The sequence below is a fragment of the Microbacterium sp. Leaf159 genome (assembly GCF_001423615.1).
Classification (GTDB): Bacteria; Actinomycetota; Actinomycetes; order Actinomycetales; family Microbacteriaceae; genus Microbacterium.
The window spans coordinates 1,837,979-1,895,520 of sequence record NZ_LMOU01000001.1; the positions used below are offsets into that span (position 1 = coordinate 1,837,979).

At 67.9% G+C, this 57,542-nt stretch carries 52 protein-coding genes and 3 tRNA genes (1 of these 55 cut by a window edge); 23 read left to right on the forward strand and 32 right to left on the reverse strand.

What is annotated here, in order from left to right; all coding sequences use genetic code 11:
- From ASF80_RS08650 to ASF80_RS08710, 13 genes are all read right to left on the reverse strand, one after another.
- The coding region (locus ASF80_RS08650; RefSeq protein ID WP_235559916.1) for a PH domain-containing protein at window positions 1-1,875 on the reverse strand (1,875 nt) is incomplete at its 3' end.
- Entirely contained in the window at window positions 1,872-2,468 is a 597-nt protein-coding gene (locus tag ASF80_RS08655; protein ID WP_056309883.1) for a PH domain-containing protein, read from the reverse strand. The genes ASF80_RS08655 and ASF80_RS08650, both read right to left, overlap by 4 nt.
- Entirely contained in the window at window positions 2,404-2,901 is a 498-nt protein-coding gene (locus ASF80_RS08660) for a DUF3180 domain-containing protein (RefSeq protein WP_056309884.1), read from the reverse strand. The genes ASF80_RS08655 and ASF80_RS08660 overlap by 65 nt, the downstream gene beginning before the upstream one ends.
- On the reverse strand, window positions 2,901-3,437 hold the full coding sequence (gene folK, locus ASF80_RS08665) for a 2-amino-4-hydroxy-6-hydroxymethyldihydropteridine diphosphokinase (RefSeq protein ID WP_056309886.1): 537 nt from the start codon (window positions 3,435-3,437) through the stop codon (window positions 2,901-2,903). The genes ASF80_RS08660 and folK overlap by 1 nt, the downstream gene beginning before the upstream one ends.
- Window positions 3,434-3,826: a dihydroneopterin aldolase gene (gene folB / locus ASF80_RS08670; protein ID WP_056309888.1), complete on the reverse strand. Its 393-nt coding sequence runs from the start codon at window positions 3,824-3,826 to the stop codon at window positions 3,434-3,436. Before folB ends, folK begins: the two co-directional genes overlap by 4 nt.
- 4 nt (window positions 3,827-3,830) lie before the next feature.
- Complete coding sequence (folP, locus tag ASF80_RS08675; RefSeq protein ID WP_056309890.1) at window positions 3,831-4,634, reverse strand: dihydropteroate synthase; 804 nt, start codon at window positions 4,632-4,634, stop codon at window positions 3,831-3,833.
- Window positions 4,631-5,233: a GTP cyclohydrolase I gene (folE, locus tag ASF80_RS08680; RefSeq protein ID WP_056309892.1), complete on the reverse strand. Its 603-nt coding sequence runs from the start codon at window positions 5,231-5,233 to the stop codon at window positions 4,631-4,633. The genes folP and folE overlap by 4 nt, the downstream gene beginning before the upstream one ends.
- 3 nt (window positions 5,234-5,236) lie before the next feature.
- Window positions 5,237-7,237, reverse strand: a complete 2,001-nt coding sequence (gene ftsH, locus ASF80_RS08685; protein WP_056309895.1) for an ATP-dependent zinc metalloprotease FtsH — start codon at window positions 7,235-7,237, stop codon at window positions 5,237-5,239.
- 113 nt (window positions 7,238-7,350) lie between these two features.
- Window positions 7,351-7,902: a hypoxanthine phosphoribosyltransferase gene (gene hpt / locus ASF80_RS08690; protein ID WP_056309897.1), complete on the reverse strand. Its 552-nt coding sequence runs from the start codon at window positions 7,900-7,902 to the stop codon at window positions 7,351-7,353.
- Between the two features lie 80 nt (window positions 7,903-7,982).
- Window positions 7,983-8,432 (reverse strand): hypothetical protein, encoded by a 450-nt coding sequence (locus ASF80_RS08695; protein WP_157521007.1) that lies wholly within the window; start codon window positions 8,430-8,432, stop codon window positions 7,983-7,985.
- Complete coding sequence (locus tag ASF80_RS08700; RefSeq protein WP_056309902.1) at window positions 8,429-8,752, reverse strand: hypothetical protein; 324 nt, start codon at window positions 8,750-8,752, stop codon at window positions 8,429-8,431. Before ASF80_RS08700 ends, ASF80_RS08695 begins: the two co-directional genes overlap by 4 nt.
- A complete protein-coding gene (locus ASF80_RS08705; protein ID WP_157521008.1) occupies window positions 8,749-9,837 on the reverse strand; it encodes a hypothetical protein in 1,089 nt (362 codons plus the stop codon). The genes ASF80_RS08700 and ASF80_RS08705 overlap by 4 nt, the downstream gene beginning before the upstream one ends.
- Window positions 9,834-10,127 (reverse strand): WXG100 family type VII secretion target, encoded by a 294-nt coding sequence (locus ASF80_RS08710; protein ID WP_056309906.1) that lies wholly within the window; start codon window positions 10,125-10,127, stop codon window positions 9,834-9,836. The genes ASF80_RS08705 and ASF80_RS08710 overlap by 4 nt, the downstream gene beginning before the upstream one ends.
- Window positions 10,128-10,244: 117 nt before the next feature.
- On the opposite strand from ASF80_RS08710, the gene ASF80_RS08715 reads away from it, so the two are divergent.
- Window positions 10,245-10,838: a DUF937 domain-containing protein gene (locus ASF80_RS08715; protein ID WP_056309907.1), complete on the forward strand. Its 594-nt coding sequence runs from the start codon at window positions 10,245-10,247 to the stop codon at window positions 10,836-10,838.
- A 132-nt stretch (window positions 10,839-10,970) separates the two neighbouring features.
- On the opposite strand, the gene tilS is transcribed toward ASF80_RS08715, so the two are convergent.
- Entirely contained in the window at window positions 10,971-11,957 is a 987-nt protein-coding gene (tilS, locus tag ASF80_RS08720) for a tRNA lysidine(34) synthetase TilS (protein WP_056311935.1), read from the reverse strand.
- Window positions 11,958-12,034: 77 nt separating this feature from the next.
- On the opposite strand from tilS, the gene ASF80_RS08725 reads away from it, so the two are divergent.
- Complete coding sequence (locus ASF80_RS08725; protein WP_056309909.1) at window positions 12,035-12,667, forward strand: TMEM175 family protein; 633 nt, start codon at window positions 12,035-12,037, stop codon at window positions 12,665-12,667.
- A gap of 91 nt (window positions 12,668-12,758) precedes the next feature.
- Window positions 12,759-13,250, forward strand: a complete 492-nt coding sequence (locus tag ASF80_RS08730; RefSeq protein WP_056309911.1) for an inorganic diphosphatase — start codon at window positions 12,759-12,761, stop codon at window positions 13,248-13,250.
- Window positions 13,251-13,322: 72 nt separating this feature from the next.
- On the opposite strand, the gene ASF80_RS08735 is transcribed toward ASF80_RS08730, so the two are convergent.
- Window positions 13,323-14,696 carry a peptidoglycan DD-metalloendopeptidase family protein gene (locus ASF80_RS08735; RefSeq protein WP_056309913.1) on the reverse strand — a complete coding sequence of 458 codons (1,374 nt, stop codon included), beginning with the start codon at window positions 14,694-14,696 and terminating at the stop codon, window positions 13,323-13,325.
- Between the two features lie 210 nt (window positions 14,697-14,906).
- On the opposite strand from ASF80_RS08735, the gene ASF80_RS08740 reads away from it, so the two are divergent.
- From ASF80_RS08740 to ASF80_RS08765, 6 genes are all read left to right on the forward strand, one after another.
- Window positions 14,907-14,979: transfer RNA gene (locus tag ASF80_RS08740), tRNA-Glu, on the forward strand.
- 29 nt (window positions 14,980-15,008) lie between these two features.
- Window positions 15,009-15,082: transfer RNA gene (locus ASF80_RS08745), tRNA-Asp, on the forward strand.
- Window positions 15,083-15,152: 70 nt separating this feature from the next.
- A tRNA-Phe gene (locus ASF80_RS08750) sits at window positions 15,153-15,225 on the forward strand.
- 112 nt (window positions 15,226-15,337) lie between these two features.
- Window positions 15,338-15,646 (forward strand): hypothetical protein, encoded by a 309-nt coding sequence (locus ASF80_RS08755; RefSeq protein ID WP_056309915.1) that lies wholly within the window; start codon window positions 15,338-15,340, stop codon window positions 15,644-15,646.
- A 71-nt stretch (window positions 15,647-15,717) separates the two neighbouring features.
- On the forward strand, window positions 15,718-16,341 hold the full coding sequence (locus ASF80_RS08760; RefSeq protein WP_056309917.1) for a GntR family transcriptional regulator: 624 nt from the start codon (window positions 15,718-15,720) through the stop codon (window positions 16,339-16,341).
- 320 nt (window positions 16,342-16,661) lie between these two features.
- On the forward strand, window positions 16,662-17,582 hold the full coding sequence (locus ASF80_RS08765) for an AEC family transporter (RefSeq protein WP_056309919.1): 921 nt from the start codon (window positions 16,662-16,664) through the stop codon (window positions 17,580-17,582).
- Here the strand turns inward: ASF80_RS08765 and ASF80_RS08770 are convergent.
- Entirely contained in the window at window positions 17,563-18,297 is a 735-nt protein-coding gene (locus ASF80_RS08770) for a DUF2071 domain-containing protein (RefSeq protein ID WP_056309921.1), read from the reverse strand. The two genes, ASF80_RS08765 and ASF80_RS08770, sit on opposite strands and share 20 nt — an antisense overlap.
- Window positions 18,298-18,369: 72 nt before the next feature.
- Between ASF80_RS08770 and ASF80_RS08775 the strand changes: the two genes are divergently transcribed.
- From ASF80_RS08775 to ASF80_RS08790, 4 genes are all read left to right on the forward strand, one after another.
- On the forward strand, window positions 18,370-18,873 hold the full coding sequence (locus ASF80_RS08775) for a hypothetical protein (RefSeq protein ID WP_056309923.1): 504 nt from the start codon (window positions 18,370-18,372) through the stop codon (window positions 18,871-18,873).
- Between the two features lie 152 nt (window positions 18,874-19,025).
- Window positions 19,026-20,465: a hypothetical protein gene (locus ASF80_RS08780; protein WP_056309925.1), complete on the forward strand. Its 1,440-nt coding sequence runs from the start codon at window positions 19,026-19,028 to the stop codon at window positions 20,463-20,465.
- A 113-nt stretch (window positions 20,466-20,578) separates the two neighbouring features.
- Window positions 20,579-21,490 carry an ABC transporter ATP-binding protein gene (locus tag ASF80_RS08785; RefSeq protein WP_056309927.1) on the forward strand — a complete coding sequence of 304 codons (912 nt, stop codon included), beginning with the start codon at window positions 20,579-20,581 and terminating at the stop codon, window positions 21,488-21,490.
- Complete coding sequence (locus ASF80_RS08790; protein WP_056309929.1) at window positions 21,487-22,317, forward strand: ABC transporter permease; 831 nt, start codon at window positions 21,487-21,489, stop codon at window positions 22,315-22,317. Before ASF80_RS08785 ends, ASF80_RS08790 begins: the two co-directional genes overlap by 4 nt.
- Before the next feature lie 78 nt (window positions 22,318-22,395).
- On the opposite strand, the gene ASF80_RS08795 is transcribed toward ASF80_RS08790, so the two are convergent.
- The 7 genes from ASF80_RS08795 to ASF80_RS08825 form a co-directional block, all read right to left on the reverse strand.
- Complete coding sequence (locus tag ASF80_RS08795; RefSeq protein ID WP_056311937.1) at window positions 22,396-23,514, reverse strand: fatty acid desaturase family protein; 1,119 nt, start codon at window positions 23,512-23,514, stop codon at window positions 22,396-22,398.
- Between the two features lie 148 nt (window positions 23,515-23,662).
- A complete protein-coding gene (locus ASF80_RS08800; protein ID WP_157521009.1) occupies window positions 23,663-23,947 on the reverse strand; it encodes a hypothetical protein in 285 nt (94 codons plus the stop codon).
- 159 nt (window positions 23,948-24,106) lie between these two features.
- Window positions 24,107-24,520 (reverse strand): twin-arginine translocase TatA/TatE family subunit, encoded by a 414-nt coding sequence (locus ASF80_RS08805; protein WP_056309933.1) that lies wholly within the window; start codon window positions 24,518-24,520, stop codon window positions 24,107-24,109.
- A 3-nt stretch (window positions 24,521-24,523) separates the two neighbouring features.
- Entirely contained in the window at window positions 24,524-25,378 is an 855-nt protein-coding gene (tatC, locus tag ASF80_RS08810; protein WP_321163966.1) for a twin-arginine translocase subunit TatC, read from the reverse strand.
- Between the two features lie 3 nt (window positions 25,379-25,381).
- Window positions 25,382-25,648: a twin-arginine translocase TatA/TatE family subunit gene (locus tag ASF80_RS08815; protein WP_056309935.1), complete on the reverse strand. Its 267-nt coding sequence runs from the start codon at window positions 25,646-25,648 to the stop codon at window positions 25,382-25,384.
- 24 nt (window positions 25,649-25,672) lie between these two features.
- The gene (locus tag ASF80_RS08820) at window positions 25,673-26,656 is read right to left on the reverse strand and encodes an intradiol ring-cleavage dioxygenase (RefSeq protein WP_056309937.1); all 984 of its coding nucleotides are present in this window, start codon (window positions 26,654-26,656) and stop codon (window positions 25,673-25,675) included.
- Window positions 26,657-26,758: 102 nt separating this feature from the next.
- The gene (locus tag ASF80_RS08825; protein ID WP_056309939.1) at window positions 26,759-27,889 is read right to left on the reverse strand and encodes a low temperature requirement protein A; all 1,131 of its coding nucleotides are present in this window, start codon (window positions 27,887-27,889) and stop codon (window positions 26,759-26,761) included.
- A gap of 353 nt (window positions 27,890-28,242) precedes the next feature.
- Between ASF80_RS08825 and ASF80_RS08830 the strand changes: the two genes are divergently transcribed.
- The 7 genes from ASF80_RS08830 to ASF80_RS08860 all read left to right on the forward strand — a co-directional run bounded on the left by ASF80_RS08830 (window position 28,243) and on the right by ASF80_RS08860 (window position 39,746).
- On the forward strand, window positions 28,243-29,775 hold the full coding sequence (locus ASF80_RS08830; RefSeq protein ID WP_056309941.1) for a sugar transferase: 1,533 nt from the start codon (window positions 28,243-28,245) through the stop codon (window positions 29,773-29,775).
- Window positions 29,776-29,873: 98 nt separating this feature from the next.
- A complete protein-coding gene (locus ASF80_RS08835; protein WP_056309943.1) occupies window positions 29,874-31,022 on the forward strand; it encodes a DUF1972 domain-containing protein in 1,149 nt (382 codons plus the stop codon).
- A complete protein-coding gene (locus ASF80_RS08840; protein ID WP_056309945.1) occupies window positions 31,019-32,134 on the forward strand; it encodes a Gfo/Idh/MocA family protein in 1,116 nt (371 codons plus the stop codon). The genes ASF80_RS08835 and ASF80_RS08840 overlap by 4 nt, the downstream gene beginning before the upstream one ends.
- A 2-nt stretch (window positions 32,135-32,136) precedes the next feature.
- Complete coding sequence (locus tag ASF80_RS08845; RefSeq protein WP_235559917.1) at window positions 32,137-33,024, forward strand: hypothetical protein; 888 nt, start codon at window positions 32,137-32,139, stop codon at window positions 33,022-33,024.
- Window position 33,025: 1 nt separating this feature from the next.
- Entirely contained in the window at window positions 33,026-34,165 is a 1,140-nt protein-coding gene (locus ASF80_RS08850; RefSeq protein WP_056309947.1) for a glycosyltransferase family 4 protein, read from the forward strand.
- A 188-nt stretch (window positions 34,166-34,353) separates the two neighbouring features.
- Window positions 34,354-34,971 carry a DUF4352 domain-containing protein gene (locus ASF80_RS08855; RefSeq protein ID WP_056309948.1) on the forward strand — a complete coding sequence of 206 codons (618 nt, stop codon included), beginning with the start codon at window positions 34,354-34,356 and terminating at the stop codon, window positions 34,969-34,971.
- 62 nt (window positions 34,972-35,033) lie between these two features.
- Window positions 35,034-39,746, forward strand: a complete 4,713-nt coding sequence (locus ASF80_RS08860) for a LamG domain-containing protein (protein ID WP_162239124.1) — start codon at window positions 35,034-35,036, stop codon at window positions 39,744-39,746.
- 573 nt (window positions 39,747-40,319) lie between these two features.
- Here the strand turns inward: ASF80_RS08860 and ASF80_RS08865 are convergent.
- From ASF80_RS08865 to ASF80_RS08900, 8 genes are all read right to left on the reverse strand, one after another.
- Entirely contained in the window at window positions 40,320-42,866 is a 2,547-nt protein-coding gene (locus ASF80_RS08865) for a right-handed parallel beta-helix repeat-containing protein (protein ID WP_157521011.1), read from the reverse strand.
- A 170-nt stretch (window positions 42,867-43,036) separates the two neighbouring features.
- Window positions 43,037-43,660, reverse strand: a complete 624-nt coding sequence (locus ASF80_RS08870) for a CDP-alcohol phosphatidyltransferase family protein (RefSeq protein ID WP_082488246.1) — start codon at window positions 43,658-43,660, stop codon at window positions 43,037-43,039.
- An 89-nt stretch (window positions 43,661-43,749) separates the two neighbouring features.
- A complete protein-coding gene (locus tag ASF80_RS08875; RefSeq protein WP_056309956.1) occupies window positions 43,750-49,086 on the reverse strand; it encodes a PKD domain-containing protein in 5,337 nt (1,778 codons plus the stop codon).
- 109 nt (window positions 49,087-49,195) lie between these two features.
- Entirely contained in the window at window positions 49,196-49,828 is a 633-nt protein-coding gene (locus ASF80_RS08880) for a hypothetical protein (RefSeq protein ID WP_056309958.1), read from the reverse strand.
- Between the two features lie 58 nt (window positions 49,829-49,886).
- Window positions 49,887-51,164, reverse strand: a complete 1,278-nt coding sequence (locus tag ASF80_RS08885; protein ID WP_056309960.1) for an O-antigen ligase family protein — start codon at window positions 51,162-51,164, stop codon at window positions 49,887-49,889.
- On the reverse strand, window positions 51,148-52,473 hold the full coding sequence (locus ASF80_RS08890) for a YveK family protein (RefSeq protein WP_056309962.1): 1,326 nt from the start codon (window positions 52,471-52,473) through the stop codon (window positions 51,148-51,150). The genes ASF80_RS08885 and ASF80_RS08890 overlap by 17 nt, the downstream gene beginning before the upstream one ends.
- A 59-nt stretch (window positions 52,474-52,532) precedes the next feature.
- Complete coding sequence (locus ASF80_RS08895; protein ID WP_056309964.1) at window positions 52,533-53,741, reverse strand: lipopolysaccharide biosynthesis protein; 1,209 nt, start codon at window positions 53,739-53,741, stop codon at window positions 52,533-52,535.
- A gap of 69 nt (window positions 53,742-53,810) precedes the next feature.
- A complete protein-coding gene (locus ASF80_RS08900; RefSeq protein WP_056309966.1) occupies window positions 53,811-55,025 on the reverse strand; it encodes a glycosyltransferase in 1,215 nt (404 codons plus the stop codon).
- A 120-nt stretch (window positions 55,026-55,145) separates the two neighbouring features.
- On the opposite strand from ASF80_RS08900, the gene ASF80_RS08905 reads away from it, so the two are divergent.
- Window positions 55,146-55,607 carry an adenylyltransferase/cytidyltransferase family protein gene (locus tag ASF80_RS08905; RefSeq protein ID WP_056309968.1) on the forward strand — a complete coding sequence of 154 codons (462 nt, stop codon included), beginning with the start codon at window positions 55,146-55,148 and terminating at the stop codon, window positions 55,605-55,607.
- Window positions 55,608-55,676: 69 nt separating this feature from the next.
- Here ASF80_RS08905 and ASF80_RS08910 read toward each other — a convergent pair whose 3' ends face one another.
- Window positions 55,677-56,069, reverse strand: coding sequence for an SIP domain-containing protein (locus tag ASF80_RS08910; RefSeq protein WP_056309970.1), 393 nt, complete (start codon window positions 56,067-56,069; stop codon window positions 55,677-55,679).
- Window positions 56,070-56,169: 100 nt separating this feature from the next.
- On the opposite strand from ASF80_RS08910, the gene ASF80_RS08915 reads away from it, so the two are divergent.
- Complete coding sequence (locus ASF80_RS08915) at window positions 56,170-56,433, forward strand: glutaredoxin family protein (RefSeq protein ID WP_056309972.1); 264 nt, start codon at window positions 56,170-56,172, stop codon at window positions 56,431-56,433.
- Between the two features lie 53 nt (window positions 56,434-56,486).
- Window positions 56,487-57,542, forward strand: the 5' portion of a protein-coding gene (locus ASF80_RS08920; RefSeq protein ID WP_056309974.1) for an MFS transporter. It continues 342 nt past the right edge of the window; the window shows 1,056 of its 1,398 coding nt (coding positions 1-1,056); the start codon lies at window positions 56,487-56,489; the stop codon falls past the right edge of the window.

A 57,542-nucleotide genomic window follows, 5' to 3' on the forward strand; every position in this document is an offset into this window, starting at 1 on the left:
AGGCGGGGCGGCAGGAGGCGCACCCGGAGGAACATGCGCCGCACTCGGGCCCACATACGGCGGGGGCGGTGTCACCGTCGAGGGTGCGCCCACGGGCGGCATCGGAGCAGCGCCGAGACCACCGGGCGCGGCCTCGGCGCCTGCTCCGGGATATCCGCCGGGAACCTGCGCGCCCTCGGCATCCGTCACATACTCGCCCCAGCGGTGCGTGTGGTCCCGTGCTGCGGCGGCGACCGCGGCCGAGCTCACACCGTCGAGGAGGAAGAGCGCGTCATCCCGCTCGAGCCCTGACAGGTAGCCGGTGATCAGTCCCTGCACCGAGTGCACCTGGGCGCCTGAGACTCGCTGAGCGCGGTCGATCGGCCCCTGGGAGAGCGAGACGCCCTGCAGCCGGGCGAGCGGGAAGACGGCGAGCTTGCGCCAGACCGTTCCTCTGCGCAGCAGCAGGCCGAACTCGGTGAGGGCGTAGCCGTGCCTCTTCCACGACAGGGGCCTCCGCCACCACGCCCGACGAGGCATCGTGCGGTACGGATCGCCCTCGACAGGACCGAGGATGCCGTGCTCCCAGACGAGCGGGATGTCGGCGACGGGCGCGTCCGGCAGGATCAGCGCGAGCACGCGTTCGACGTCGGCGCGCTTGCCCACCGGCAGCACGACGTTGAATTGCTGCGCCGAGCCCGAGGACTGCTGTGCCGCACTCTTGCCGCTCATACGGTTGATCTTGATGGTCCACCAGCCGAACGGACGCCACAGCAGCGACTGCGTGACCTCCACGGCGAAGATGCGCCCCGGAGGCAGCGTCTCGGTGACGGTGGTCAGCAGCCCGTAGGTGATCCGCACGCCGTCCGGAGTCGGCGCGATCGAATATCGCAGGGACTTCGAGATCTGCGCCCAGGTGATGCCGACGACGGCGATGACCATCGGGATTCCGATGCCGAGTGTGATCCCGAGGCCGAGGAAGCCTCCGATCGGGTCGCCGTCGATCAGTGATCCGATCGCGACGCCGCCGACCGCGACGCCGAAGATCACGCCGAAGAAGACGACCCAGAGCACGCTCGAGATCAGCTGCGATCCGATCAGACGCCCGGCCGGGATCTTGACCACGCTCTCGGGTTCGACATCGGCGAGGTCGACGCCGCCGATCAGACCGTTGACGCCGTCGTTCACGGATCCGACGAGCTGCGCCCTGGCAGACCCGGGAGCACCGGGAACGGCTCCGGCAGGATTCGCCGGGCGCACTCCGGCTGCCGCATCCGCTGCCGTCTGCCGCGCGGCGCGAGCGCCGGACGCGAGGCGGAGGATGTCGGAGCGCACGGACTCGGCGCGAGGCGTGGCGAGGTACTCGAGCTCGACGTTCGAGTCGGTGCCGGCACCCACCACCTCGAGCTTCGCGAGGCCGATAATGCGCGCGGGGAACGGACGCGTGAGGTTGACCCCCTGCACCCGATCCAGCGGCGCGCGGCGATGCGAGCGGAAGATGATGCCCTTGCGCACCTCGACGTGGTCGCCCGTGATCCTGAACTGCTGGAAACGCCAGATGAACCAGAAGATCCCCACCAGCACGACGACCAGCGCCAGCACACCGAGCAGCACCACGAGGATCAGGTTGTTGGCGAGCACCCAGTCGACGGGGTCGCCACCGGTGTAGTCGTCGTAGTGCGCTTCTTCGGGCGTGAAGAGGTCGACGAACCAGGCGATGAGACGGTCGCGCAGGTTCGCGATCGCGATACCGGCGATGATGATGAGCGCCAGCCCGCCCTTGAACAGCGGGGTGAGCGGATGCATCCGATGCCACTCGCCGTCGGCGAGGGTCGTCGACTCGGCCCTCGGCTCGACGTTCGCCGCGGGTGGCGACGGGAACTGCTGCTCGCTCACAGGCCCGTCCGGCGGGTCTCGGCCACTTCGATGAGTGTGTCGCGCAGGGCCTCGGACGCGGCCTGGGTCAGCCCGGGGATCTGCACACCGGTGGTCGCGGCTGCCGTCACCATCTTGAGCTGCGTGACCCCGAAGGCGCGGTCGAGCGGCCCCTGAGTGATGTCGACGAGCTGCATGCGCCCGTAGGGCACCGCGATCATGCGCTGCCAGAGGATGCCCTTGCGGAAGACGATGTCGTCGGCGCGGAGCATGTAGCCGATGGCCTTCGCCTGCCGCGGGAGGATGATCAGCGTGATCAGCGTGATCAGCACGACGACACCCGCGGGAATCCACACCCACGTCTGGTGCAGGACGAGCGCGAGAACCAGCGCGACGGCCAGCACGAACGCCACGAAGATCACGTTCTGCAGGATCTGCGACACGACGTATCGCGGCGAGATCTGGTGCCAGCTTCCGTCGAGCTCCAGCCTCGCCTCGCTGCGAGCGGTGCGCAGCTCGGAGTACGTGCCCTGGTCGAGAGACTCGAGGTCAGTGACCTCCGCCGAGTTCAGCGGGGCCGGGATCCCCGGCTCGATCTCTGGGTTCTGAGTCATCAGGATCCTTCGGAAGTATGCAGAACTGTTCGGCGATGAGCGCGGCGACCACGAGCACGATCGCGCTTCCGATCAGTGCCAGCATCGCCACAGTCGACCCTACCGGGGGATCGACTGGCCTCGACAGGAGGAACACCAGAAGCCCCGCTCCGAAGCCCGCCATGATCGCGCCCACGAGGCTCGACGCCCGGGCGAGGGTCACGGCACGGGTCGCGCGGAACGGGTCGATGCGGATGCCCTGGCGCACGCTCGAACGCACCGGCCAGGCGACGCCGAGCGACGCGGCGGCGATGAGCAGAAGCAGCACGGGCAGCAGAAGCGACGGAGTGAACGTCGTGCGCCCCATGGCGGTGAGCATGTGGTCGAGCACGTATCCCGCGGCCCCGGCGAGGAGAGCGAGGACGACGAGCAGCCCGACAGAGGTGCGCTTCATCACTGCTCCGAGGTATGCAAGCGCGCGACGAGGTCCGCCACGCGGCCGCGGCCCGGCAGCTCGGCATCGGCATCGAGTTCGAGCCAGGGCTCGAGCACGAACAGCCGCTCGAACGCCCGCGGATGCGGCAGCTGCAGGCGCTCGTCGTCGGAGGCCTCATCGCCGTAGGCGATCAGATCGAGGTCGAGTGTCCGGTCGCCCCAGCGCTCGTGGCGCTCCCTGCCGTGCTCGTCCTCGATCGCGTGCAGCATCCCGAGGAGGATCGACGGTGCGAGGCGCGTCGTCACGAGAGCCACGGCGTTGACGTATCCGGGGGCATCGGGGTCGGGGCCGTCGAGACGCAATGCGACCGTCTCGACGAGCGGAGACAGACGGACGTCGCTGACGAGGGGCAGCCGCGCGATGCGCTCGGCCGCTGCGCGGATCGTACGCTCACGGTCGCCGAGGTTCGCCCCGAAGGCGACCACGGCCACCGCGTCCTCCCTGCCGGGGCGCGGGCCGGGGATGCTCGGCGGGTTCGCCAGGTTGCGGCTCATCGCGAGAACTCCACGGCCGAGTGCTTCTGCGCGCGGTGCACCGTCACCGCGACGTCGCCGAAGGTCAGGGCGATCGGGGCGTGCGGCTTGTGCACCGTCACCGTGACGGCGTGCACGCGGGAATCGGCCAGAGTGACGTCGGCGATGCGCTCCGCCAGCGTCTCGATGAGGTTGACGGGCTCTCCCCCGACCACGGCAGCCACCTTCTCGGCGAGTTCACCGTAGTGCACGGTGTCGGCGACGTCGTCGGATGCCGCGGCCTCACGCAGCGGCATCATCAGGCGGAGATCGATCGTGAACTCCTGACCGTTCTCGCGCTCATGGTCGTAGACGCCGTGCCGGCCGAAGACGGTGAGTCCTGTCAGGACGATCTCATCCAGGAAATCCATGGTCCTACCTCCCCTCCCAGGCGTGGGTGATGGCGAGAGCATCGCGGGTGGCACCGACATCGTGCACCCGCACGGCCCACACACCCGCTCGCGCGGCGAGTGCGCTGGTCACCGCGGTCGCGAGATCGCGTCGCGCTTCCGAGACCTCCGTGGCGTCGACTCCGATGGTCTCCGCGAGGAATCTCTTGCGCGACGTGCCGATGAGCACCCGCGGCCCGAGGGCCACGATCTCGTCGAGTCCACGCAGGACGCCCCAATTCTGGCCGCCCTGCTTCGAGAACCCGATGCCCGGATCGAGGATCAGCCGAGACGGCGCGATCCCGGATGCCGCGGCTTCGCCCATCCGCTCCTGCAGCTCCCCGGCCACCTCGCGAGCGGTACGACGGTAGATCGCGTTCGCGTACATGTCGTCGGGAGCGTCGCGCCAATGCCCGATCGCGTAGTCGGCGCCGGATTCGGCGACCGCCGCGCGCATGTCGGGGTCGGCCAGACCGCCCGACACATCGTTCACGATCCGCGCCCCCGCTCGCACCGCTGCGGCGGCGGTCGAGGCGTTGAGGGTGTCGATGCTGACCGGAGCGCCCTCGGCGACCAGCCGCTCGATCACCGGCAGCACACGCCGCTGCTCCTCCGCCGCTCCCACGCGCTCGGCGCCCGGTCGGGTCGATTCACCGCCGATGTCGAGCACCGTGGCACCGTCTGCCCGCAGCTGCAGACCGTGCGCGACCGCCCGGTCGGCGTCGAAGTACCGCCCGCCGTCGCTGAACGAGTCGGGCGTGATGTTGACGATGCCCCAGATTCCGGTCATGAGTGCGCCGACCCGGTCGAAGCGCCGATCAGCGCGATGAGCTCGGCTCGAGCGACCGCATCCGTGTACTCACCGCGGGCGGCGATCGTCAGGGTCGATGCCTCGGGCTGGCGTCCGCCGCGCATCGTGACGCAGCCGTGGCTCGCGTCGAGCACGACCAGCACCCCGCGGGTGTCGAGGTGCTCGGCGATCGTGTCGGCGATCTGCTCGCCGAGTCGCTCCTGCACCTGCGGCCGAGCGGCGAGGGTCTCGACCACCCGCACGAGCGCGCCCAGACCGACGACCTGCTCGCCCGGAAGATAGGCGATGTGCGCCCGCCCCGCGAACGGCAGCAGGTGGTGTTCGCACACCGACCGGAACCGGATGTCTCGCAGCAGCACCGCGCCGGACGGCAGCGTGTCGGGCGCAGGACCGCGGGCGACGCTGATCGTGTGCGCGAGGGGTGCCGCGGCATCCTCACCGACTCCGGCGAAGAACTCCGCGTACAGCTCACCCATGCGCGAGGGAGTCTGCTTGAGGCCCGGGCGATCCGGATCCTCCCCGATCGCCTCGAGCAGCTCTCGTGTCAGTCGCTCGACACGTGCACGGTCGACGGACACGGGTCAGGCCGTCGCGGGTCGTGCCTGACCGGCGTTCGCGGATCCCTGCTGCGTACGCGTGGCCGCCGACGGAGCCTCGACCGATGCGGCGAGCGAGACGTCCTTCTTCGGGACCTCGATCGGAGGTCGCTTCGACACCGGACGGGCCTCGCTGGAGAGCCAGAGCGGACGCTCGGGGAGCTTCTTCACCTCGGTGAAGATCTCGGCGATCTGGTTGTGATCGAGGGTCTCCTCCTCGAGCAGGGCCAGGGCGAGCCTGTCGAGGATGTCGCGGTTGGCGCTGATGACCTCGTAGGCCTCGTTGTGGGCCTGCTCGATGAGCGCGCGCACCTCGGCATCCACCCGCTCGGCGACCTTCTCGGAGTACTCGCGGCCGCGACCCATGTCGCGCGCGACGAACATGTCTCCACCCTCGGAGCCGAGCTTGACCGGCCCCACCTGGGTGGTCATGCCGTATTCGATGACCATCTTGCGGGCGATCGACGTCGCCTTCTCGATGTCGTTCGATGCGCCCGTGGTCGGGTCATGGAAGATGATCTCCTCGGCGACACGGCCACCCATGGCGTACGTGAGCTGGTCCTGCAGCTCGTTGCGCGTGACGGAGTACTTGTCGTCGAGCGGCAGCACCATCGTGTAGCCGAGAGCCTTGCCACGAGGCAGGATCGTGATCTTCGTCACGGGGTCGGTGTAGTTCATCGCCGCCGCTGCGAGAGCGTGCCCACCCTCGTGGTACGCGGTGATGAGCTTCTCCTTGTCCTTCATGACGCGGGTGCGGCGCTGAGGACCGGCGATCACGCGGTCGATGGCCTCGTCGAGGGCGCGGTTGTCGACCAGCTGCGCGTTCGAGCGAGCGGTCAGCAGGGCGGCCTCGTTGAGCACGTTCGCGAGATCGGCTCCCGTGAAGCCGGGGGTCTTGCGGGCGACGACCTCGAGGTCGACGCTCTTCGACAGCGGCTTGCCCTTGCTGTGTACCTCGAGGATCTTCTGGCGACCGCGCAGGTCGGGGGCGTCGACGCCGATCTGGCGGTCGAAGCGACCGGGGCGGAGCAGCGCAGGGTCGAGGATGTCGGGACGGTTCGTCGCCGCGATCACGATGACGTTCGCGTTCGGGTCGAAGCCGTCCATCTCGACGAGCATCTGGTTGAGCGTCTGCTCTCGCTCGTCGTTTCCGCCGCCCATACCGGCACCGCGGTGACGACCGACGGCGTCGATCTCATCGATGAAGATGATCGCGGGAGAGTTCTCCTTGGCCACGTTGAACAGGTCGCGCACTCGGGATGCACCGACGCCGACGAACATCTCGACGAAGTCCGAACCGGAGATCGAGTAGAACGGCGCTCCGGCTTCGCCGGCGACGGCGCGGGCGAGCAGCGTCTTTCCGGTTCCGGGAGGGCCGTACAGCAGCACGCCCTTCGGGATGCGGGCGCCGATCGCCTGGAACTTGGCCGGATCCTGCAGGAACTCCTTGATCTCGTGGAGCTCCTCGATCGCCTCGTCGGCACCGGCGACGTCGGCGAAGGTGACCGTCGGAGTCTCCTTGTTGACGAGCTTGGCCTTGGACTTGCCGAACTGCATGACCTTGCCGCCGCCGCCCTGCATCGACGACAGCAGCCACCAGAACAGCAGGCCGAGCAGCACGAGGGGAAGAAGAAGGGAGAGGATGCCGTCGAACCAGGTCGCGCGCGGAACGGCGTCGTTGAAGCCGTCCTTCGGGTCGGCGTCGTTGATCGCCTTGACGACCTCGTCGGCACGGGCGTCGACGTAGTAGAACTGCACGTTCTCGGAGCCCTCGAACGCCTTCGACAGAGTCATGTCGACCCGCTGGTCGCCGTCGGTGTTGACGACCTCGGTGACGGACTCGCCGGCGAGCAGCTTCAGACCCTCCTGGGTCGTGATCTGCTTGGGCGCGCCGAGGTTCGAGATCAGAAGGAAGCCGCCGAACAGCAGCAGGCCGATCAGGGCGACGTAGATCAGCGGATTCCGCGTGAGCTTCTTGACATCCATGGTCGGATCAGCGTATCGCGCGTGCCCTAGGTGGCCGCTGTGCGTTCACCCACGGCGTATCGGTACGCCGCCCAGGTCATTGGGCGAGGAGTCTGCGACGAGACGAAGCGGGCTCAGCTGTAGACGTGCGGTGCCAGCACCGCGACATCGCGGAGGTTGCGGTAGCGCTCGTCGTAGTCGAGGCCGTAGCCCACGACGAAGTCGGTGGGGATGTCGAAGCCGACGTACTTGCAGTCGATGACGACCTTCGCGGCCTCCGGCTTGCGCAGCAGCGCCAGCACCTCGATCGACTCCGCACCGCGGGACTCGAAGTTCTCGAGCAGCCAGCTGAGGGTGAGGCCGGAGTCGATGATGTCCTCGACGATCAGCACGTGCTTGCCGTTCAGATCGGTGTCGAGGTCCTTGCGGATCTGCACGACACCGCTCGACTTCGTGCTCGCACCGTAGCTCGAGACGGCCATCCAGTCCATCGGCGCGTGGAAGGGCAGCGCGCGGGCGAAATCGGCCATGACCATGACCGCACCCTTGAGAACTCCGACGAGCACGAGCTCCTTGCCCTCGTAGTCGGCGGCGACCTGAGTCGCGAGCTCGTCGAGCTTCGCGATGATCTCCTCCTCGGTGACGAGGATCTGGGCAAGGTCGTCCTGGATTTCCGCGGCGCGCATGGATCGATGTTACGTCGTCGGACGGCCACCACCACAACCGGGCGGCGTGCCGGTGCACGCACCCGTCCGGGCGGTGTGCGTCAGCTGCAGGTGAGCGTGCCCGAGAGCGTGGCGGCCTCGTCGACGATGCCGAGGATGTCGAGGTCGGCGCCCTGTTCGACGACCGATCCTTCGAAGCCGTCGAACGTGACCGAGTCGCCGTCCGGCTCGGCGCCGCCGCTGCTCACGAACCAGCGGTCGTCTTCGAGGTGGATCGCGACGGTCGCCTGACCGTCGAGGATCGAGATCGTCACCGCCGCGCGCCCCTCGACGTCACCGCCCCCGATGAATGTGCGGAGCCCCTGGGCCTCCGAGCAGCGAAGGCCGTCGACCGCGATCTCCGCGTTCGACGTCGCCCCGTCCTCCGAGTAGGAGATCGAGATGCTCTGCGGATCGGACTCCGCTGCAGGTGCGCATCCGGTCGCCGAGACCGCGACGAGCAACCCGGCGGCCAGGACCGTGGCGAGCCGCATCGACGCCACCCGCCTCATCGCTCCTCCGCCGGCCGGAACCGCTTCATCATCTCGGCTCGCTGTTCAGGAGTCATCTGACGCACCTCGTCCTGCACCCGCTCGTTCAACGCCGTCATCCGGGCCTTGATCTCGGGCGAGTCGAAGAGCTGCTGGATCGTCGCCCGTCCGTTCAGCACGGATTCCACCGATCGGCGCATCGAGTCGTCCTGCGCCGACTCCCTCAGCTGCCGCAGGGCCTCGCGCGCCTTCCGATCCTGCTCGGAGCCGACGGCGAAAGACCCGAAGATGGGCTGGTCCTCTGCGTCTCGCGGGCCAGAGCCCCGTGAATCCTGAGTCATGCGTCCACCTGTGTGTTGTCGTATCCACCGGGGATCGAGGCGGTGATGCTGTCCGGCGTGAGCTGCAGCTGGATCACAGACACGGCCGCGGCGAGCACGTTCCAGTAGTCGTTCGCCTTCTGCACGGTCTGATAGGCCTCGATGATGAGCGAAGGGACCTTCGCCGCTTCGAGGGCGGCGAGCGCCCAGAGGATCACCGTCCCGATCACGGTCTCGATGAGCGCGGTGCCGGCGAGCGCGAGCAGAGCGACGTAGAGGATCTGGTCCATGATCTGCGCGAACAGACCGGCGAGGATGTCACCGAGAGCAGACATGCCGATGTAGATCGTCGTGTACTCGTTCTTCAACGTGTCGAACTGCGAGCCGAGGTCGTCGCCGATTCCCGGCCACTGCGCGAACCAGGCGGCGGCGGCCTCGGCCGCCTCACCCGTCCAGTCCGTCATCGCGGCGCTCGCACTCTGGATCGCGCTGTTGCCCGTCGCGCGGCAGTAGTCGCCGAGCTGGCCGAAGGCCACGGCGGTCGACTCCACATAGGACCAGTCGCCGATGAATCGCTTCGACACCTCGTCGAGCGGGTTCCAGTCGAAGAGCATGTCTATGATCGTCGCGACCATGTCGGTCGGGCTGAGCCAGTTGGCCGACAGGATCTTCGAGACCCAGTCGCTCGAGGCGGGGGCGGGGATGTTGTCGAACGCGTGCGCCGCTGAGACGACACAGACGGGAGGCGGGAGGCTGACTGCGCCCACCGACGCGGCATCCGGATACGCGGCGTCCAGCCGCGCGCGCTCCGTCTGGTCCAGGTCCTCGTAGTTCTGCGCCGTGGCGCGGACCTCCGTCGCGGATGCCAGGAATGTCGTGCCCATGCGCTCGAAGACGCTGAGCGAGTTCGCCCGTACCTCGTCGGTGAGCCCCGCGACCTGACTGTAGATGCTGACCGGCGGGATGTACCCCAGCTGCACGTAGGAGCTCGTGAACATCAGCGCGGTGGTGGCGGAGCAGTAGGATCCGTACCCGGTGAGGTCGGCGAGTCCCTGCGCCTCGTCGGCGAGCTTGTCGAGAGCTGCGAGTTCGACGGAGAAGGTCATCGCCACACCCCCGCATTCGCACTCTCGACGCGACTGAACTCCGACGACGCGGTGGACGCTGCAGCGATCACCTGGTTCGCGATGCCGTGGAGATCGCGGAAGTCGGCCATCCACGCGCGCTGGGCGTACCGATAGGCCTCTTTCGCCTCGCCGCTCCAGGCCTCATCGAGGCGGTCGATCTCCGCGTCGAGATCGTCGAGCGACGTCCGAATGTCCTGCAGTGCGGTCACGATACTGTCCACGGCTCCGTTCACGGCGCTGCTCGTGATCGAGATGTGTTTCCTCGACATGCTTCCCCCCGGGGCTCCGCCGTTCGGCGAAGGCTACGACAGGCTACACCGCCGCCCCGTGTTCCCCACTACTCTGGGCGGTGACACGGGCGGACGCCCCAGACGGAAGGAATCTCCATGGCTCTCGACGACATCCTCACGCAGGTCCCGATCGACGACATCGCCGCGAAGCTCGGAGTCTCCCCCGAGGTCGCGAAGTCGGCTGTCGAGCAGGGCGGCGCCGTGCTGCTGGGCGGCCTGGCGAAGAACGCCGCGACCGCAGAGGGCTCCTCCGCGATCGAGAGCGCGCTCAAGCGCCACGAGGGCAAGGCCGGCGCCTCGAAGGTCGACGACATCGACCAGGCGGACGGCGGCAAGATCGTCTCGCACATCCTCGGCGCCGACGAGAAGAAGGTCACGCAGAAGCTCACCGAGTCGAAGGAGACCGCAGGGATCGACTTCGGCAAGCTGCTCCCGATCCTCGCCCCGATCGTGATGGGCCTGATCGCCAACGCGACCAAGGGCAAGTCGACGAAGACCGAGACGGCAGAGGCGCAGTCCGGCGGCGGTGGAATCGGCGATGTGATCGGTGGCCTGCTCGGCGGAGGCAGCTCCTCGGGCGGCGGTGGGATCGGCGACCTGCTCGGCGGCCTGCTCGGCGGAGGCAACTCCTCGGGCGGCGGCGGAATCGGCGACCTGCTCGGCGGCCTGCTCGGCGGCGGCAAGAAGTAGCGAACGGCGGAGCGGTCGACGGGTGTCGGTCGCTCCGCTACCGCGCTCACACGACCGCGGTCTCGGTCTCGGTCGTGTGAGCGCTGGCCCGATCGTCGAGCGAGCGAAGCGAGACGAAACGGATGCTTCGACTCAGCGCGCGGTGAAGACGATCCGTCCGCCGAGCCTGGCCGCGGAGCACGCAGGCAGATCGATGGGGCCCTGACCCGACCAGTCCGTCGCGAGACGGGCGACCTCGAGGGTCTGCACCCTCGTCAGGCTCACACCGAATTCGCTGTCGACGACGAGGCGGATGATCCGGTTGCGGAGAGCGGCCGGGTTGGCGGCGAGGGCGGCGAGACTCACGGAGATACCCGCCTCTGCATGCTCGACGATGTCCTCGATCGTCTCGTGGATCATCTCGTCGAACGCCTCCGCATCCTCGCGAAGCTGCTCGGCGGTGCGGGCGAGGGCCTCCGCGATGCCCGGGCCCAGCTCCGACTCGAGAACGGGCAGCACCCGCTCCCGCACGCGCACCCGCGCGAACCGGTCCTCGGAGTTGTGGGGGTCGTCCCAGAACTCGAGATCGGATGCCGCACAGAACGCGCGAGTAGTCTCGCGCCGTACCCCGAGCAGCGGGCGCACCCACCGCACTCCGTCGCCGTCCTCGCGCACAGGGGCCATGCCCTGAAGGCTCGCGGCGCCCGATCCACGGGCGAGTCCGAGCAGCACGGTCTCTGCCTGGTCATCGAGAGTGTGTCCGAGGAGCACGGCAGACGCACCGGCATCCGCTGCCGCGTCCTTCAGCACCCGGTATCGGGCATCGCGTGCTGCGGCCTCGGGGCCGCCTTCCTCGCCCACCTCGACGCGCACGACGAGAGCGTCGACCCCGAGAGCCGTCGCCGTCTGGGCGGCGCGTGAGGCGACGGCATCCGAGTCGCCTTGAAGACCGTGGTCGACCGTGAGGCTCCCCACTCGCAGCCCGAGCTTGGGCGCCTCGAACGCGGTCGCCGCGGCGAGGGCGAGCGAATCGGTGCCCCCGGAGAGCGCGACGATGACCGTCGACCCCTCAGGGAGGTCGGCGAGCGCGGTGCGCACGGCGAGGCGGATCTCGGCGATGGCGGGTGAGAGCGAGGGCACAGCTCCACGGTAGATCACGACGAGGGATCGCCGCGTGACGGTCGCGCTGAGCACGCGTGTGGTTCTAACCTGACGCCGTGACAGAACACACAGTGCGGTTCCGGACCGAGCGGTTCAAGGCGTTCGTCGACGCGGTGGTGGCGATCGCGATGACGCTGCTGATCCTGCCGCTCATGGAGTCGGTGTCGGACGCCGCGTCGAACAGGCTGAGCACCGCGGAGTTCTTCGACGAGCACTCCGGCCAGCTGCTGAGCTTCGGGCTCAGCTTCGTCCTCATCGCGACGTTCTGGATGGGGCATCACCGCCAGTACCGCGACGTGGAGTGGATCACGAGTCCGCTGCTGTGGATCAACATCGCGTGGATGGCGACCATCGTCTGGCTGCCCGTGCCGACCGCGATGATCGGCCAGATGGACACCGACATGCTGCAACCGGTGGTCTACATCGGCACCCTGATCCTCACGCAGGTCACGACTCTCGCCGGATGGGTGTTCCTGCTGCGCCACCCCGACTTCACCACGACCCCGGTCGAGACGCTGCGGGCGGGAGTGATCGGCGATCTCGCCGCCATCATCCTGTTCCTCGTCGCACTGGCGATCGCGGTCTTCGTCCAGCCCTTCGGGTATGCGGGACTGCTCGTCCTGCTGCTGAGCGGCGTGGTGACGAAGCTGCTGGACCGCGTCGCGCTGCGCCGCCCCACAGCGGGCTGACCGTCTCGCTGCGGAACACGGCCGAGGCGCTCGGCCACCCGCGGGTAGGCTAGTGCGCGGCATCCAACCGTCTTTTCTGAGGAGCACACGCATGGGCGCACACGACGCCGTCATCGAGATCCCGCGCGGCAGCCGCGTGAAGTACGAGGTCGACCACGAGACCGGACGAGTGCACCTCGACCGCGTGCTCTACACGACCTTCGGGTACCCCGCCGACTACGGCTACTTCGACAACACCCTCGGAGAGGACGGCGACCCGCTCGACGTGCTCGTGCTCCTCGACCACGCCATCTACCCGGGCGTCGTCGTCGAGGTGCGCCCCGTCGCCGTGCTCAAGATGAGCGACGAGGCCGGCGGAGACGACAAGCTCGTCGCCGTCCTGTCGAAGGACCCCCGCTGGGCCCACATCCAGGACATCGGCGACATCGCCGAGTACACGAAGAAGGAGATCGCGCACTTCTTCGAGCACTACAAGGACCTCGAGCCCAACAAGTGGGTCAAGGTCGACGAGTGGGGCGACGCCGCAGAGGCGCAGCGCATCCTCGACGAGGCGATCGTCCGCGCAGCCGAGCAGGGTCACTGACCCCAGGCTTCACGAAGAAGACCCCCGGTTCCGCTCAGCGGCCGGGGGTCTTCTTCGTCGCAGACGCGATCCTCAGACCGAGATGCCTCGCGCGGCGAGGAAGGTGATCGGGTTCGTATAGGCCCCGTTGAGGTAGACCTCGAAGTGCAGGTGGCAGCCGACGGATGCTCCGGTGTTGCCGGCATAGGCGATGACCTGGCCGGAGTTCACCCACGCGCCGTTGCGGACGGCGAATCCGCCGTCCCGGATGTGCGCGTAGCCCGACGAGACCCCACCGCCGTGCTGGATGCGGATGTAGTTGCCGTAGTTGCCTCGCGGGCCGGCGTAGTCGACCGTCCCCGAGTTGGCCGCGTAGATCGCCGCTCCGCAGCCGTTGGCGAGGTCGACCCCGTAGTGGTACCCGGAGCAGGCCGCGCAGGGCTTGGGGCGCGCGCCGTATCCCGCGCTGCGGTGGCCGCCGTGCGGGCGAACCCAGCCGCCTGTTCCCGGCGACCCCCCGGTGCCTCCACCGCCGCCTCCGCCGCCGTTGTTCGCGGCTGCAGCTGCTGCCGCTGCCGCCTCGGCTGCTTCGCGCTGCCTGCGCTGCTCTTCGGCGACGCGCACACCCTCCTGGTAGCCCGCGACGGTCGTCGCGGTGGCGTCCTTGAGGGCGGCGAGCTGTGCCTGCATCGTGGAGAGGTTGGCCGTCTGCTCGTCGAGAGCGACCTGAGCGGCATCCGCTGCGGCCTGCGCCTCGATCATCTTCTGCTCGGCGATCTGCTGAAGGCGGTCGCGCTCGGTGCGCGCGACGACGGCCTGGTCGGTCAGCGACTGCGCGGAGTTGCGTGCGGCGACCGCATTGTCGTGGACCGTCTGGTTGTACTGGTAGACCTTGTCCATCGAGCCGAGGCGCGAGAGCAGCTCGTCGGCGTTGTCGGCGGAGCCGGCGAAGAACAGTTCGAGGGCGGTGTCATCGCCGCCGTTGCGGTACAGCTGGGCGGCGAGCTGGGCGGCCTTCTTGGTCGCGTCGTCGGCGACGACGGCCTGCGCGTCGGCCTGGGCCTGCAGCTCCTCGGCGACGGCGATCGCGTCGAAGTACGCCAGCTGCGCCGTGTTGTACTCCTCACCGGCGAGCTGTGCCTTCGCCTGCGCGTCCGCGACCCGCTGCGTGAGCGACTGGATGAGTCCCTCGATGCGGGTGACCTCGGCCGCCTTGGAGGACTGGTTCGCCATGGCGCGCTGCACGTCGTCCCAGCTGGGGTACGTCGCCGCGTACGCGGCGGTCACCCCGGAGGAGACACCGAAGGCGCTGAGCGCGACGACGCTGAGCGCGCCCATCGTGAGCGCACTACGACGAGTGACCGAGCCGTTCTTCCAGAACGCTCGGCTTTCTGCAGGTGTGGGCGCGCAGCCGCAATCGTCGGATGCCGCCGAGGCAGCATCCTTCGAGGAGTGCTTGTCGTTCACACGGCCCCTTCCGCCGGTTTCACAAATGCCACACTAACAACATCCTTCACATCCGCACCAGGGGCGGACAGCGTCGGAGGGCACAGTGATACGACTCCATCGTCCTCCCGAACACGCCCGGGCGACAGCAGGCTCGCCCTCGATTCGCGTTTTGCTCGAATCTTCCCTTATGCTTGAGCGTCGGCAAGGAAGTCCCCCGGGACAGACTTCGGCCCCATCGTTTAGCGGCCTAGGACGCCGCCCTTTCACGGCGGTAGCACGGGTTCGAATCCCGTTGGGGTCACTCCTTCCGGTACAATTGAAAACAAGTATGGCCCTGTAGCGCAGTTGGTTAGCGTGCCGCCCTGTCACGGCGGAGGTCGCGGGTTCAAGTCCCGTCAGGGTCGCTCTAAGCGACGGGCCCTTTTCTCCGAAAAGGGCCTTTCGTCTAGATGCGGCAGGTTCAGCCGGTCGCATGGCTCTGTAGCTCAGTTGGTAGAGCGCACGACTGAAAATCGTGAGGTCACGGGATCGACGCCCGTCGGAGCCACAGGGTGATCATTACAGTCACCTTAGGAACCCTCGCCTAGCTTCTACATGGCGGGGGTTTCCGCTTTTTCCGGGGAGAGTCCCGAACTCCTCCCCCTGATACCGTCGAAGCCATGTTCATCGCCGGGATCGCCTCCGCCGTCATCGGCATCGTGCTGTTCCATATGGCACTCGGCAGGACCCTGCGTGCGAACGCCGGGGTGCGCATCCCCTTCGGTGGGCGCCCGCGCGAGATTCCGCACGGCTCCATCCAGATGCGGGCGATCGCCGCTGGACTGATCGTGCTCGGCGGGGTGCTCGTGAGCACCGAGGGCTGGCACTGGACCCTGATGGTGGTCGCCGCCGGCCCCGTGGCGGCGATGATCGTGCTGAGCCTCCACAATCGTCGCGTCCGCCGGGAAGCACGTTCCGCAGGCGCGTGAGGGCGCTCCACGTAAGTGGGAGAGCCCTATGAAAAGCACGCTTCCTTTGTTAAGCGTCGTAATATATCGATATGGGACCTGAACTTCCCGTTGCGCCTGGGGCGCAGCGGAACCTGGGGCCGGACGAGCTGTTCCGCCGCCTCGCGACATCCATCGCCGACGGCACATATGCGCCAGGGGCGAAGCTGAGCGACAAGGCGATCGCCGACGACCTCGGCGTCACGCGCACACCGGTGCGCGAGGCCGTGCAGCGTCTCGCGCGCGCCGGGCTGATGGAAGTGCACGCGAACCGCTACTCGATGGTCACCGACATCACCGACGAGCGCTCCCGCATCACCCGCGAGTTCGCCGCGTCTCAGGGCGGCGAGATCATCCGCGAGGCTGCGCTCGCGCTGTCGGAGACGGATCTCGTCATCGCCTGCGAGCTGATCCACGACGCGATCGAGTCGGTCGAGTCCGGCGAGGGCTGGATCGAGGCGCACGTCGAGCTGTTCGAGTTCCTCACCGACCGCGCTCTCAACGACCTCTACCGCCTAATGCTGAGCGACTTCTGGTACCTGGTCTTCCGCGACCTCTACCTCGGCGAGCCCCGGGTGAACACGAGGGACTCCCTCGAAGAGCTCGAGTCGGCGATGCGCGCCCGCAGTGCGAACGCCGGTGTCAAGGCCGTGCAGCGGATGCTCCGCTTCAAGTAGCCGGATCGGCTCGACGGAGTTTGGTCCCGGCCCTCCCTCGCCCGAACGGGGAGGACCGGAGCAGCCGATTGAGAAGGTCCGCAAGCGTACCCACCCCCATGTGGGCGCTCAAGACCGAGAGAACTCGAGGGCACCGTCTGGTTCGACCGACGGAGAGCGGCAGACTGCGGCTCGTCGTGATCCCAGCGTATGGCGACGGGAGTTCTCACGCTCGTCGAGGCCCGACCGTTGACGCGGAGTCGCTCGACCTGCTACGCGCTCGATGTCCGCGTGTTCAGCTCGTGGCGACGGCCTGAGCCGACCCTCGATACGCTCGAACCATGCTCGAGACGCTCACCGGATTCGCCGTCGTGGGAGTCGCGATCGCCCTCGGCTATGTGCTCGGACGCATCGACCTGCTCGGCCCGCACGCCCGGCACGTGCTGGGCCGCCTCATCTTCTTCGTGCTCTCCCCTTTCCTGCTCTTCACGGTGCTCGCCCACGCCGACGCCAAGATGCTGTTCTCGGCGCTGCTGCCGGTCTCGGCGATCGCCGCCGTGTCGATCATCGCGGTCTACACCCTCGTCGCGCGCCTCTGGTGGAAGCGCCCCGTCGGCGAGACGCTGATCGGCGCGCTGTCCGCCGGCCAGGTCAACTCGAACAACATCGGCATCCCGCTGTCGCTCTACCTGTTGGGCAGCGCCGCCTACCCCGCGCCCGTCGTGCTCATGCAGCTGCTGGTGTTCACGCCCATCTCGCTCACGATCCTCGACGCGGTCACCAGCGACAGGGTCTCGCTGCGCAAGACGCTCGTGCGCACGGCGACGAACCCGATCATCATCGCCTCGCTGCTCGGGACCCTCGTCTCGGTACTCGGCGTCACGGTTCCCCCGATCGTCATGGAGCCCGCGCAGCTCATCGCCGACGCAGCGGTGCCGGTGCTGCTCATCAGCTACGGCATCTCCCTGCACGGCCAGCGGGTGCTCGGCGCTCCGGGCCACCGCCGGGACATCATCCTCGCGACAGTGCTCAAGCTCATCGCGATGCCTCTGATCGCGTGGGTCGTCGCGGAGTTCGCGTTCGGGCTGTCGTCGACCGAGGTGCTGATCGTGGTCATCCTCGCCGCCCTGCCGACGGCGCAGAACGTCTTCAACTACTCGCAGCGGTACGACATCGGCGAGACGATCTCGCGCGACACGGTGTTCCTCACGACGCTCGGATGCGTCCCGGTGCTGATCCTCATCATGTTCCTGCTGGGCTGAGCCTCTCGGCATCCGCAGACCGCCGAGCGTCGGTCAGCACCAGCGGGAGATCCCGCATCACGACCACGCTGTCGAAGACCGCGGATCCCTGGGGAAGCGCGTCGAAGAACGATGACCGGAGGCGATGCAGCTGCGCGCCCTCGATCTTCCATTCCTCCGTCGACAGGGCCACCGGCTCCACGGTTCGGCCGTCGTGGCCCAGCGACCACCCGACGCGACCCGCTCGGTAGAAGTCCGATGCCTCGTCGACAGAGGCGAAGACCCCGCTCGTCCACTCGCCGCCCACCTCGACGTCGGCATCGAGACTGTGCGCCCCCGCCTGCATCGTGAGGGCGTAGCGGTCGCCCGACTCCCGAATGCGGAATCGCGCTCTGCGATGGACCCCGGGGAACATCCGCCCGCCGAACAGGACCGGATGCCACGCCGAACTGTGCCGCTCGAAGATGAAGACGCCCTGCTCGACGCCCTCCGGCGCGTCCCACTCGACGGCGATCCGATGCGCGGCATTCTCGGAGCGAAGGCCCCACTGGCGATCGACCCAGCTCGGCCTGATCGATTCCAGCCCCAGTACGCAGACTCCGGCGAGCGCAGATCCGCCGACGATCTGCGGACGGAAGCCGTCGGGCAGGAGTGTTGCGGCGACCGCCGGGTCGACGCGGTAGCTGATGAGGAGTCGCCTGCGGAGCTGTGCTCGGACATCGCGGATGATCGACATGTTCCGAATCTAGCACTGTAGCTAAATTCCTCCAAGGGTTCGCCCGCGACACCCGCCCCGTAGGTTGGACGCGTGGACAACCCGCTCTTCTTCATCGTGCTGATCGTCGCCGTCATCGTGCTGGCGATCTTCCTGCCCAGATGGGTCCGGCGGTCGAGCCGGTCAGCCGGAGAGCGCACCGAGCAGCGCGTCACCGCATCCCGCCTCGAAGAGATCCTCGGTGAGCTCGGCTCCACGGTGGTGCTTCACGCGCCAGAACCCGTCGCGCGGGAGATCGTCGACGGCGTCGCACTGCAGCAGCCCCGCAAGTTCACCGTGCTTCCGGACGGCGCCTACGGCATCCGATTCGTCGAATCCGACGACTCCCTCATCCGCCTCGTCGAGGACCAGGACGGCACTCGCGTGCAGATCGAACGGTTCCGGGAGTACCTCGGCAAGCCGCAGACCACGGAGTTCTGGGCGGACCTGCGCTCCCGGGTCGCCTCCGCGGCGAGCGCCCGCGGCGTCGCGACCACCGCGGGGCCCGCACTGCGGCACCGCCGTGACGATGCCACCGGCACCTGGTCGCTCGAGTAAGTCCCTGCCAGGACCGGGTGCATCTCACAGCCGTCGCAACTAGGCTGTGGTATTGCCGATGACGCCCCGACCAGCCCTGCAGCCGGACAGCGACGGCACCACTTCTCATCACAGCTCTCAGTCCCTGTGACCTGCGCCGGAAAGGCTGACCCATGAGTGCATCACCCGACAACGACCGCACCCCCGACTTCTTCGACAAGCTGATCGAAGAGACTCCCCGCGAGAACCCGCGCGAGCAGTCCGGCTTCACCGCCTCGTTCCGCGGCTACGACAAGGCGGAGGTCGACTCGGCTCTCAGCACGCTGCGCAACCAGCTGCAGCAGGCGAAGGCCGACCTCGCCGCGACAGAGGCGCGTCATGAGGATGCCGTCGAGGCCCTCCGCGACGAGGAGCGCATCGCCCGCGAAGACCTCGAGGCCGAGCTGCTCGCCGCCAAGGCGAAGGCCGTCGAGACCGAGGCGCAGGTCGCCACCCTCACCAACGAACTCGTCGACACCCCCCGGGCCGACGGCCAGGAAGCGCCGTCCCGCGAGCAGTTCGAAGCCATCCTCCGCGTCGCCGAGGAGCAGGCGAACGTGCTCATCCAGAACGCCGCGGTGCAGGCCGACCGCCTGATGGCCGCCGCTCGCGAAGAGGTCACGACGCGGCGGGCCGAGGCCGACGCCGACGTCACGCGCATCATCGCGCAGGCGCAACACGACGCCGATCAGGTGCGCCTCAAGATCGACACGGAGTACACCTCACACGAGGCCACGCTTGAGCGCGAGGCTGCGCACGCAGCCGAGAAGGTGCACCAGGCGACGCAGGAGGCCACGGCCATCCGCACAGAGGCCGAGAAGGGCGCAGCCGCGCTGCGCTCCCTCGTCACACGCGAGACCACACAGCTGCGCGCGGACGCCGAGCGCGAGGTGCGCGAGATGAACGCCCGCGTGCTCGAGTTCGAAGAGACCCTCACGCGCCGTCAGGACGACGCACAGCAGGAGTTCCTGGTGCTGCACAACCAGGCCGTCGCCCACGCCGAGCGCATCACCACCGACGCGAACGAGCAGGTCGCCGCATCGCTCGATCACGCACAGCGCATCTCGGGCAAGGCCGACGACTACGAGCGCCTGATGCGCTCACAGGCACAGACCATCGAAGCGGATGCTCAGGTGCGGGCGCGCGACACCCTCGACCGCGCTCGCGTGAAGTCGCAGAAGATCGTCGACTCCGTCACGAGCCACACCTCCACGGTGCTGCGCGATGCCGAGGACCAGGCCAGGCAGCTGCGCTGGCAGCAGCAGCAGCTCGCCAGCTTCATGGCCGAGGTGCGCGAGCTTATCCGCCCCGACGGCATCTTCAGCGATGAGGCGCCGACCCTCGGAACCGTCGCGACCGCAGCGGACGCCGAGGAGGACGCCGACCTCGACACCGTCGACGCCGAGCTGATCGACGACACCGAGGCCGACGACACGGATGCGACCGATGAGCCGGCGTCGGAGTTCCGCGGCGACGAGGCGCTGGACGACGAGCTCCTCGACGACGATGCGGAGACCATCGACGGCAAGATCACGATCGAGGTCGTCGAGTCCGACGAGAAGGCCTCGCGCTGAGCATCCTCTCCTGACTGACGGAACGGGGGCGTGGGCGGATATCCGCCCACGCCCCCGTTCCGTTGTCCGCCCACCGGCTATCGCTCCGGCCCTTCAGCGGGCACGCTGTACCTATGACAGACAGCGTGATCGAGGTGCGGGACCTCCGCAAAGAGTACGGCGGCGCCGTCGCGGTCGACGGCATCAGCTTCGACATCCGCCGCGGAGAGACCTTCGCCCTTCTCGGCCCGAACGGCGCGGGCAAGTCGACGACCATCGAGATCCTCGAGGGCTATCGGCACCGCACCTCCGGTGACGTGCGTGTGCTCGGGGTCGATCCCCAGCGCGGCGGTCTGTCGTGGAAGGCTCGACTCGGAATCGTGCTGCAGTCCACCGGCGAGGCCGGGAACTTCACCGTGCGCGAATTGCTCACCGAGTTCGCCGGGTACTACCCCGACCCTCGCTCGGTCGACGAGGTGATCGCCGCAGTGGGGCTCGAGCACAAGCAGCGATCGAGAGCGGGCAAGCTGTCGGGCGGTCAGCAACGACGCCTCGACGTCGCTCTCGGGATCATCGGCCGACCCGAGCTGCTGTTCCTCGATGAGCCGACGACAGGCTTCGACCCCGAGGCGCGGCAGCAGTTCTGGCAGCTCATCCGCACCCTGAAGGCGGAGGGCACCAGCATCCTGCTGACGACCCACTACCTCGACGAGGCGGCGCGTCTGGGCGATCGAGCTGCGGTGATCACGGACGGTCGGATCGTGGCCATCGGTCGGATCGATGAGATCGGCGGACCCGAGGCGCGCACGCCGATGGTGCGATGGAGGGATGCCGCTGGCGTGCGCCATGAACAGCGCACCACCACTCCCGGCGCTGTCGTCTCCGAGCTTCAGCGTGCCGGCGGCGAGCCGGACAGCCTCGAGGTCGTGCGCCCCACGCTGGAGGACATCTACCTCGGCCTCATCCGCGAGCACGGATCCGAATCCGAATCCGAATCCGATCCGACGCCGGATGACCTGCGGGCAGATGTGACGGAGTCCGCATGAGCGCCACGACCGCCACCCAGGGTTTCGGGCTCGCGCGGACCATCCGCCTCGGTGTCCGCCGCATCCCGTTCGAACTGCGTCAGTACTTCCGCGCCAGCGATCAGGTCTTCTTCACCTTCCTGTTCCCGACGCTGATGTACCTCATCTTCGCGACGATCTTCACGGGCGACATCGGAGAGGGAGCCGACAAGATCAGCATGGCGACCTACTACCTTCCGGGTCTCGTGGCGGGAGGCATCTTCCTGTCGGGCATGCAGGGACTGTCGATCGAGATCGCAGTGGAGAAGAGCGACGGCACCCTCAAGAGGCTGGGCAGCACTCCGATCTCACCCGCCACGTACTTCATCGGCAAGATCGGCGAGGTCTTCGTCACCGCCATCCTGCAGATCACGCTCCTCCTGGTCGTCGCAGTCGTCCTGTATCAGGTGGAGCTGCCTTCCGACGCCGAGGCCTGGGGGCGCTTCGCCTGGGTCTTCGTGCTCGGGCTGCTCTCGTGCACTCTCCTCGGCATCGCACTGTCGGCCGTGCCACGATCCGGAAAGACCGCCTCTGCGGTGGTGATCCCGGTCGTGCTGCTGCTGCAGTTCATCTCCGGCGTCTACATCGCCTTCACCGCACTGCCGGAGTGGCTGCAGAACGTCGCTGCGGTCTTCCCCCTGAAATGGATGGCTCAGGGGATGCGCGCGGCGATCCTGCCCGAGTCGTTCTCGGCGGCCGAGCCGAGCGGATCGTGGGAGCTCGGCCTCGTGGCGATCGCCCTCACCGCATGGCTCGTGGCGGGTTTCATCCTCAGTCGTGCGACGTTCCGCTGGATCAGGCGCAACTGACTCCCCGGCACGCGAACGGCCCCATCCCGGAGGATGGGGCCGTTCGATGCGTGGGACGGCTTCGATGCCGTCAGAGCTCTACGCGCGGACGAACTGCGCGGCTGCGGGGCAGTCGAACGGATCGGCGCCCGCGGCGAGACCGACGCGGTTGAGGTACTGGATGACGATCGCGTACGACCGGCCGAGGCTGGTCTCGGTGTACGGCACGTTGTTGGCCGCACAGTAGTCGCGGACGACCTCGCGGGCCTTCGAGAGGTGCGGGCGGGGCATGTTCGGGAACAGGTGGTGCTCGACCTGGTAGTTGAGTCCGCCCATGAGCCAGGTGGCCCACCATCCGCCGCGGATGTTGCGCGAGGTGCGCACCTGCTTCGAGAAGAAGTCGAGGCGAGCGCTCGGGTCGATGATCGGCATGCCCTTGTGGTTCGGCGCGAACGACGCGCCCATGTAGACGCCGAAGACGGCCATCTGCACGCCCATGAAGGCGAAGGCCATACCGAGCGGCAGCATCAGGAAGACCGGGACGAGCACGATCGCGAAGCGCAGGGCGATGAGGCCGAGCTCGATCCAGCGCCCCTTGGCCTTCTTGCTGGTGACCAGGTGCTTGACGCCGAGGTAGTGGAGGTTCAGGCCCTCGAGGGTGAGCAGCGGGAAGAACAGCCAACCCTGCTTGCGAGTGATCAGGCGGATCAGACCGCGCGACTGCGCAGCATCCGTCTCGAGGAACGAGATGGTGTCGACCTCGATGTCGGGGTCCTTGCCGACCTGGTTCGGGTTCCCGTGGTGCTTCGTGTGCTTCGAGTCCCACCAGGAATAGCTGATGCCGACGACACCGGCGGCCAGGATGCGGGCGAGACGGAAGTTCGCGGGACCCGAGGAGAGGATCTGGCGGTGGGCTGCCTCATGGGCGAGGAACGCCACCTGCGTGAGGATGATGCCCAGCGCTCCGGCCATCAGCAGCTGGAACCAGCTGTCACCGAGGAGGATGAAGCCGGTGATGACTCCACCGAGCGCCACGGCGAGGCCGGCGGCGACGAAGATGTAGAACCAGCCGGCGCGCTGCAGCAGGCCGGTCTCGCGGATGACCTGCGACACCTGCTTGTAGGCGTGGGTCATCGGGGGGATGTCTGCATTGCCCGAATACGTCTGACGTACCGGTCCGAGAACTGCGTCGGTCTTTTCGACCTGTGAAATGGAGATGTTGCTCTCCCGTCGATCGGAGCCCTTGAGCTGTGGAAAGCCCAAGGCAGATCGCCGAACGCTTACCTCAACCTAACCCCCCGCACATGCGCTGTGGGGAATACGTCGCGGACTCTGTGACGACTCTGTGTGACGTCACAGGCGATGGTCAGGCGCGCGCTCGATGCGGGCCGCGCCGCAGCACCTGACGCAGCCTCCGCGAGAATGCCGACGGGCGGCGTTCCGGCGTGTTCGCGCCCTCGAGGGCGTCGCGGGCGTCGTCGAGGGACTCGAACGAGCCGAGATCGGTGCCCCGCTGGTCGCGGGCGAGGTGGGTGGTGCCGTCGAACTCGACGAATCCGGCGAACTCGCCGGCTCGGGTCGCGACGTGCACGTCGGTGTCGGCCTGTTTCCAGGTCAACGGGTCAGAAGGCGGAAAAGTGGTCGTACTCATGGTGATACTCATTGCTGTGTGACGGGCGCGCGCTGTCGCGGCCCGCAAGATGATGAGATCGAGGGCGGATGCCGCGCGCATCGATGCGCTTGGTCCGTGATGGCCCTGATCAGTGGCTTCGTGGTGGCCTAGAGGGGGGCCAGAACACACGCTGCACCATCAGCTTAGCAGATCGGCATCCACAGGGCGAGGATCAGTTTCCGCGGGCATCCAGACGCGACGCGGATGGCCGGACGATCCGGCGATCACCCAGGCGCCGGCAGGAGCACCGGCGTCGTCGACGGATGCTTCCGGTCGCGGGGCAGCGACCTCGGCGGTCTCGGCCGCGGCCCATGCCTCCCGGATGATGCGCCGAGGGTCGTACTGCCGAGGGTCGAGGGCCGTCCAGTCCTGTCGGATCGTCGCGACCCCGGTCTCCTGCTCGGCGCGACGGGTGGCATCGCCCGCGAGCACGGTGAGCCGCCGGATCAGCGCGCCGACCCTCCCCGCGTACTCCGGAAGACGGCGGGGACCGATGATCACCGCGGCCAGCAGGGCGACCAGGAACAGCTTCTCGATCGTGAGTCCGAACATCGGTCATCCCTCCGTCGTGGCTGCCGTGGTGGACGCCGTCGTGCGCGCGGTCGTTCGCTCGGTGCTCGCCGAGAGCCGTCGATCCACAGCCCGATCGTGGAGCCAGGCGATGAGCAGCGCCACGAGGAACAGCGCGGTCATGGGCACGGCGATCAGGAACATCGACAGCACGTCGGCGGCCGGAGTCACGATCGCGCTGAAGAGGACGATCGCCACGATGACGATGCGCCAGCTGCGGGCGATCGCCCGAGCCGGAAGGATGCCGAGCAGATTGAGCATCACGAGGAACACCGGCAGCACGAAGGCGACACCGGTCGCGAGCACGATCTTCAGGATGAAGTCGACGTAGTAGGAGGCCTGCAGCAGGGTGCTGTCCTCGGTGGAGGCGAAGCCCGCCAGCAGTTCGACCATGTGAGGGAAGAGGAGGAACCCCGCCGCGCATCCGCCGGCGAAGAGAGGGACGGATGCCGCGAGGAACCCGAACGTGTACTTCTTCTCGCGCCGGTTGAGCCCGGGGGCGAGGAATGCGAACAGCTCGTACATCCAGATCGGGCTCGACAGCGCGATGCCCGAGAAGAGGGCGATCTTGAGCTTGAGGTCGAACGCCCCCGTGATGCTGTCGTAGTTCAGGCTCGCGTCGCGGGACTCGGCGAGCGCGGTGATAGGCGCACGCACGACCTCCATGACCTGGTCGGAGAGGACGTAGCCGACCACCACCCCTACGAGGAGCGCCGCCACCGCCCGGAGGGACCTCGTGCGGGCCTCCCTCAGGTGCGCCGACAGCGGCATCCCGGCAGAGGCGCCGACCGACGTGGTCGGGGCCGAGGCCCCGACCACGTCAGGAGCGAGCGCGGTCATGATCTACTCCGCGGTGCGCACGACGGGTCGGGCGAGGTCATCGGCCCCGACGGCGTCCACGTACGCACGGGCGTCTCGCGTGGTCACCGGCCGCGACACGGGGTGCGGTTCGGCCGCGGTGTCGCCCGCAGGCTCGGCGACCTCGGACTTGAGGATGCGCATGGACTGCCCGACGCTCTTGGCGAGGGCGGGGAGCTTGGCGGCGCCGAAGATGAGGACGACGATCGCGAGGATGATCAGGGCGTGCCACCCTGTGAGGTTCTGAAGCATGTCTTCTCTCCTTTCGTGAGAGCGTCAGTCGGACGGCGGCTGACCGCCGCCGCCGGGGCCGCCGTCGCCACCCGAGGGGGCGGAGCCTGCGGTGGGTGTGGTCGTCGTGTCGACGCCGACCACGAGGGTGGTCGAGTAGCCGCCGGCCACGTCTCCCGTGATGGTGGGCAGCTGCAGGGCCGCGGAGTCGTCGCCGAAGACGTTGTCTCCGGAGAGGCTCGTCTGCGACAGGTTCTGCGCGGAGCCGTCGTAGCGGGAGTCCGCGTACACCGCAGCACACGCATCTTCGGGGAGCGCCATCTGCGAGGTGGCGATCGCGTTGGCGGAGTCGGTGATCGAGTCGACGTCCGGATACACCTCGAAGTGGATGTGCGGCCAGCGTCCCGAGTAGCACCCGGGGAAGATCGACGAGAACGAGACCTTGCCGTCGGCATCCGCCACCTGCACGCCGCGCAGATACGTGACGTCCTCGAGCCCCGAGGAGTACATCGAGTACTCCCCCTGAGCGGTGCAGTGCCAGGCGTAGACGGCCACACCCGCGAAGGGCACTCCACCGTTCGCCATGTCGAGAACCTCGAACTCGAAGGTGAGCGGGACGCCGTCGGCCGTGGCCGAGCCGTCGATCGAGGTCGTGATGTCCTGGCGAACGATGCCGGACTCCTCGAGCACGTCGGGACCGTTGGAGCCGTCTCCGGGGTAGGGTCCGGCTGTCTCGTCGGGGATCTCCCCCGCCGCTGTCGCGGTGCCGGTCGACGCGTCGCTCTCTGTCGTCGCCGTGGGGTCGCTGCTGCTCGTGCTCGATGTGCCGGTCGCAGCGGGGGCGCAGGCGGCCAGGACGACCGCGCCGACGCCGAGACCCGCGAGACCGAGCACGCCGCGACGGGTCACGAGGGTGCGGATGTCGAAGGCGGCGCCCTGATCGACGACCTCCTCGTCGACCCGGTCGAGCAGCCGCCCTTCGTAGGTGGGGCCCTCAGGGGTCTGGACGGGTTCGGGGATGCGGCTCATGATCGTGCTCCTCTCGGTGGGTTCGGGATGTCGATGCGGTTGTCGATGTACCCATGGTCACGGAGGAGCCGATCAGCGAGCTATGCCTCGCCTATGTGAAAACTATGACCTTTTGTCGACGGGCGGATGCAGCACGAGCACGACGACGATCGCGACGAGGACCAGTGCGGTGATGGCGATCGGGATCGGCAGGATCGGGTCGAGAAGCACGACGACGGCGCCGATCGGGATCGCGGTGTTCGCGACGCGGTCGGCGTTCTCGCGGATCGCGATCCACCAGATCCCGAGCAGGAAGATCGCGATCGGGATCGTCACGGTGTAGGAGGCGACGACGCTCGACAGGTGGCTCTCACCGGTGAGGACGTCGAGCTCGACCTCGATGCCCGCCGAGAACGCGGCTGCGGCGCCGAACACCACATAGTGCGTGTAGCCGTAGCGGAGCGAGCGGCCGAACGTCGTGATCGCCCGGTGGTGCGGCGGCCAGAAGTAGATCCACCACAGCGATGCCGTCACGGCGAGGGTCAGAACGGAGATGGAGATGAGGGGAACGAACGACTCCAGCTCATGGCTTGCGTCGATGATCGCGTTCGCCGACGCGAGCAGGCTCTCACCCAGCACGATCAGCGTGAAGAGCCCGTACCGCTCGGTGATGTGATGCGGGTGCCACGGCGTCTGCCTCCGATACTCGGCGAACACCGGCACACTGACCTCGATCAGCGCGAACACCACGAAGGCGACGAGCTGCGCGGCGCCGGCCGGGATGAGCAGGAACAGGATCCACAGCACCTGCACCGCGGCGATCCCGAAGGCGTACCGGCGCGTCGCCGACCGCAGCTCCCCCGCACCTCGCGACGCCCGGAGCCACTGCGCGACCATCGCGATGCGCATCACGATGTAGCCGAGGACCGGCACGGTGAAGTCGCCGTGCTCGAATGCGGCGGGGATCCCGGAGGCGAAGACGAGCACCCCGCCCATCTGCACGATCGTGGTGACGCGGTACAGCCAGTCGTCGGTGTCGAACGAGGTGGCGAACCACGTGAAGTTCATCCACGCCCACCACAGCGCGAAGAAGACCATCGCGTAAGAGGTGATGCCGTGCACGAAGTCGCCGTGGCTCAGCGCGTGGTGCAGCTGCGCAGACGCGATGCTCACGGCGACGACGAACACCAGATCGAAGAAGAGCTCGAGCGTGCTGGCCGCGCGATGCGGCTGCGCGGGGTCGCGCGGCAGCATGCGGCTCAGGTGGAATCGAGGTGCGGAAGTTGTGGTCACGCGGTCAGAATATCGGCGTGATTCCGGGGTGGAGCGCGCGTATCGGAATATCGGTTCGTCCACTCGTGTGAATTATCTTCCGCTGAACGTCCGGTTCCGCTAGAGTGAACGAAGTCTGGAGTGCCTGCTGCCAGCACCACCGTGTGGGACGGTGATCGCAACCCGTGATGTGGGATCACGGATGCAGCAGGAACCCGAGGGGTCGGGATGCAGACGATGCCATGGACGTGGGGTCCGTGGTCTGGGGAAACACTGGGGAAAACAATGGCGCACTGGGGATTTCTGCGTACATACACGGCTCAAGGAGCCTCGGCATGACTTCCGTCGAGGATGCCCTGAGCATCACTCGCGCGGGTTCGGTCTTCACGCCGGTCGCTGCACCGCGAGCCGCAAAGTCGGTCACGCACACGGTGGTCACACCGCGCGTGTCCGCAACGCTGGAGAGGCGCCGCCAGTGGGAGCGGCGCTATCGGATGAGACTGCGGATCACGGATGCCGGGGTCATCCTGTTCGCGGTCGGGATCACAGCAGCGGTCCAGCTGATGACGGGTGTCGCGGGGGAAGAGGCCCTGCGCAACGGCATTCTGCTGGCCACGCTCTGGTATCTGATGCTCAGCGCTCTGCATACACGTGATGCAGCGCTGTTCCGTGCCAGCGCCACCGAGTACCGCGGCGTGGCCCACGCCAGCGGGCTGGCGTTCGGGATCATCGCCATGCTCGGCGTCGTGCTCGGCTGGCAGACGATGCAGCTCCTGCTGCTCGTCGGCCTGCCGCTCGGTGTTCTCACACTGCTCGTCACGCGATGGGCGTGGCGGCACTGGCTGACGGCTCAGCGTGCGCGGGGGCGGTTCGCCTCCCGCACGCTGGTCGTCGGCAACAGGGACGACGTCGAGTACGTCATCCGCACCCTGCACCCGATCGGCGCCTCCGGCTACCAGGTCGTGGGTGCCACGCTTCTCGACGGCAACGCCCGTGACGTCGAGGTCGCGGACGCGCACTTCCCGGTGCTCGGCAACGTGAACTCGGTCTCGACGGTCGCGGCAGAGCTCGGCGCCGACACGATCATCGTCGCGAGCCGCCCTGACGGCGACCCCGACTTCGTGAAGCACCTGAGCTGGCAGCTCGAAGGCACGGCCGCAGAGCTCGTGCTCTCGAGCCGCCTCACCGACGTCGCCGGCCCGCGCATCTCGTTCGCGCCGGTCGAAGGACTTCCGCTCATCCAGGTGCAGATCCCCTCGTACGAGGGTGGTCAGCACGTGCTCAAGCGCGCACTCGACATCGCTGTCGCCTCCATCGCGCTCATCCCGATCGCGCTGATCACACCGATCCTCGCGCTGCTCGTCAAGCTCGACTCCCCTGGGCCGCTGTTCTTCTCCCAGGAGCGCGTCGGACGCGACGGACGCACCTTCAAGATCATGAAGTTCCGCTCCATGAAGACCGATGCCGAGCAGCAGCTCGCAGCGCTCAAGGAGCAGAACCAGGGTGCGGGCCTCCTGTTCAAGATGAAGGACGATCCCCGGGTCACCCGGGTCGGCAGGATCCTGCGCAAGCTGTCGCTCGACGAGCTGCCGCAGTTCTGGAACGTCCTCATCGGCGACATGAGCGTCGTGGGACCTCGTCCGCCGCTGCCCTCCGAGGTCACGGCATATGACGGCACGGTCTTCCGCCGCCTGTACATCAAGCCGGGCATCACGGGTCTGTGGCAGGTCTCCGGCCGCAGCGACCTCTCGTGGGACGAGAGCGTGCGCCTCGACCTGCGCTACGTCGAGAACTGGTCCGTGATGAACGACCTGCAGATCATGTGGCGAACTGCCAAGGTCATGGTGCAGCCCAGCGGGGCATACTAGTCACAGAACACTGTGGTTCGGTCCGCCGGGGAGGCGGATGCGGGACCGACATGCAGTGAAATGGGTGCGGGAGCATCCGAAATGAGGGGGAAATCAACGTGCCATCAACCGTCCGGATCCTCGGCACCCACGGTGTTCCGGCCGCATACGGCGGCTTCGAGACGGCCGCCGAGAACGTCGGTCTGTACCTGCGCGATCAAGGCTGGAATGTGATCGTCTACTGCCAGCTTCCCGGCGACGGGCCGACGACGGTCGACGAGTGGAACGGCCTGCAGAGGGTCCTCGTGCACGAGCCCCGCGAGGGCTGGAAGGGCACGTCGGCGTTCGACCTCACGACCATCCGTCACGCGATGCGCGAGCACGTAGACGGAGACGTCTGGCTCACTTTCGGCTACAACACCGGCGTGTTCGACATCATCCCGAGGCTCCGCCGAATCCCGAACGTCATCAACATGGACGGCATGGAGTGGACCCGCAAGCGCTGGGGCGTCGTCAAGCAGGGAATCCTGCTGGCCAACGAGCGGCTCGCCGGCTGGGTCGGCGACGTGCTGATCGCCGACCACCCCGTGATCGCCACGTACCTGCGGCGGCACTTCGGCTCTCGCCGCGTGCAGACGATCACCTATGGCGCGCACGAGGTGCTCGACGCCCCGACGGCTCCGGTCGAAGAGCTCGGGCTCACCCCCGACGACTACGCGATGATCGTGTGCCGGCCGATCCCCGAGAACTCGGTGCTCGAGATCGTCCAGGCGTGGTCCGCGACCGAACGCGGCATGCCGCTGGTCGTGGTCGGCCCCTACGGAGACGACGATCCGTATCACGTGGCCGTCCGCGCCGCGGCATCCGATGAGGTGATCTTCCCCGGGTCGATCTTCGAACCCGACCGCATCCAGTCGCTGCGGTTCCACTCCGCCCTCTACCTCCACGGGCACACGGTGGGCGGCACCAACCCGTCACTGGTCGAGGCCATGGGTGCCGGCAACGCCGTCATCGCCCACGACAACCCGTACAACACCTGGGTCGCGGGACCCGACAACGCCTACTTCACCGGAGCCGACGATCTCGCCGGCCTGCTCGATGACGTGCTCTCCGATGACACCAGAAGACGGCGCATGGGCGCCGCCAGCCGCGACCGGTTCCGTGCGGAGTTCACGTGGGCCAAGATCGGCGCCGAGTACGAACAGGCCCTTCGCACCGCGCTCGCGCGGCGGGGGCACGCACAGCAGCAGACAGGGGTAAACGCATGATCGATGTGGCAGTGGTCGGACTCGGGAAGATGGGGTTGTCCCATCTGTCGATGATCAAGGCGCACCCCGACGTGAACCTCGTGGGGGTGTGCGATGCCACGGGGTATCTGCTCGACATCCTGGCGAAGTACACCGGGGTCAAGACTTATAAAGACCTCGACAAGATGCTCGACGAGGCCCGTCCGCAGGCGATCATCATCGCGACGCCGACCCACCTGCACGCGGGGATGATCCGCAATGCACTGCAGCGCGGCATCCACGTGTTCTGCGAGAAGCCGCTCGTGATCGACCCCGCCGACAGCGTCGAGCTCACGGCGCTGGCCGAGCAGAAGGGCCTCGTCACCCAGGTCGGCTACCACAACCGGTTCGTCGGCGCCTTCCTCGAGGTCAAGCGTCTGCTCGACCTCGACGCGATCGGCACCGTGAACACGGCGCTCGCCGAGGCATACGGTCCCGTCGTGCTCAAGCCGGCCGGTCGCACCTGGCGCAGCGAGCGCGCCACCGGTGGAGGCTGCCTCTACGACTACGCGGCCCACCCGCTCAACCTCCTCACCTGGTACCTCGGCACGCCGGAGTCGGTCAGCGGCAGCCAGCTGACCAGCATCTTCTCCGCGCAGATCGACGACGCCGTGGCGAGCACCCTGCACTACCCCGACGGCACCGCGCAGATCATCTCGAACTGGTCGGACGAGTCGCAGCGCAAGATGACGACGAAGATCACCCTCTGGGGCACCAACGGACGGATCTACGCAGATCGCCAGGAGATCCACGTCTACCTGCGCGACACCGCCACGATTCCCGAGGGATACCGCGTCGGCTGGAACGTCCGATACACCACGGACCTCACCGAGGCACCCTGGTTCTACCTGCGTGGCGAGGAGTACAGCGCACAGCTGGACTCGTTCGTGCAGCGAGCCCAGGCCGGCGCATCGGCCGGGACGAACGACTTCGCATCGGCTGCGGTCACCGACAGGGTGATCTCGATGATCAGCGAGGATGCGGTGCGCGAGGACTCGCGTCTCACCGCCGAAGCAGCATCCGATCTCGCCGTGCAGACGGCACCGAAGGGGCGTATCGCGGCAGCGCTGAGCGCTCTGCGTGGAGGGAAATGACCATGACGACATCCACTCGCACCATGGACCGCCTGCTGTTCGGCGACAACCAGTTCTTCGGCGTCAACCACATGTCGGAGGAGAAGGCCCGCGCGCAGCAGATGCGGTTCCAGGACACCGAGGCGATCATGAGCGTGCTCGACGCCGCCTACGACGAGGGTGTGCACACGTTCATGTGCACCACCCACGATCGGATCGCCGAGGTCACCGACCATGTCAGGGCCCACCCCGACCGCTACGCCGACATGACCTTCTTCCCCTGCATGCCATACGCGCACAAGTACGCGAACGCGGTGACGGAAGACGGCTTCCTCGGCGCCATCCGCAAGTTCCTGCCCGAAGAGGGACTGCTCGACAGCATCGCCCGCGGCACCTCGTCGCTCGCCCGCAAGGACATCGAGGGCGTCACCACGCTGCTCATCGATGCCGAGATGAAGATGTTCGAGGGTCTGAACACCCCGGTCATCTGGCTGCAGAACGTCGTGGTCGACCTGCTCTCGGGCCTGGGCTTCACCGACGCGTTCCGCATCTTCGCCGATCACGTGCGCAAGCGCTACAACGCCGAGCCGGGGTTCATCACGATGAACCTGCCGCGACTGCTCGACGACCTCGACAAAGCCGGGGTCGAGAACCCGATCGTGTGCTCGAACATCAACAAGCTCGGTTTCCGCATGTCGGGCGGCGTCGACGCCTATCGGGATGCGATGGAGAAGCGTCCGTTCCGCGCGGTCGCGATGTCGGTGTACGCCAGTGGTGCGATCCCGCCGCGCGAGGCCATCGAGTGGGTGACCTCGCTGCCGAATCTCGAGTCGATCGTCTTCGGCGCATCGAGCCGCGCGAACATCGCGTCCACGGTGAGCCTCGTGGACGAGTACTGGCCCCAGCGCTGACATGCCGAAGGGTGACGCGAACACGGTCCTGATCGCCAACCCCGGCGCCGACCTGTACGGCTCCGATCGGATGGTGCTCGAGACCGTCCGCGCCCTCGTCGGCGCCGGCCGGAGGGTGGTCGTGACGGTGCCGCACACGGGCCCTCTCGTGCCGCTGCTCGAGGGAGCAGGCGCCGAGGTCGTCGAGTGCATGACACCGGTGGTGCGCAAAGGCCTTCTCAACCCCCGCGGACTGGTGGATCTGGTCATCACATCGATCCGATCCGTCGGCCCAGGACTCAGGCTCATCCGTCGGGTCGATCCCGGCGCGGTGATCGTCAACACGATCACTCCCCCGCTGTGGATCCTCCTCGGCCGCCTCAGCAGACGCCTGACGGTATGCCACGTGCATGAGGGAGAGGGGTCCGTCGCCGGGGTCGTGCGTCGCGCCCTGTACCTGCCTCTCGCCTTCACGCACCGCGTGATCGCGAACAGCGCCTTCACGCGACGCGTCCTGGCATCGGCTGCACCGCAGGTGCGCGACCGCACGGTCGTCGTGCACAACGCTGTCGCCGGCCCGGAGAAGGTCGTGCCTCCGCGCGTTCCGCTCACCCCGCCGACCCGGCTGCTGTATGTCGGCCGCCTGTCGCACCGCAAGGGCGTGCACGTGGCGATCGATGCGCTCGATGCCCTCGTCCGGGACGGTCGGGACGTCAGCCTCGACGTCGTCGGCGCGGTCTTCCCCGGCAACGAGGCGTACCTCGACGAACTGCATGCGCAGGTCGAGCGCCATGGTCTGGGCGACCGTGTGTCCTTCCTCGGTTTCAAGCCGTCGGTGTGGGAAGACCTCTCACGGAGCGACATCGCCGTGATGACCTCGCTGGTCGACGAGACCTTCGGGAACACCGCCGTCGAAGCCGCACTCGCCGCGCGCCCGGCGGTGGTGAGCGAGGTCGGCGGCCTTCCCGAAGCCGTCAGCGCGTCGCAGAGCGCAACGCTGGTGCCGCCGGGAGACGCGAGCGAACTGGCGTCCGCGATCGCCGCGAAGATCGATGACTGGCCGGCCCAGGCTCAGCTCGCGGTCGCGGATTCCTCTGCGGTCGCCGAGGCCTTCTCGACCTCGCGCTACTCCGACGGAATCCTCGCCGCACTGCGCCGCTGAAGGTCCATCGAAGTCTGCCCACAGGGCTCTTGTCCCCCATCCGGTGGACATGATAGGATCGCGCTCACTGGGGACAGTGTCATTTGGGGATGACGCTAGCCGATCGACTCGTTCTGAACGGGTCGTCGTCGGCAACCCTGATTGGGGAATCTGGGGAATCGACAATCATGGTGATTGCGCGTACATGCATGTCCATCGCGGCCCTCGCGCTCTGCGTGAGCCTGGTCGCCTGCAGCGGCGGTGACGAACCGCCGAGCGGAGCGGAACCGACGGCGACGACGTCGTCGACTCCCGCTCCTGACCCGACGGCGGGCACCTCGCCGTCAGCGAATTCAGGATCGTCCGATCCGGACTCGCCGGTCGCGAAGATCGAACGCGCCGGGCAGTCGACCACGCCGACGGTGAAGGCCGAACCGGTCGACACCTCAGGGACCGTGTCGTACAGCGACGGAGTCACCGTCCGCATCGACGAGGTCTCGTTCGGCAAAGAGACCGCGCAGGGTCCGGGAAGCTTCCCGGACCGCGAGTACGCCCGGCTGACGATCACGATCGACAACGGCTCCTCCGATGCGATCGATCTCGGCACGTCGGTACTCACCCTGCTCGACGCCGACGGCGCGACGGCCGTACGCGTGTACGCCGCCGAGGCAGACGTCATCGACTTCTCCGGCGTGCTCGCCGCGGGAGCCAGCGCCACCGCGACCTACGCGTACGCTCTCCCTGCCGATGCGCGTGACGCCGTCACCGTCGTCGTCGACTTCGACGGAGACCACTCATCCGCCGTCTTCCGCGGAGGGCTCGACTGATGTCCGTCTCGAGCTCGTCCGCGACCACCCGATCTGACCGCTTCTCGAACCGAGGAACCTCCATGACACGCACCGCCCGCGGAGCAGACCGTCTCCGCCGCGTGATCGCCGCATTCGCCGTCGCGGCGACGGCACTGGCCACCATCGCCTTCGTCGCTCTTCCCGCGCAGTCGGCGAGCGCCGACACACCGGGTCAGCCCGACACCGTCACCGCCGACGTCCTGCCCACCTGGCAGATCAACGGCGTCGTGTGGAGCCAGGTCGTCGCCGGCAACACGGTGTACGTCACAGGCAGCTTCAGCAAGGCACGTCCGCCGGGGGTCGCCGTCGGCGGCGCCGGCGAGATCGATGCGAACAACGTGTTCGCGTTCGACATCACCACGGGAAACCCCGTTCCGAACTTCAGCCACTCCTTCGACGGTCAGGGCCTCGTCGTCCGGGTCACCCCCGACGGCAAGACCGTGTACTTCGGCGGGGACTTCACCGCCGTCGACGGCCAGGCCCGCGCGCACGTCGCGGCGTTCGACGTCGCCACCGGCGCGATGCTCGACTGGGCACCCCGCACCGACGGACAGGTCAGAGGCTTCGCGTTCTCCGGCGACACGGTGTACGTCGGCGGCAACTTCCGCTCCAGCGGCGGGCAGCCGCGCAGCGAGCTCGCCGCCTGGAACACCACGACCAAGTCGCTCACGTCCTGGGCGCCGTCTGCGGCCGGCGACGGATTCGTCTGGGACATGGTGACGACGCCCGATGCCTCGCGCATCATCATCGGCGGGTCGTTCACGACCCTCAACGGTGCGAGTGCCTACGGCATGGCGTCGATCGACGCGGCCACCGGCACGCCCCTCCCGTGGGCTGCCACGGATCGGATCAAGACCGCCGGTCTCAACGGCGCGATCTCGAGCCTCAGCACCGACGGCACGCAGGTCTACGGCACCGGTTACGCATTCGGCGCAGGGGCATCGTTCGAGGGCACCTTCGCGGTGGATCCGTACACGGGGTCGATCAACTGGCTGAACGACTGCCTCGGCGACACCTACGCGAGCTTCCCGCAGAGTGGCGTCCTCTACTCGGTCTCCCACAAGCACGACTGCAGCGTGGTGGGAGCCTTCGGCGACACCAACCCGCGCTCGCGCTGGACGAAGGCGATCGCCGAGAGCACGACACCGACGGGCGTCATCACGAAGAAGGACGCCTACGGATGGGACTTCACCGGACTTCCGTACACGGAGCAGCTGAACTGGTACCCCGACCTCGAGTTCGGCACCTACACCAGCGCGCGCCAGGCGGCCTGGTCGGTCACGGGCAACGCGAACTACGTCGTTCTCGGCGGCGAGTTCCCGAAGGTCAACAACGTGGCCCAGCAGGGGCTCGTGCGATTCGGCAAGACGAATGTCTCGCCTCACGCCGTCGGCCCCGTCTACAACGCAGGCCTCACTCCTGCGCCCTACTCGAACGAGTCCGGTGTGGTCCGGGTCCCGTTCACCAGCGTGTGGGACCGTGACAACGCCACGATCACCTACGACGTCTTCCGCAGCCCGTCGGTGAAGATCGCGACGATCACGCGCACCGACGGACGCTTCTGGAACCTCCCCAACCTCAGCATCACCGACAGCGGGCAGACACCCGGAGCGCAGGTGCGTTACCAGGTCAGGGCGAAGGATGCCGACGGCAACGTGCAGTGGAGCGCCTGGTCGCCCTACGTGACGGTGTCGAGCACGCCTCCCGCGGCATACCGTGCCGCCGTGCGCGCGAGCGGAGCCGATCACTACTGGCGTCTCGACGAGGCGACGGGCACCCGTCTCTACGACGACGTCGGGAATGCCCCTGGCACCGCGACCGGCCTCACCCTCGGATCGAGCGGCGCCATGCTCAACGATGCGAACGCGTCGATCACGTCTGCCGGCGGCAGTTCGCCCAAGATGACGACGCAGGACGTCGGCGCCGCACCGTCCGCGGTGACGGTCGAGGCCTGGGTGAAGACGACCAACACGAAGGGCGGACGCATCGTCGGATTCGGCGACTCCGCGACGGGAACGTCGACATCCGGCATCACCGACCGCGTGCTGTACCTCGACACCTCGGGGCGCGCGAACTTCGCGATCAACGACGGGTCCTACCGCACCGTCTACAGCCGCACCGCGGTGAACGACGGCAACTGGCACCACATCGTGGGGACCGTGGGCAGCGAGGGCATGCAGCTCTTCGTCGACGGCAAGCGCGTGGACCGCGATCAGGCCCGCACCTCGCCGAAGATCTACGACGGCTACTGGCGCATCGGCGCAGACCAGACGAACGGCTTCACCAACAAGCCGACCAACGCGGGTCTCGCCGGCACGATCGACGAGGTGGCGGTGTACCCGTCCGCGCTGACGCCCGCCGACATCCAGTCGCACTACCTGGCGAGCGGCCGCTCCGCCGCGTGGACCACGGCTCCGGCGGACGTCTACGGCGCGGCGGTCTCGACCGACAAGCCCGACGTCTACTGGCGCCTCAACGAGACCGCGGCAGGAACGATCGTGGACTCGGCGGCAGGCGGATCGACCGGAAACCTCGCCGGAACCGTGACCCGCGGACAGGCGTCCGCGATCGGCACGGGCACGGCGACGACCTTCAACGGCACCAGCGCCGTCGTGGTCGCACAGGAAGCCTGGACGGCACCCACCACCTACAGCGCCGAGCTCTGGTTCAAGACGACGACCAACAAGGGCGGCACTCTGATCGGGTTCGGGAACACGACCAGCGGGCTGAGCGCCTCGTACGACCGTCACGTCGTCATGCAGAACGACGGCAAGCTCCAGTTCGGAAGCGGTCAGCCGCAGACGACGCTGGTGACCCCGACGGCCTACAACGACGGCCAGTGGCACCACGTCGTGGCGACGCAGGGCGCCGACGGCATGAAGCTGTGGCTCGACACGCAACTGGTCGGCAGCAACTCGATGGCGGGCTCCGAGAACTACCGCGGGTACTGGCGCATCGGTGGCGACAGGACCTGGGGCAGCACCTCCAGCAACTACTTCGCCGGAACGCTCGACGAGGTCGCCGTGTACTCCTCGGTGGTCTCCGAGCAGCGGGTGCGCGATCACTTCGCCGCGAGCGGTCGGACCGTGCCGGGACGCGCCCCGGTGGCCGCATTCACCTCGGTGACGGACAAGCTGAAGATCGATGTCGATGCGAGCACCTCGACCGATGCCGACGGAGGCCCCCTCGCCTATGCGTGGAACTTCGGAGACGGATCGGTCACGACCGGCGCGACGGCTTCGCACGTCTACGCCGCGGGTGGGACCTACACGATCACACTGAAGGTGACGGACAGCACTTCGCTGGTCAACACCCTCACGCGCTCCGTGACCGTCGCACCGAACCAGGCGCCGACGGCCGCGATCACCGCGACCACGGATCACCTGGATGTCGCGCTCGACGGCTCGACGTCGACCGACCCGGACGGCACGATCGCGTCCTACGCCTGGGACTTCGGAGACGGAGCCACGGGCACCGGAGCGACGGCGACGCACACCTACGCGTCGGCCGGGGACTTCACCGTGACGCTCACCGTCACGGACGACAACGGCGCGACCGCGACCAAGACGCGCACCGTCAGCACGACGCTGGCGCCGAACCAGGCGCCGACGGCGGCATTCACGACGGCGATCGACCAGCTCGCGGTGACCGCGGATGCCACGAGCTCGACGGATCCAGACGGAACCATCGCGTCCTACGCGTGGGAGTACGGAGACGGCGCGACGGGCACGGGAGCGACGACCTCGCACACCTACGCGGCCGCCGGGACGTACACCGTGAAGCTCACCGTGACCGACAACAGGGGCGGCACCTCGACGCTGACCCACGACGTCGCAGTCGCGCCGAACCAGGCTCCGGTCGCGGCCTTCACCACCTCGGTGGCGAATCTGGTCGTGGGCGTGGACGCCACGGGCTCCACGGACGCGGACGGAACGGTCTCGGCATACGCCTGGGACTTCGGAGACGGCGGCACCGGCTCCGGGGCGACGTCCTCCCACACCTACGCGGCCGGGGGCACGTTCACCGTGACCCTGACGGTGACGGACGATCGCGGGGCGACAGCCACCACGACCAAGTCGGTCACGGTCGCAGCTCCGCAGGTCTGGGCTCAGGACGCCTTCACCAGGACCGGCACCAACGGCTGGGGCACCGCCACCACCACCGGCGGCGCGTGGACGATGTTCCCGAGCAGTGCGACGGCGCTCAGCAAGTTCGCCGTCAACGGCACGGGAGGCACGGTCACCCTGTCGGCCGGGAACAACTACTCGGCATCGCTCGCCGGCTCGACGCCGTCGACGAACACCGAAGAGCGGTTCACGGTGGCGTTCAACCAGCCTTCGACGGGCGGCGGGTTCTACTTCTCCGCTCTCGGACGGCAGATCGACAACGCCAACGACTACCGCGCGAAGTTCCGGGTGGCCTCGAACGGCGTCGTGTCGCTCTGGCTGACGAAGACGATCGCCGGAGTCGAGACGGTCCTGTCGTCGACGACAGTTCCCGGACTCACGATCACGACCGCCGACCAGCTGAGCGTCAAGTTCCAGGTGACCGGAACGAACCCGACGACGCTCAAGGCCAAGGTCTGGCGCACAGCGACCACGGAACCGACGGCGTGGACTCTCACGACGACGGATGCCACGGCCTCGCTGCAGACCGCCGGCTACGTGGGCGTCAACAGCTACCTGTCGTCGAGCGCGACGGCTGTCCCGGTCGTCTACACGTACGACGACTTCTGGGCGGGCCCCGCGCAGTAGTCAGCACAGACATGAAGGGCCGAGGCGTTCACCGCCTCGGCCCTTCTGGGTTTCACAGGGATCCCCGGTGCCTCCTGGATCCTGAAGCCGGGCGCCCGGTGCCTGAACCCACGGCCAAGAGCCCAGAGCCCAGAGCCCACAGCCGACAGCCCAGTGCCAAGCGCCCTGCGCCCAGCGCCAAGCGCGAGGAGTCCTGAGCGAAGACCGCTGAGCCCAGCGCCCAGCGCCCAGGGGTTCTCCCCCTGCGGCGTACCTCGGGCCTACGCGGGTTCATCGAGACCCGTCCTCGCGCTGCCGGCACTGGTTGCAGAGCCCCGCGCATGCGCCAGGCGGCATGGCGCAGACTGCGGAGCCCGGCGGGCGGAGCGGGCAGGATTCGAGCACACGCTCGCTGTATTGCCGACTCACGCGCGTGTCAGAACCCCGGGCACGCCGCCCATCACGCCATCGGTCCGGCTCCGATGCACCGGAACCGCTCCCTCGTCTCACCCCGGCCCCGTCCGAGGGCGGTGGAGACAGTGAGGGGCCCGGACGCATATGCGTCCGGGCCCCTCACCTACGTCCGACTCTCGATCAGGGGAATCGTGCCCCGATCGTGGGCGTCGCGGATCCGAGGATGGTCGCGACCAGAGCGGGGAGGCTCCGAGCAGATGCCGTGACACCCGCCACGAGTCTGCCCGAGGCATCCGTCGCAGGGCGCCCCTCGACGGCCGTCGAGTTCACGTCCTGGCCGGTGGTGGTGCGGTACGCATCCCAGGTCGTGAAGACGTACGGGTTCACGTTGGCCGTGCCCCGGGACCAGATCACGAACCACGACGGAGCCGAGGCGCTGTTGCGCTGGATCACATTGCCGTCCGAACCGATGTTGAGCTCGGCCGGGGTGAAGCGGTGCGTGTAGTCCTCGACGCAGACCGTGCAGTTTCCGGCGCTCTCGCCGATGACGTTGTTGCCGATCGAGATGTCGCGGATCAGCCACGGCATCGTCGAGTCGGGGAACGGACGTCGGGCGTTGTGTCCAGGCACGGACGCATCCGTCGAGCTGCGGCTGTCCTGCACGATGTTCACGGCGCGGTCGCCGCCGATGATCGTGTTGTTCCACAGGTTCACGCCACCGGTGTTGTTGATCTTGACGCCGTTGCCCACGTTGCGCAGCACGAGGTTGTTGACGAAGTCGATCTTCTGCGACAGCTCGAGGAACGCACCGGCGCCCTTGTTCTCGATGAAGTCCGAACCGGTGATGCGCACGTCGTACACCGACTGATCGAGCCACAGCCCGGGTCCGTCGTTGCGGAGCAGCGCCGAATCGGTGACGGTGACACCGCGCGATTTGGCGATCTTCACGCCACCAGAGACGGGCGACGTGTTGAAGTGCTCCGCATTGTTCTCGACCGCGAGAAGATCGTCGATCACGAGCGCATCCGCGTAGTTGGCTCCGAGACCCATGAGGCCGTTGCGTGCCAGGGTCACATCGCGAACCGTCGCATTCGAGGCACCGACGAAGAGTCCGGTCGAGGCGGTGTCGTAGATCACGACGTTCTCGATCGTCGCCTTCGGCGCCTCGACGGTCACAGCACCCATCATCCACACGGAGGTCGCGTAGTTGCGGATGCCGATCCCGCGGACGACCGCTCCCTCACCGCGGAGCGAGAGCGCCTTGGTGAGAGTGGAGGTCTGGACGGAGTGTCCTGCGGGGTCGCTGCCGAGATAGAGGCGGTCGTTCGCGACATCCGTGAAGAACGTTCCCGCCTTCAGCCCGGCAAGCGTCGACACCTCGACCTGCGGGACGCCGTCGATCCAGACCTGCTCAGGGTGAGCCGCCATCGGATGCTCGGCGTTCAGCCAGCGCCATCCGGCGGCCGTGCCGTCGGCCTCGCCCTTGGTGAAGGACGGCGTCGAATCGAAGTCGTACTTCCAGTCAGGACTGAACCAGCTGCCGCCGGACGCCTGCCAGTTCTTCAGCGTCGATGCGCCGTCGAACCAGACCGCTTCGCCGGGATACGACTGGATCGTGATCTTCTTGCCCGCAGGGATCACGACGGACTCGTGATACGTCCCGGCGCGGAGCACGAGAGTCGAGCCGGATGCTGCGCGGTCGACCGCGGACTGCACCGTGGCGAACGGAGCCGCCGATGTGCCCGTTCCGGTCGTCGCTGCCCCGGCGCTGACGAACAGCGCTCCCGAAGGAACCGCATAGCTGGTGGTCCCGACGAGCGCAGAACCCGCCGAGGTGCGCGCACCGGTCACGTTCCACGCGGGCGCCCCACCGGCAGGCGGCGTCGTGGGCGTGGTCGGAGTGGTCGGCACCGTCGGAGTGGTCGGCACCGTCGGAGTCGTCGGCACCGTAGGAGTGGTCGGCACGGTCGGAGTCGTCGGCGGGGTGGTAGGCGGAGCCACCTCTTCCGGCGACGTCACGCGAAGATCGTCGAACAGGACAGGAAGCGCCGGGGTGCTGCGCGAGACGTAGAGCCGCACGCCCGTGCGGCCGTCTGCCGCGAGACGCTTGGTGGAGCGATCCGCGACCGACAGCTTCCACGTCGTGGGCTTGGCTCCGACGGCGGTGACGCGCGCATCGATCGTGACCTTGTCAGTGCCCGCGAGTCGGGTCTCGAGGACGAACGGAACTCCCGCCTTGACGCGGAGCTCGGGAACCCAGGAATAGCCGAGCGACGTCTGCACGCCGGCGTTGACGCGAAGCGTCTCGAGGAGCACCACGCCCTTCGGGTCGACGCGGACCTGCGTCTGGTAGAAGCCGTCGGCCGTCAGCCGAGACTGCAGGCTCATGTACACACCCGAGCCGGACTTCGGCAGGGCCGGGAGTGTGAACTCCGTGGACTGGGTGGAATCGCCGACGGACAGGCCTACCGGACGCGCGGTCACAGTGGCCCCGGGGGCGGCGGCGTTCAGCTTCGCCGAGCCGTTCGCCACGGAGACCGCGGTGGCCGGGGACGCGTCGTAGGTGACGCCGTCGGCAGACGCGCCGAGGCCCGCCGAGACTGTGCGGTCCATGGAGTCCTGGACCAGGACTTCGTCGGTGGTGTCCGCCGCGGCGGGGGTCACCACGGCGAACGGGAGTAACAGTGCGGATAAGGATGCGATCAGGGGGAGGGTACGTTTACGCATGAGGGGGAGGCTCTCCGATGTGCTTCTCGTCACTGCAGGGTCGGGTAGGCAGCGTCGACATCCAACTTCGGTGGCGGATGATGATAGACCATAGCCTGAATCTCCTGGACAGTTCCTGAGGATTTGCTGATATCGATTGGATAACTGTCAGCGATCGGTCGGCCTTCCGGTCAGCCGAGCGCAGACATCTTTCGGAACCATATGGCGAGCGCGGCGCCCAAGTACAGCGCCGCGGCGAGTGCGAGAAGGCTATATACCAGCATGAATGCGGGCGGCCAGCCCCACAGCACGAACGCGAAGCACAGGACTCCGTAGTCGGTCGGAAGTCCGAGGAGAGAACGGACGAGCGAGAACCCGCCGGACTCCGCCGCCTGCGGCACACCGCGTTTGCCCTTGAGGAGATCGTTGAGGATCATCCCGAAGAAAGTGACCGTCGAGATGACCGCGAACCCGAGCGGCACCAGGAGCCAGAGGTCCGACGGCAGCGGGAAGAACCGGTACCAGCCGATCGTCACCGCGAGCGGGAGCGCGACCAGCTTCGTCGAATCGAGGACGTGGTCGAGCCATTCGCCCGCGAGGGATCCCCCGCCGCGCAGACGGGCGACCTGACCGTCTGCGCTGTCCCAGGCATAGCCGATCGCGAGCAGCAGCCAGACGACGATGCCGAGGACGATCGACGGAGGCACCGTGGCCAGCAGGACGATGCCCGTGAAGGTGAACGCCGCGCTGATCAGGGAGACCTGGTTCGGCACGAGGCCGACCGTGTACGCCCCCGCCGCGATCACACGCCCCACCGGGCGATTGATGAAGACCGAGTAGGCGGGGGCCCCACGGGCCCGTCCCTTCTGCGCAGCAGAGAGACTCCGGTACGAATCTGTGAAAGTCAGGGCGTCACTCCTCGTGCGCGGAAGTCATCGAATGTCAGGGTGTACGGCACACTGCTGAATCCGGATCCGGCGTAAGTCGAGATGCCGATGTACCCGGGACTCTGCAGTGCGGCGGTCGAATCGGTCGTCGTCAGCTGCCAGTCAGCAGGCTCCGGCGACCCCGCCGCCCAGAGCTTACTGCGGAGCGTGGTCGTTCCGACCCCGAATGCCTGCACCCTCACGTTATATATCGTTCCGGCGGCGAAGGTGAAGCCCGTCATGTTCTGCGACACCAGTGCCGTGCCGCCACGAGCAAGCTGCGCGGTCACCGTTCCGTCGGCTCCGATCAGCCACCGCGCCCGGTAGTCGTCCGATCCGACGACGCGAGCGAGGGCTGCGACGTACACGCGCGCACCTGCCGGCATCGCCGGCGCAGTGACCGTGAACGTGAGGTCGGTGCTCGTCGAGGTCGCGGCGTTCAGCGACGCGGTGCGGGTCTGGCCCGCCGCCGATGTCGTGAACTTCGCGGCCCCGTTGTCGATTGCCACGACTCCTGCACCGCTGGTCTGCGTCCACACGCCACCGGTCTGGGCCGTTCCCAGCGTGCCGTTGGCCCGACCGAAGTCGTCGGCGGCGAAGGCGGCGCCCGCCGGGGCGACGACCGTGACCGACTTCGTCACGGTGTTCACCGCACCGAGGTTGTCTGTCACCGTCAGTGTCACCGTGTAGGTGCCTGCGGCGGCATACGGGTGCGAGGCCGTGGCCCCGGTGGCGGTCGCGCCGTCACCGAAGTTCCACGAATACGAGGCGATCGAGCCATCCGGATCCGCCGACGCCGAGGCGTCGACAGCAACGGTGAGGTCGCTCGGTGTGGCTGTGAACGAGGCGACGGGGTTCTGGTTGCCCGGGGCCGGAGCCGTCACCGTGACCGCGTTGGTCACCGTTCCGGTCGCACCCTTGTCATCCGTGACCGTCAGCTTCACCTGGTACGTGCCTGCAGCGGCATATGCGTGTGCTGCCGGCGTGACTCCCGTGCCCGTCGCTCCGTCTCCGAAGTCCCAGGCGTACGAGGCGATCGTGCCGTCGGCATCCGCAGACGTCGATCCGTTGACGGTCGCCGCGAGGCCGCTCACCGAGCTCGTGAACGCCGCGACGGGAGCCTGGTTCGCCGGAGGCGTCGGACCGCCGGTCGTGGAACCCGCCCAGAAGTTGTCGAACCGCGTCTGGAACGGCACGTTCGTGACCGAACCGCCGAGGTAGACGCCGAGTCCGACGTGACCCGCGGACTGCAGAGAAGCCGTGGAGTCGGTCGTGGTCGAGGTCCACGTCGCGGGCTCGGCCGTTCCCACCTTCCACACCTTGGCCCTGATGGTCGTCGGAGACGTGCCCGTCGCCTCGGTGCGCACGTGGAGTGCGTCACCGGCGTTGACGGTCAGCCCGGTCGACACGGTCGTCAGCACGGTTCCGGTCTGCTGCAGCTGGAGCTGCACCCCGCCGGTCGGCGAGACGATGATGCGCGACTTGTAGTCGTCCGTCCCGATACGCCGAGCGGAGACCGTGTAGTACGCACTGCCGCCGACAGGTCGCTGCGGCAGGACCACATCGACGTCGACCGCGGTGTCCGTCGCCGAGACTCCGGTGAGGTACGCGTACCGCTGCGATCCTCCGGCGGGCTGCTGGAACGCCGCGTAGGCGCCGCTGACCAGGTAGTTGGATGCCGTGTTCGACAGCGTCCACGCTCCCCCGGTGTTCGCGGTGCCGAGACCGCTGGCCACCGTGCGGTTGAACGAGTCCGACGCGTAGGTCACCGCACCCACAGGCGCGGTCACCGTGATCGATGCCGTCGTCTGCGAGGTGGCGCCCTCATTGTCGGTCACCGTGAGGGTGATCGTGTAGGTGCCGGCCGCAGCGTACGTGTGCGTCGCGGTCTTGCCGGTCCCGACCGCGGTCGAGTCGCCCCAGTTCCAGGAGTAGCCCGCGATCGTGCCGTCGGTGTCCTGCGATGCGCTCGCGTCCACGTCGACCTTGAGGTCGGCGGCGGCGGAGGTGAACGACGACACCGGAGCCTGGTTGGCCACGGCTTCGACGATGGCCGTCTGCGTGCCTGTCGCGCCCTTGTCGTCGGTGACCGTGAGGGTCACCGTGTACGAGCCTGCTGCGGCGTACGTGTGCGTCGCCGTGGCGCCGGAGCCCGCAGGCGATCCGTCACCCCAGTTCCAGCTGTAGCCCGTGATCGTGCCGTCGGCGTCGGCCGACGCCGATGCGTCGACCGCGAGGCCGAGCTTGGTCACGGCATTCGTGAAGCTCGCCGTCGGCGCGATGTTCGCGGGGGCGCCCGTGGTTCCCAGCGCGTAGTGCTGCGAGACGGTCGTTCCGGTGAGCGGCGAGAGGTAGACGGCGACCTCGTCGATCGATCCGTCGAACTCCCAGTCACCCGGACCCCACGTGACGTCGCCGCCGACGTGCCAGTACCCGGTGTAGTCCTGCGCGTTGGTCTGACCGTTCGAGCCCTGGAGCACGCCGTCGACGTACAGGCGCATCCCCGTCGAGCCCTGGGTCGCGACGACCTGATGCCACTGTCCGTCGTTGTACGACGCGGAGGTCTGCAGCGTCTCGGCGAAACCGACCCAGACACCGTAGATGAGCTTGCCGTCCGGCGTCATGTAGACGTGGCGGTCATATCCGGACGAGTTTCCGTCCGAGCTGTTGCCGAATCCGATGATCTTGCCACCGGTCGTCGTGCTCGTCTTGAACCATGCCTCGAGCGAGTACGACCGAGGGTTGCTGAACGAGTTCTGGCTGATGACCTGGCCGCCCTCGAAAGACGCCGCCTTGTTGGTCACGCCGGCGAGCGCCCCGTCGGCACCCTTGCTGATGCCGCCGAAGTACGTGCCCTTCTGGTTGTAGCCGGAGGCATCGGCCGCGGTGCTTCCCGTCGACTCACCGAGTCGCCAGTAGAGCGCGGGGTCGGCCGCGTAGACGGCTGCACCGTATGCATCCGCGGGCGCGGTCGCGCCTTCAAGCTCACGACCGGATGCGGTGTAGTGCGCCGCCGCCTGCTCACGGGTCAGCGGGGCACCGTAGATGGCCACCTCGTCGATCTGCCCGTCGAAGAACGCGGCACCGGCCCACGAGGTGTCGCCACCGACGCGCCAGTATCCGTTGTACGGCTGGGCCGAGGTGACATCGGTGCGCTGAGCGACACGGACGCCGTCGATGTAGAGCACCATGCCGCCGTCGCTGAGGCCGGCCGACATGTAATGCCACTGACCGTCGTTGAAGGAACTCGCCGAGCTGATCGTCTGCGACGAGCCGGGGTAGACGCCGAAGGTGACGCGTCCGCTCGGCTCCATGTAGACGTGGCGGTCGTAGCTGCCGGACGTGCCGGTGGAGCTGCTGCCGAATCCGACGATCTTGCCGCCGTCGGTGCTCGTCGTCTTGAACCAGGCCTCGACACCGAAGGTGTCAGGACCGGCGATCGCCGAGGTCGTCGAGGCGAAGCCGTTGTTCGAGCCGTCGAAGTCGGACGCGCTGCGCGAGTCGGAGAGCATGGCCCCCGAGGTGCCGCGGGTCACACCGCTGCGGATGGCGAGGTCGGATGCTCCGGCCCAGTCGTACGAGAGCGTGGCCGACGAGTCATCGAGGGGCCAGTAGCTCAGCGGCGCGTCACCGAGCACCGCACTGCGGTATGCGCTCGGGGCTGCGGAGCCGGATGCTGTGACCGTGGTGGTCCCGCCGAGGATCGTGTGCCCCTCGTTGTCGGTCGCACGCACCCGATAGGTGTAGCTCGTGCCGTTCGTGACCGTGGTGTCGACGTATGCCATGGGAGGCAGACCCCAGTCGGAGGACTTCGACCGCACGTTCTCATAGGTCTTGACGACCACGTTGTCGCGGAGCACCTCGTACTTCAGGAACTCGCTGTCGCGGTCGTAGTTGAGGGGCCAGCTGACGCGGATCGATCCGCCGGTGAGGGCGATCGCCGATGCGGGCCATGCCGTGTTCCACAGGAGCGGGCCCTGTGCGTTCGTGGACTTCGAGGTCACCGCGAAGCGCGCGAGACCCTGCTGCCCTGTGTTGTTCACGCGGGTGAACTCACCGCCGTAGACGAGGTACTCGCTGTTGGACGAGACCGACCACGGGCCCTGCGATGCGCCGCTGACGTTGCCGGCGTTGAAGCTCGGGAACCAGTGGAGAAGCTTGGGTGCGGGGTTGCCGCCGAAGTCGTAGTAGCCGAGGTTCAGGCCGTAAGGAGTGGTCCGCGCGACATCCTTCGAGACGGCGAGGCCACGGTAGAACGTCCAGGGGTCGCTCTGCGGGAAGCCGTCTTCGAGGCTGCCGCAGTAGTGCGAGTGCCCGGCCGCGTAGACGGTGTCGCCCATCGGCTCGACGTCGTACTGGTCGCCGTGGCAGTCGTTGACCCAGACGAGGTTGCCGCTCGACCAGGATGCACGGAAGGAGCCCTCGAGGTTGCCACCGGCACCGAACACGTAACCGGTGCCGTAGATGTCGTCGCCCGAGGACTTGAGCGAGAGGATCGCGGCGTCGAGTCCGGCGTTGCGGACGACGTTGTTCGCGGAGAACGGCAGGAGAGACGCATCCGATGCCGAGACCATGGCGAGGCCGTATCCGGGGTTCGAGCTGCCGTTGAGAGTCTGGAAGTTGCCGCCGAGGACCACCTTGTCGCCCGCGGGAGAGACGGTCACGACACGGCCCTGGCGCCCTTCGAGCACGGGAGCCCAGGGAAGCAGGGCGCCGGCGCGGCTGAATGCCGCGGCACCGGAGCGGTCGTTGCCCGAGACGCGACCGAAGGTACCGGTGATGTAGACGGTGTCGTTGGTCGCGGCGACGCCCGACGTGACGCCGTTGGAGTTCGGGTTGAACGACGAGAGCGTTCCACTCGGCAGATCGAACGCGGCCACGCGGTTGCGGGTCTGGGTGTTCACCGTGGTGAAGTCACCCACGATGTAGAGGCGCGTGCCATCGGGCGACGCCTCTACCTGACGCACCTGGCCGTTGATCGACGGCGCGAACGAGGCGATCAGCACACCCGTGCGGATGTCGTAGGCGAGGAGGTTCGACCGGGGGGTCTCGTTCACTCCGGCGGCGGCCCCTGCGGGGCGGGCACTGGTGAACTTGCCCGCCGCGTACACGACGTTGCCGACGACCGCCTGATCCCAGACGATGCCGTTGATCTGCACCGTCGGCAGCGAATCGGCAGTGACCGTCGACGCCTCTCCGGCCGGTGGACTCACGTCCGCCTGTGCGGGTGACATCGCCACCAGAGACCCGAAAGCCACGGCGAGCGTCATCGCGATCGCGACGAAGGCCCCACGCGTGCGGCGTCCCCAAGACATTGCTGTATTGCCCATCGTTCATCTCCCCAGATGATGGACCGTTCGCGCTCAACCCCTACATTGGCACCGAACGATAATTCCCCAGTAATCCGTCGTCCGGCGGCATGACCTAAGGTCGTGGGCCGACGAAGACGACGTTTGGCACAGCGGCCAATATATCGACGATAACACGCACGTCCCCGTCAGGAGAAGAGGGAACTGCAAACTGGAATACTGCGTCTGCGCTGCCGCCGGCCGGGATCGACGCCGGCCAGACCGAGGTTCCGTCACCGGCGAGACCGGCGGCCGGGAGGCGGTCGTCTCCGCCGTAGGTCATCGTGACGTTCGCCCCCGCGGTGTCGACGGGCTTGTCCGACCCGTTCGTCAGCCGCACGGTCACCTGGATCGCCGGGCCGCTGGGCTCACCGGGGATGTCATTGCCCGCCGTGATCGACTCGAGCGCGGTGACCTCGGCGACGACGCCCTCGACAGCAGGTGCGGGCTCGTCGAACGGCACCTCTTCGCCGTCGTCCGGCTTGGCCACGCCGTCGGTGGTACCGGGCGACGGGGTCTCGAATTCGGTCGCCTGCGGAGTCGGAGTGGGCCCGGGGCTCGCCGAGGCACCGGGGTCAGCCGGACCGGCGCTGCTGTTCGCCAGCACTCCCCAGACGATCCCGCCGATGAGCAGCACAGCGATCACTCCGACGAGGGCCCATCCACGCCAGCCCATCCGCCGCTGCGGCTCCTTGAGCGAATCCGTCATGGCTGCCTCCTCCGCCCGGCGATGCGTCGAGCATCCAGGACCCTAATATTCCGTCATTCTAGGTCAGAGTCGCGTGGCGGTGACGACGTCCGTCGACCGCGTCGTACTGCGGCCCGACCGGGTCGTCCGCGTGTCTGGATCTGTGGGTCAGCAGAGACGCGACGGTGAAGAAGAGGATGAATGCCGTGGCGCTGTCGACGAGGCCGCTCTCGGTCACCGAGCGGATGATCACCAGGGTCAGCAGCGGCGCCACGAGCCAGCGCCTCCGCGACGAGATGAGGGCGCTCGCCACGCACCACACGATGAGCGCCCCGATCAGCGCGGTGCCGATGAGCCCGGTCTGCGCGAGCAGCGATGCCCAGCTGCTGTCGAGCACCTGCTCGTCCCGCCACTTGATGTCGACCGGGATCTTCTTGGCGGACAGGCCGATGCCGATCCACTTCTGCCATTCACCCCAGTCCCATCCGATCACGACGCGCCACACGTCGAAGCGGGAATCGAGGGCCGTCGAGGTGTCGTTGGAGCCCGCTCTGGTGGCGAGACTGCTGAACACATCGGTGAACGACGCGATGCCGTACCCCAGCGGAAGAACGCCGATCAGCATGTACAGCACGCTGCGATCACGGATGCCGTTCACGAGCACAGCGACCACGATGCCGACCCCGATCGCGAGGAGCCCCGTGCGCGATCCGCTGGCGACCGCGATTCCGACCAGGATGACGGCCGCGGTCAGACGCCAGACCCGGATGCCGTTTCGCAGCATCAGCACGACCAGGCCGACGATGGGCGCGGCCACCAGGCCCGCGAGCTCGTTCGGGTGGATCTCGGGGATGCCGCCGCCGAGACGACCGGTCGAGGCGAGCGTCGGCACGCCGGTGACAGCGGCGACCACGGCGACGCTCGCCATCGCCGCGAGCAGGCAGGCGATGCTGGTCACCCAGGGAACGCACGTCAGCAGGAGCAGGATCGTCGCCATCACGACGAACATGCGGCCGACGAGCACGATCGTCGAGGAGTCGTTCCCGGCGAGGATCGAGCCGAGCACGCTGACCAGGAGCGCCACGGCGATCACACCTGCAGGGGCGATCCCGACAGCGACGCGCTCACGCGTCCTGACAGCGAGCGCGACGGTCGCGCCGAGCGCGATCACGGCGATGAGCGCCTTCGCGATCACGACGGCATCCACACCACCGCTGTAGATGGTGGCGCTGCGCCACGGGATCACGCTCACGATCAGCAGCACGTAGAGGCCTGCCACCGCCGTCACTCTGGCGGTGCTGGGGTGGTGCGCCGACTGCTGTCGGGGCTGACGCGTCAGATCAGTCGGTTCGGGCATGCGAGACTCCCGTGCCCGCGAGAGCGGGGTCACGGTCGGAGACCCGCCAGGACTCCGCGATGGAGCCGAGGGACTTCGTCCCGGTGTGGAGCATCACGACGCCGACCGGCCGGAGACCCATGACCCGCAGACGCGTCGTCACGGCGACGAGGTCGGTCGCGGACGTGGCATTGTGTCGGACGTTGATGATGACGCCGGCGCCCGGTCCCACCAGCTGCTCGACGAGAGCGGATGCTCCGGGATCGACGATCACCACGACCACGTCGAAGTCCTCGTGCATCGCCGCGATGACGTCGGGCAGTTCGGTCACGAGGGTCTCGAGTGCGATGGGGTCGTCCGCGACGAAGATCGCGTTCCCCTCTTCACCGTCGGCGATCGGCTCGCCGTCGAGCACCTCGTTCAGGGTGTGCCCGCTCCCGGCGACGTGCGTCTCGCGAGTATCGATGACGCAGGCGTTCGCACCGATCAGCCGCTGGGCTTCGAGCATGCCCGCGACCGCGTCGTCGTCGATCGCGCCGTCGGAGGCGGGGACCACGATGTGCGTGCGCATGCCACCGCCGGCGAGTGCGACGAGGTTTCCGGCCGCCTCCTCGTACGCCATGATCGCGCCCGTGTTCGACTCCGGGTGCAGGCGGCTGCGCCGCGGGATCTGACCGATCACGGGAAGTCCCGACGAGCGTCGGACGTCGGAGATGGTGCGCAGGCGACGGTTGGTCGTCGTGCGGTACACCGCGACGATGGCACCCAGCGCAAGCCCGGCGATGCCACCGAGGCCGGTGATTGCGGTCACCTGGGGCGAGATCGGCGCGAGCGGGGCGACGGCGGGCAGCACCTGGTCGAGTGCGACCGTGTAGCGCGCGTCGTCCTCATCGTTCTCGGTCTCGCCGATCAGTTCCGAGAGGTGCGTCGCCGCAGAGTTCGCGATGTCCGTGGCGAGCTGGGCCGTCGGCGCATCCGCCCGCACGATGAGCAGCACGGTGTCTGCCGTGTTCTCGGCGGACAGCATGCGGCGGATGTCGCGGTCGGGGTACTCGTCTTCATCGAGGTCGAGGTCGGCGCGGACCGCGTCGATGACCTCGGGGCTGTCGACCAGCGGCGGGTACGACTTGATGCGCGCGAGGCTGAACTGATTGCGCTCGAAGAGCGAGGCCTCGGTCGAGTCGACGCGCAGCAGCAGCGTCGAGGTCGCCGCATAGGTCTCCGGAAGCGCCTTGGTGACGAGCCACCCCATGCCGGCTCCGAGCACCGCGAGCACGACGATGACAATCCATCCCTCGCGCAGGATACGTCCGTAAGGGACATCTTCCATCGCCAACCCCCTCAGTCGAAGACAGGGCCTAAACCTATCATTGGCCGCTTCGTGAACGATTACCGCGCGGGGCGCTCGGACTGACCGCCCGCGACGACCAGCCATCGCAGGCCCAGACCGCCCAGCATCGATGCCACGGCGAGCGCGAACGGCAGGGTCGACGGTTCCGCGCCGAGGGCGATCATGACGATCACGGCGATGATCGCGAGCAGTGTGTCCGAGAGGCGGATGAGGAACACCGCGATCTGGCGTCCCGCCACCGCTCCCAGCGCCCCGTACGGCGTGACGATCGCGACGGACATGCCGTATGCGAGCCAGGCGATCACCGCGAGCGGATCGACCTCGACGTCGAACAGGAGCGGGCTCACCCACGGGATGAGCACGACCGCGATCGCACTCATCACGACGGTGCCTGCGAGCAGGAAGACCACGACGCGGTCGGCTTCGCGCACCGAGCCGCTCTTTCCCGCCTTGTGCTGGTCGGCGAAGCGCACGAAGAGGAAGGACGAGAGCCCGCCGATCACGAGGATCAGTGGCGACGTGTAGGTGCGAGCGGCCTCGAGCAGACCGACGGCGGTGAGGCCCGCACCGGCGAGCACGAGCAGGCGCAGCACGGTGAAGAGGCTCGGTCGCAGCACCTGCTGCAGACCCCGCCACATGCCGTACCGCCAGACCGCGGCGATGTCCGCGCCGCGGAGGCCGACCAGATGTCGGTCGTCACGAGGCACGAGGAACCAGCCGATGAACGTGGCGACGACCTGCCCCGCCGCGATCCCGCCGAGGAACGCGGCGAGCGAGAGGGTTCCCGTGAAGTGCACCGTGAGGATGATCGCGAGCGCGATGACGAAGCCTGCGACGTCGGTGATCGCGGTGCGGACGAACGACATGTGCGCGATCAGCAGCCGTCGGACGATCTCCTCGACCGCGAAGGCGGCGAGCGCGAGGGCGAACAGGGCCGACTCCCACGCATCGGAGAATCCGGTGAGCCAGGCGATCAGGAAGGAGCCGATCGCGAGCGCCACGGATGTCGCGAGCAGCATCGCCTCCAGGCCTGCCCTGATCGTGCGCTTCGAGCGGTCGAGCACCACGAGGGAGTCGCCGACGAGGCCGGTGACGACAGCGGTGGCGACGATCACGACGCCGTACAGGATCGCGAAACGTCCGTACTCCTCGATGCCGAGCAGTCGCGCGACGAGGATCTGCAGCAGCAGACCGATCCCGGCCTGCGCCGCCTGCGCGATGACGGCCCCCAGAGCCTTGCGTTTCATGTCGCCTCCCCGCCTGACATCCTCGCACGCGACCCGTCGCGTCGGAGTCCGGGTGCGGTCGACGGGATCCTAGAGCTCGCCCGGCTTCATCGCCTCTGCGTCGATCGCCCGGATCACGCGCAGGGTGGCGGTGTCGGCCTTCGGCTCGGCATCCGTCTTCGAGGGCCTCTTCGGCGCATACACGACGAGCGAGTGGAAGAGGAAGCGTGCGAAGAACGCGACGATGAGCGACAGCCCCGTGGCGAGCACGCTCGAGATGTGCCAGGTCTCGACCATCAGGGCCATCACCGGGATGCGCAGCGCCGCCTCGACGTTGTTGAACGTGAACGAGGCGGCGAATCGGCCGCCCAGACCGCGCGCATCCGTGCGCATGTCGGCGAAGACGAATCGCTCCTGCAGGATGAAGTTGCCGATGATGGTGATCTCGGCGCCGATGATCGCCGCCCAGATGTAGGGCACACCGGCCAGCGTCAGCAGCCACATGATGCCGAGGTTCGCCACGGCTCCGATCACGCCGATCAGCGCGAAGAGCGACATCTTGCCGAAGCGCAGGCGGGTCAGATGCGCGAGGAACGTGGCGCCCTGCCGCAGGCTCGCCTTCGAGGTGCCGTGCCGCCGCTCGGCGAACTCCATGGGGATCTCGGCGATGCGCAGGTCCGTGCGGGCGAGGATCTCGAGGAGGATCTTGAAGCCCTGGGGCTTGAGGGTCGCGAGATCGAGCCTGGTGCGGTCGACGAGGAAGAAGCCCGTCATCGGGTCGGAGCTGCGGGCGAGCCGGATCGGGAACATCGCGCGCGTGAGCCAGGTCGCCGTCCGCGACACCCCGAAGCGCACGGCCGTGCCGAGGCCGCTCGTGTCACCGCCGCCGACATACCGCGAGGCGGCCACCACGTCGGCTTCGCCCTCCTCATGCCGGGCCAGCAGAGCGGAGAGCAGCTCGGGCGGATGCTGCAGATCGCCGTCCATCACGATGCAGAGATCGGATGCCGCGGCCTCGAGCCCCACCACGACCGCTCCGCCGAGTCCACCGGTGTTCTCGTCTCGGTGGATGACGCGTACGGGAAGAGAAGCATCGGCCGCCACGCGCTCGACCTCGGACGCCGTGTCGTCGGTGCTGTCGTCGACGAACAGGATCTCGGCGTCGTACGCGGCGAGCGCGACGGCGGTCCTGGCCACGAGCTCCGCGACGTTGTCGCGCTCGTTGAAGGTCGGCACGATGACGGTGACCGCTGTCCCCACGGGCCCTCCCCCTTCACGTGCGCCGGCGATTCCTGCGGCATCCATAGTTCCATGTGTTGCTATGGGCGAGAAACCCGGCACCTGCTAGGCTGAGCGGGTGCGGCTGTGGGAGTCGCTGGGCGGATGGGGATCCGCCTTCTGGGGAATTACTGATCTGGGGAGATCATGGGGACGCGCATCGGCTATGCCGTGGGTGCTTTCGACCTGTTTCACGTCGGGCATCTCAACCTTCTTCGTCACGCCAAGCAGCACTGCGACATCCTTGTCGCCGGTGTCGTCAGCGATGAGATGCTGCGGCAGGTGAAGGGCATCGAGCCCGTCATCCCGACCGCAGAGCGAGCGGAGATCGTCCGCCACATCTCGTTCGTCGACGAGGTGTACGTCGAGACCACTCCGTCGAAGATGGATTCGTGGCGAGACGTGCAGTTCACGCACTTCTTCAAGGGCGACGACTGGCGCGGCACCGAGAAGGGCCTGCGGCTCGAACGCGAGTTCGCCGAGGTCGGCGTCGAGGTCGTCTACTTCCCCTATACGGCGCACACGTCGAGCTCGTCGCTGCGGCGTGCGCTCGATGCGATCAGCGCCGGCGCCACGGCCACCGGCACTCCGGCGCTGGCGACGCGCTGACTCCGCGCGCCCGCGCCCTCAACGTCGCGGGTGCGGGCGTGACGGTTCGTCGGCGCTGAGTCGTCGTGATCAGTTGGCCACGTCGAGCAGGCTGCGAGCCATGCGCGCGACGTGCGGCGGAGTGTGCGCGCCGAGCCAGACGGTCCATTGCAGAGGCGGCTCCGAGCACGTCCACTCGACGCACCACGAGTGCACCGCGGTGGCGAGCCGCTCGCCTTTCGCGTGCTGGCGGATGCCGTCGCCGCGCAGCAGCCACCGCACCGAGACCCCCTCGGGCACATCGATGTGGCGGAACTGGATGCGTGCGGCCGCCTCCAGCATGATGACCCCCTCCGCATCCCAGGGCAGGCGAGCGGCGATGGCCGCGATCGCTGCGGCATCCGTCGAGTCCCCGGCGATGAGCACGACCCCCTCGATGTGCTCCCAGTCCGGATCCTCGAGGTGCTCGCACGCAGTGTTCATGTGACCAAGTATAGGTAAGGCTACCCTTACCGAGCAATGGTCGAGTTCTCGCCGTGCCCGACTCGGCGCCCGTCCAGCCATGCGGCTCTACCCTGGATACATGACTTCTCCTGCAGAATCCGCGATCACACTGTTCGGCGCCGACTGGTGCCGCGACTGCATCCGCACCAAGAAGCAGCTCGACGGCCTCGGTGTCGAATACACCTACGTCGACCTCGTCGCCGACCCGTCGGCCGCCGACGTCGCGAAGGAGATCTCGGGACGCACGAACATCCCCGTCGTGCTCTACCCCGACTCCTCGCACCACGTCGAGCCCTCGAACGCCGACGTCGAGTCGAAGCTGCGCGAACTCTCGCTCATCTGACCCCGCTCATCTGACCCCGCTGCGGGCTCCTCGCGCACCGCTACACTGGCGCGATGAGCACCGCGGCTCGGCCTGAACGAGCATCCGCCCGCCTGTCCGCCCGCACGGTCGCCCTGTACGCGATCGGCTCGCTGGGCACGGGCGGATACGCGACCCTCCCGGGTCTCGTGCTGACGTACTTCCTCACCGACAACCTCGGTGTCGCCGCCCTCGCCGCCGGTCTGATCGTGACCGCGGCCAAGATCTGGGACGTCATCATCGACCCGCTGATCGGTGCGGCATCCGATCGCCAGTACGCGAGAACGGGCTCCCGTCGCGGCTTCATGGTGGTGGGCGCCCTCACGCTCCCGGTCTTCTTCGCGCTCACCTTCGCGGTGCCCCCGTCGTGGGGGCCCACAGCGGGCGCGATCTGCGTGCTCCTCGCGTTCCTCGCGACGGCCACGTCGTTCAGCCTGTTCCAGGTGCCCTACGTGGCACTGCCCGCCGAGCTCACCTCGGGCTATGACGAGCGCACCCGTCTGCTCGGGTGGCGCGTGGTCGTGCTCACCGCAGCGATCCTGCTCTTCGGTGCCGGCGGACCCGAGCTGCGCCGAGCCGGGTCGGACCCGGTCGCGGGGTACCTGCTGATGGGCGTCGTCGCGGGCGTCACCATCGGCGTCGGCATGCTCATCGCGTCACGCACCGCGGATGCCGCCGCGCACCGCACGGCCGCCGCGCACCGCCCTGACGAGGTCGATCGCCCCGCGCTCACAGCGCCGGCCGGAGTCGGCGAGCAGTATGCGGCCGGCGTGCGCACCCTGCGCCGCAGCCAGCCCTTCCGCGCGCTGCTCGGCACGTTCCTGCTGCAGGCACTGGCGACGGGCACCATGCTCGCCGCCGCGCAGTACGTCGCCACCTGGGTGCTGCGCAGCGAGGATGCCGTCACCCTGGTGTTCCTGGCGCTCGTCGGCCCCGCTCTGATCGCCACACCCGTCTGGACGATCGTCGCGCGGAGGATCGGCAAGGAGCGGGCCTTCGCCATCGCGAGCATCCTGTTCACTGCTGCCGCCGCGACGCTCGTCCTGGCCGCCTGGATGCCCGGCACCTGGATGTACGGCGCGATCGGGTTC

Coding starts and splice junctions, on each gene's coding strand:
- ASF80_RS08655 (WP_056309883.1), bottom strand. CDS start 2,468: ATGACTCAGAACCCAGAGATCGAGCCGGGGATCCCGGCCCCGCTGAAC.
- ASF80_RS08660 (WP_056309884.1), bottom strand. CDS start 2,901: ATGAAGCGCACCTCTGTCGGGCTGCTCGTCGTCCTCGCTCTCCTCGCC.
- folK (WP_056309886.1), bottom strand. CDS start 3,437: ATGAGCCGCAACCTGGCGAACCCGCCGAGCATCCCCGGCCCGCGCCCC.
- folB (WP_056309888.1), bottom strand. CDS start 3,826: ATGGATTTCCTGGATGAGATCGTCCTGACAGGACTCACCGTCTTCGGC.
- folP (WP_056309890.1), bottom strand. CDS start 4,634: ATGACCGGAATCTGGGGCATCGTCAACATCACGCCCGACTCGTTCAGC.
- ftsH (WP_056309895.1), bottom strand. CDS start 7,237: ATGGATGTCAAGAAGCTCACGCGGAATCCGCTGATCTACGTCGCCCTG.
- hpt (WP_056309897.1), bottom strand. CDS start 7,902: ATGCGCGCCGCGGAAATCCAGGACGACCTTGCCCAGATCCTCGTCACC.
- ASF80_RS08695 (WP_157521007.1), bottom strand. CDS start 8,432: ATGAGGCGGGTGGCGTCGATGCGGCTCGCCACGGTCCTGGCCGCCGGG.
- ASF80_RS08700 (WP_056309902.1), bottom strand. CDS start 8,752: ATGACTCAGGATTCACGGGGCTCTGGCCCGCGAGACGCAGAGGACCAG.
- ASF80_RS08705 (WP_157521008.1), bottom strand. CDS start 9,837: ATGACCTTCTCCGTCGAACTCGCAGCTCTCGACAAGCTCGCCGACGAG.
- ASF80_RS08710 (WP_056309906.1), bottom strand. CDS start 10,127: ATGTCGAGGAAACACATCTCGATCACGAGCAGCGCCGTGAACGGAGCC.
- ASF80_RS08715 (WP_056309907.1), top strand. CDS start 10,245: ATGGCTCTCGACGACATCCTCACGCAGGTCCCGATCGACGACATCGCC.
- ASF80_RS08730 (WP_056309911.1), top strand. CDS start 12,759: ATGGGCGCACACGACGCCGTCATCGAGATCCCGCGCGGCAGCCGCGTG.
- ASF80_RS08755 (WP_056309915.1), top strand. CDS start 15,338: ATGTTCATCGCCGGGATCGCCTCCGCCGTCATCGGCATCGTGCTGTTC.
- ASF80_RS08760 (WP_056309917.1), top strand. CDS start 15,718: ATGGGACCTGAACTTCCCGTTGCGCCTGGGGCGCAGCGGAACCTGGGG.
- ASF80_RS08765 (WP_056309919.1), top strand. CDS start 16,662: ATGCTCGAGACGCTCACCGGATTCGCCGTCGTGGGAGTCGCGATCGCC.
- ASF80_RS08770 (WP_056309921.1), bottom strand. CDS start 18,297: ATGTCGATCATCCGCGATGTCCGAGCACAGCTCCGCAGGCGACTCCTC.
- ASF80_RS08780 (WP_056309925.1), top strand. CDS start 19,026: ATGAGTGCATCACCCGACAACGACCGCACCCCCGACTTCTTCGACAAG.
- ASF80_RS08785 (WP_056309927.1), top strand. CDS start 20,579: ATGACAGACAGCGTGATCGAGGTGCGGGACCTCCGCAAAGAGTACGGC.
- ASF80_RS08790 (WP_056309929.1), top strand. CDS start 21,487: ATGAGCGCCACGACCGCCACCCAGGGTTTCGGGCTCGCGCGGACCATC.
- ASF80_RS08800 (WP_157521009.1), bottom strand. CDS start 23,947: ATGAGTACGACCACTTTTCCGCCTTCTGACCCGTTGACCTGGAAACAG.
- ASF80_RS08805 (WP_056309933.1), bottom strand. CDS start 24,520: ATGTTCGGACTCACGATCGAGAAGCTGTTCCTGGTCGCCCTGCTGGCC.
- tatC (WP_321163966.1), bottom strand. CDS start 25,378: ATGACCGCGCTCGCTCCTGACGTGGTCGGGGCCTCGGCCCCGACCACG.
- ASF80_RS08815 (WP_056309935.1), bottom strand. CDS start 25,648: ATGCTTCAGAACCTCACAGGGTGGCACGCCCTGATCATCCTCGCGATC.
- ASF80_RS08820 (WP_056309937.1), bottom strand. CDS start 26,656: ATGAGCCGCATCCCCGAACCCGTCCAGACCCCTGAGGGCCCCACCTAC.
- ASF80_RS08825 (WP_056309939.1), bottom strand. CDS start 27,889: ATGCTGCCGCGCGACCCCGCGCAGCCGCATCGCGCGGCCAGCACGCTC.
- ASF80_RS08830 (WP_056309941.1), top strand. CDS start 28,243: ATGACTTCCGTCGAGGATGCCCTGAGCATCACTCGCGCGGGTTCGGTC.
- ASF80_RS08840 (WP_056309945.1), top strand. CDS start 31,019: ATGATCGATGTGGCAGTGGTCGGACTCGGGAAGATGGGGTTGTCCCAT.
- ASF80_RS08845 (WP_235559917.1), top strand. CDS start 32,137: ATGACGACATCCACTCGCACCATGGACCGCCTGCTGTTCGGCGACAAC.
- ASF80_RS08850 (WP_056309947.1), top strand. CDS start 33,026: ATGCCGAAGGGTGACGCGAACACGGTCCTGATCGCCAACCCCGGCGCC.
- ASF80_RS08855 (WP_056309948.1), top strand. CDS start 34,354: ATGTCCATCGCGGCCCTCGCGCTCTGCGTGAGCCTGGTCGCCTGCAGC.
- ASF80_RS08860 (WP_162239124.1), top strand. CDS start 35,034: ATGACACGCACCGCCCGCGGAGCAGACCGTCTCCGCCGCGTGATCGCC.
- ASF80_RS08865 (WP_157521011.1), bottom strand. CDS start 42,866: ATGCGTAAACGTACCCTCCCCCTGATCGCATCCTTATCCGCACTGTTA.
- ASF80_RS08875 (WP_056309956.1), bottom strand. CDS start 49,086: ATGTCTTGGGGACGCCGCACGCGTGGGGCCTTCGTCGCGATCGCGATG.
- ASF80_RS08880 (WP_056309958.1), bottom strand. CDS start 49,828: ATGACGGATTCGCTCAAGGAGCCGCAGCGGCGGATGGGCTGGCGTGGA.
- ASF80_RS08885 (WP_056309960.1), bottom strand. CDS start 51,164: ATGCCCGAACCGACTGATCTGACGCGTCAGCCCCGACAGCAGTCGGCG.
- ASF80_RS08890 (WP_056309962.1), bottom strand. CDS start 52,473: ATGGAAGATGTCCCTTACGGACGTATCCTGCGCGAGGGATGGATTGTC.
- ASF80_RS08895 (WP_056309964.1), bottom strand. CDS start 53,741: ATGAAACGCAAGGCTCTGGGGGCCGTCATCGCGCAGGCGGCGCAGGCC.
- ASF80_RS08900 (WP_056309966.1), bottom strand. CDS start 55,025: ATGGATGCCGCAGGAATCGCCGGCGCACGTGAAGGGGGAGGGCCCGTG.
- ASF80_RS08905 (WP_056309968.1), top strand. CDS start 55,146: ATGGGGACGCGCATCGGCTATGCCGTGGGTGCTTTCGACCTGTTTCAC.
- ASF80_RS08910 (WP_056309970.1), bottom strand. CDS start 56,069: ATGAACACTGCGTGCGAGCACCTCGAGGATCCGGACTGGGAGCACATC.
- ASF80_RS08915 (WP_056309972.1), top strand. CDS start 56,170: ATGACTTCTCCTGCAGAATCCGCGATCACACTGTTCGGCGCCGACTGG.